The 57671-nt window shown below is 59.0% G+C and carries 48 protein-coding genes and 1 riboswitch (2 of these 49 only partly in view); of the genes, 26 read left to right on the forward strand and 22 right to left on the reverse strand.

From position 1 onward, the window contains the following. Window positions 1-859: the 3' portion of an RNA polymerase sigma factor gene (locus tag ACMYUN_RS21700; RefSeq protein WP_415761736.1), read on the forward strand. It extends 371 nt beyond the left edge of the window; only the last 859 of its 1230 coding nucleotides appear in the window; its start codon lies off the left edge, out of view; its stop codon occupies window positions 857-859. Window positions 860-1004: 145 nt separating this feature from the next. Here the strand turns inward: ACMYUN_RS21700 and ACMYUN_RS21705 are convergent, their stop codons facing one another. Further along, on the reverse strand, window positions 1005-1859 hold the full coding sequence (locus tag ACMYUN_RS21705; protein ID WP_415761737.1) for a LysR family transcriptional regulator: 855 nt from the start codon (window positions 1857-1859) through the stop codon (window positions 1005-1007). Window positions 1860-1948: 89 nt separating this feature from the next. Here ACMYUN_RS21705 and ACMYUN_RS21710 point away from each other — a divergent pair, with 89 nt between their 5' ends. After that, window positions 1949-2386 carry a multidrug/biocide efflux PACE transporter gene (locus ACMYUN_RS21710; RefSeq protein WP_039758046.1) on the forward strand — a complete coding sequence of 146 codons (438 nt, stop codon included), beginning with the start codon at window positions 1949-1951 and terminating at the stop codon, window positions 2384-2386. Window positions 2387-2505: 119 nt separating this feature from the next. On the opposite strand, the gene ACMYUN_RS21715 is transcribed toward ACMYUN_RS21710, so the two are convergent. Further along, window positions 2506-3264 carry an SDR family NAD(P)-dependent oxidoreductase gene (locus tag ACMYUN_RS21715; protein WP_415761738.1) on the reverse strand — a complete coding sequence of 253 codons (759 nt, stop codon included), beginning with the start codon at window positions 3262-3264 and terminating at the stop codon, window positions 2506-2508. A 120-nt stretch (window positions 3265-3384) separates the two neighbouring features. Here ACMYUN_RS21715 and ACMYUN_RS21720 point away from each other — a divergent pair, with 120 nt between their 5' ends. Further along, entirely contained in the window at window positions 3385-4281 is an 897-nt protein-coding gene (locus ACMYUN_RS21720; protein ID WP_129997462.1) for a LysR family transcriptional regulator, read from the forward strand. A 115-nt stretch (window positions 4282-4396) separates the two neighbouring features. Here the strand turns inward: ACMYUN_RS21720 and ACMYUN_RS21725 are convergent, their stop codons facing one another. Both ACMYUN_RS21725 and ACMYUN_RS21730 read right to left on the reverse strand, forming a co-directional pair. Then, entirely contained in the window at window positions 4397-6010 is a 1614-nt protein-coding gene (locus ACMYUN_RS21725) for an inorganic phosphate transporter (RefSeq protein WP_415761739.1), read from the reverse strand. 217 nt (window positions 6011-6227) lie between these two features. Beyond that, window positions 6228-7250, reverse strand: a complete 1023-nt coding sequence (locus ACMYUN_RS21730) for a transporter (protein WP_129997460.1) — start codon at window positions 7248-7250, stop codon at window positions 6228-6230. Window positions 7251-7526: 276 nt separating this feature from the next. On the opposite strand from ACMYUN_RS21730, the gene ACMYUN_RS21735 reads away from it, so the two are divergent. Further along, window positions 7527-9149, forward strand: coding sequence for a methyl-accepting chemotaxis protein (locus ACMYUN_RS21735; protein WP_415761741.1), 1623 nt, complete (start codon window positions 7527-7529; stop codon window positions 9147-9149). Between the two features lie 182 nt (window positions 9150-9331). Here ACMYUN_RS21735 and ACMYUN_RS21740 read toward each other — a convergent pair whose 3' ends face one another. After that, complete coding sequence (locus ACMYUN_RS21740; protein ID WP_039758030.1) at window positions 9332-9637, reverse strand: PepSY domain-containing protein; 306 nt, start codon at window positions 9635-9637, stop codon at window positions 9332-9334. 157 nt (window positions 9638-9794) lie between these two features. Next, complete coding sequence (locus ACMYUN_RS21745) at window positions 9795-10922, reverse strand: glycerophosphodiester phosphodiesterase (RefSeq protein ID WP_415761742.1); 1128 nt, start codon at window positions 10920-10922, stop codon at window positions 9795-9797. Window positions 10923-11142: 220 nt separating this feature from the next. On the opposite strand from ACMYUN_RS21745, the gene ACMYUN_RS21750 reads away from it, so the two are divergent. Continuing rightward, on the forward strand, window positions 11143-11469 hold the full coding sequence (locus tag ACMYUN_RS21750; RefSeq protein ID WP_415761743.1) for a DUF2025 family protein: 327 nt from the start codon (window positions 11143-11145) through the stop codon (window positions 11467-11469). Window positions 11470-11634: 165 nt separating this feature from the next. On the opposite strand, the gene ACMYUN_RS21755 is transcribed toward ACMYUN_RS21750, so the two are convergent. Both ACMYUN_RS21755 and ACMYUN_RS21760 read right to left on the reverse strand, forming a co-directional pair. Continuing rightward, window positions 11635-12954 carry a methyl-accepting chemotaxis protein gene (locus ACMYUN_RS21755; RefSeq protein ID WP_415761744.1) on the reverse strand — a complete coding sequence of 440 codons (1320 nt, stop codon included), beginning with the start codon at window positions 12952-12954 and terminating at the stop codon, window positions 11635-11637. A 232-nt stretch (window positions 12955-13186) separates the two neighbouring features. Then, complete coding sequence (locus ACMYUN_RS21760) at window positions 13187-13795, reverse strand: TetR/AcrR family transcriptional regulator (RefSeq protein ID WP_110602421.1); 609 nt, start codon at window positions 13793-13795, stop codon at window positions 13187-13189. Window positions 13796-14006: 211 nt separating this feature from the next. Here ACMYUN_RS21760 and ACMYUN_RS21765 point away from each other — a divergent pair, with 211 nt between their 5' ends. Then, window positions 14007-15062 carry an MBL fold metallo-hydrolase gene (locus ACMYUN_RS21765; RefSeq protein ID WP_125917208.1) on the forward strand — a complete coding sequence of 352 codons (1056 nt, stop codon included), beginning with the start codon at window positions 14007-14009 and terminating at the stop codon, window positions 15060-15062. A 10-nt stretch (window positions 15063-15072) separates the two neighbouring features. On the opposite strand, the gene ACMYUN_RS21770 is transcribed toward ACMYUN_RS21765, so the two are convergent. The 4 genes from ACMYUN_RS21770 to ACMYUN_RS21785 form a co-directional block, all read right to left on the reverse strand. Beyond that, window positions 15073-15390, reverse strand: coding sequence for a helix-turn-helix domain-containing protein (locus ACMYUN_RS21770; protein ID WP_122602120.1), 318 nt, complete (start codon window positions 15388-15390; stop codon window positions 15073-15075). Further along, on the reverse strand, window positions 15380-15691 hold the full coding sequence (locus ACMYUN_RS21775) for a type II toxin-antitoxin system RelE/ParE family toxin (RefSeq protein ID WP_415763991.1): 312 nt from the start codon (window positions 15689-15691) through the stop codon (window positions 15380-15382). Before ACMYUN_RS21775 ends, ACMYUN_RS21770 begins: the two co-directional genes overlap by 11 nt. 98 nt (window positions 15692-15789) lie before the next feature. After that, the gene (locus ACMYUN_RS21780; RefSeq protein ID WP_415761745.1) at window positions 15790-16107 is read right to left on the reverse strand and encodes an XRE family transcriptional regulator; all 318 of its coding nucleotides are present in this window, start codon (window positions 16105-16107) and stop codon (window positions 15790-15792) included. Window positions 16108-16200: 93 nt separating this feature from the next. Continuing rightward, window positions 16201-16968 (reverse strand): AraC family transcriptional regulator, encoded by a 768-nt coding sequence (locus ACMYUN_RS21785; protein WP_415761746.1) that lies wholly within the window; start codon window positions 16966-16968, stop codon window positions 16201-16203. A 109-nt stretch (window positions 16969-17077) separates the two neighbouring features. Here ACMYUN_RS21785 and ACMYUN_RS21790 point away from each other — a divergent pair, with 109 nt between their 5' ends. From ACMYUN_RS21790 to ACMYUN_RS21800, 3 genes are all read left to right on the forward strand, one after another. Continuing rightward, window positions 17078-17893 carry a sulfite exporter TauE/SafE family protein gene (locus ACMYUN_RS21790; protein WP_415761747.1) on the forward strand — a complete coding sequence of 272 codons (816 nt, stop codon included), beginning with the start codon at window positions 17078-17080 and terminating at the stop codon, window positions 17891-17893. Beyond that, on the forward strand, window positions 17881-19131 hold the full coding sequence (locus tag ACMYUN_RS21795) for a hypothetical protein (RefSeq protein ID WP_415761748.1): 1251 nt from the start codon (window positions 17881-17883) through the stop codon (window positions 19129-19131). The genes ACMYUN_RS21790 and ACMYUN_RS21795 overlap by 13 nt, the downstream gene beginning before the upstream one ends. 125 nt (window positions 19132-19256) lie before the next feature. Beyond that, on the forward strand, window positions 19257-20447 hold the full coding sequence (locus ACMYUN_RS21800; RefSeq protein ID WP_415761749.1) for a hypothetical protein: 1191 nt from the start codon (window positions 19257-19259) through the stop codon (window positions 20445-20447). 3 nt (window positions 20448-20450) lie between these two features. Here ACMYUN_RS21800 and ACMYUN_RS21805 read toward each other — a convergent pair whose 3' ends face one another. The 7 genes from ACMYUN_RS21805 to ACMYUN_RS21835 all read right to left on the reverse strand — a co-directional run bounded on the left by ACMYUN_RS21805 (window position 20451) and on the right by ACMYUN_RS21835 (window position 27202). Next, window positions 20451-21437 (reverse strand): hypothetical protein, encoded by a 987-nt coding sequence (locus ACMYUN_RS21805; RefSeq protein ID WP_415761750.1) that lies wholly within the window; start codon window positions 21435-21437, stop codon window positions 20451-20453. A gap of 251 nt (window positions 21438-21688) precedes the next feature. Then, window positions 21689-22402: an HNH endonuclease gene (locus tag ACMYUN_RS21810; RefSeq protein ID WP_415761751.1), complete on the reverse strand. Its 714-nt coding sequence runs from the start codon at window positions 22400-22402 to the stop codon at window positions 21689-21691. Window positions 22403-22518: 116 nt separating this feature from the next. Then, complete coding sequence (locus ACMYUN_RS21815) at window positions 22519-23100, reverse strand: Bro-N domain-containing protein (RefSeq protein ID WP_415761752.1); 582 nt, start codon at window positions 23098-23100, stop codon at window positions 22519-22521. A 286-nt stretch (window positions 23101-23386) separates the two neighbouring features. After that, window positions 23387-24268 (reverse strand): hypothetical protein, encoded by an 882-nt coding sequence (locus tag ACMYUN_RS21820; RefSeq protein ID WP_415761753.1) that lies wholly within the window; start codon window positions 24266-24268, stop codon window positions 23387-23389. Window positions 24269-24270: 2 nt separating this feature from the next. Beyond that, window positions 24271-25044 (reverse strand): Bro-N domain-containing protein, encoded by a 774-nt coding sequence (locus ACMYUN_RS21825; RefSeq protein WP_415761754.1) that lies wholly within the window; start codon window positions 25042-25044, stop codon window positions 24271-24273. Between the two features lie 100 nt (window positions 25045-25144). Continuing rightward, window positions 25145-26395, reverse strand: a complete 1251-nt coding sequence (locus tag ACMYUN_RS21830) for a ribonucleotide-diphosphate reductase subunit beta (RefSeq protein WP_039757978.1) — start codon at window positions 26393-26395, stop codon at window positions 25145-25147. 546 nt (window positions 26396-26941) lie between these two features. After that, entirely contained in the window at window positions 26942-27202 is a 261-nt protein-coding gene (locus ACMYUN_RS21835; RefSeq protein WP_129997446.1) for a DUF2790 domain-containing protein, read from the reverse strand. 423 nt (window positions 27203-27625) lie between these two features. On the opposite strand from ACMYUN_RS21835, the gene acs reads away from it, so the two are divergent. From acs to argR, 7 genes are all read left to right on the forward strand, one after another. Then, on the forward strand, window positions 27626-29581 hold the full coding sequence (gene acs, locus ACMYUN_RS21840) for an acetate--CoA ligase (RefSeq protein WP_277758922.1): 1956 nt from the start codon (window positions 27626-27628) through the stop codon (window positions 29579-29581). 724 nt (window positions 29582-30305) lie between these two features. Continuing rightward, window positions 30306-31079: an ABC transporter substrate-binding protein gene (locus ACMYUN_RS21845; RefSeq protein ID WP_024014020.1), complete on the forward strand. Its 774-nt coding sequence runs from the start codon at window positions 30306-30308 to the stop codon at window positions 31077-31079. A 91-nt stretch (window positions 31080-31170) separates the two neighbouring features. Next, window positions 31171-31860 carry an ABC transporter permease gene (locus ACMYUN_RS21850; protein ID WP_016773583.1) on the forward strand — a complete coding sequence of 230 codons (690 nt, stop codon included), beginning with the start codon at window positions 31171-31173 and terminating at the stop codon, window positions 31858-31860. Further along, window positions 31857-32555, forward strand: coding sequence for an ABC transporter permease (locus ACMYUN_RS21855; RefSeq protein WP_016773584.1), 699 nt, complete (start codon window positions 31857-31859; stop codon window positions 32553-32555). Before ACMYUN_RS21850 ends, ACMYUN_RS21855 begins: the two co-directional genes overlap by 4 nt. Window position 32556: 1 nt before the next feature. Then, window positions 32557-33669, forward strand: coding sequence for a succinylglutamate desuccinylase/aspartoacylase family protein (locus tag ACMYUN_RS21860; protein ID WP_016773585.1), 1113 nt, complete (start codon window positions 32557-32559; stop codon window positions 33667-33669). A 27-nt stretch (window positions 33670-33696) separates the two neighbouring features. Beyond that, window positions 33697-34461, forward strand: a complete 765-nt coding sequence (locus ACMYUN_RS21865) for an ABC transporter ATP-binding protein (RefSeq protein WP_003227281.1) — start codon at window positions 33697-33699, stop codon at window positions 34459-34461. A gap of 250 nt (window positions 34462-34711) precedes the next feature. Continuing rightward, window positions 34712-35692: a transcriptional regulator ArgR gene (gene argR, locus ACMYUN_RS21870; RefSeq protein ID WP_415761755.1), complete on the forward strand. Its 981-nt coding sequence runs from the start codon at window positions 34712-34714 to the stop codon at window positions 35690-35692. A 7-nt stretch (window positions 35693-35699) separates the two neighbouring features. Here argR and ACMYUN_RS21875 read toward each other — a convergent pair whose 3' ends face one another. Further along, a complete protein-coding gene (locus ACMYUN_RS21875; protein WP_415761756.1) occupies window positions 35700-42635 on the reverse strand; it encodes a dermonecrotic toxin domain-containing protein in 6936 nt (2311 codons plus the stop codon). A 2-nt stretch (window positions 42636-42637) separates the two neighbouring features. After that, the gene (locus tag ACMYUN_RS21880; RefSeq protein ID WP_415761757.1) at window positions 42638-43477 is read right to left on the reverse strand and encodes a dermonecrotic toxin domain-containing protein; all 840 of its coding nucleotides are present in this window, start codon (window positions 43475-43477) and stop codon (window positions 42638-42640) included. Between the two features lie 303 nt (window positions 43478-43780). Between ACMYUN_RS21880 and ACMYUN_RS21885 the strand changes: the two genes are divergently transcribed. The 7 genes from ACMYUN_RS21885 to astE all read left to right on the forward strand — a co-directional run bounded on the left by ACMYUN_RS21885 (window position 43781) and on the right by astE (window position 51682). Further along, window positions 43781-45001: an aspartate aminotransferase family protein gene (locus ACMYUN_RS21885; protein ID WP_016773586.1), complete on the forward strand. Its 1221-nt coding sequence runs from the start codon at window positions 43781-43783 to the stop codon at window positions 44999-45001. Window positions 45002-45237: 236 nt separating this feature from the next. Next, on the forward strand, window positions 45238-46257 hold the full coding sequence (gene aruF, locus ACMYUN_RS21890) for an arginine/ornithine succinyltransferase subunit alpha (RefSeq protein ID WP_024014015.1): 1020 nt from the start codon (window positions 45238-45240) through the stop codon (window positions 46255-46257). 51 nt (window positions 46258-46308) lie between these two features. Further along, complete coding sequence (gene astA / locus ACMYUN_RS21895; RefSeq protein ID WP_024014014.1) at window positions 46309-47334, forward strand: arginine N-succinyltransferase; 1026 nt, start codon at window positions 46309-46311, stop codon at window positions 47332-47334. After that, the gene (gene astD / locus ACMYUN_RS21900) at window positions 47331-48800 is read left to right on the forward strand and encodes a succinylglutamate-semialdehyde dehydrogenase (protein WP_415763992.1); all 1470 of its coding nucleotides are present in this window, start codon (window positions 47331-47333) and stop codon (window positions 48798-48800) included. The genes astA and astD overlap by 4 nt, the downstream gene beginning before the upstream one ends. Window positions 48801-48964: 164 nt before the next feature. After that, complete coding sequence (gene astB / locus ACMYUN_RS21905; protein ID WP_310405395.1) at window positions 48965-50311, forward strand: N-succinylarginine dihydrolase; 1347 nt, start codon at window positions 48965-48967, stop codon at window positions 50309-50311. 57 nt (window positions 50312-50368) lie between these two features. Beyond that, on the forward strand, window positions 50369-50659 hold the full coding sequence (locus tag ACMYUN_RS21910) for a hypothetical protein (protein ID WP_016773591.1): 291 nt from the start codon (window positions 50369-50371) through the stop codon (window positions 50657-50659). A gap of 12 nt (window positions 50660-50671) precedes the next feature. Beyond that, the gene (gene astE / locus ACMYUN_RS21915) at window positions 50672-51682 is read left to right on the forward strand and encodes a succinylglutamate desuccinylase (protein ID WP_415761758.1); all 1011 of its coding nucleotides are present in this window, start codon (window positions 50672-50674) and stop codon (window positions 51680-51682) included. Window positions 51683-51818: 136 nt separating this feature from the next. Here astE and ACMYUN_RS21920 read toward each other — a convergent pair whose 3' ends face one another. Next, window positions 51819-52328 (reverse strand): 6,7-dimethyl-8-ribityllumazine synthase, encoded by a 510-nt coding sequence (locus tag ACMYUN_RS21920; protein WP_415761759.1) that lies wholly within the window; start codon window positions 52326-52328, stop codon window positions 51819-51821. Window positions 52329-52431: 103 nt separating this feature from the next. After that, window positions 52432-52603: riboswitch (FMN riboswitch) on the reverse strand. Window positions 52604-52877: 274 nt separating this feature from the next. On the opposite strand from ACMYUN_RS21920, the gene ltaE reads away from it, so the two are divergent. From ltaE to ACMYUN_RS21935, 3 genes are all read left to right on the forward strand, one after another. Beyond that, window positions 52878-53882, forward strand: a complete 1005-nt coding sequence (gene ltaE, locus ACMYUN_RS21925; protein WP_415761760.1) for a low-specificity L-threonine aldolase — start codon at window positions 52878-52880, stop codon at window positions 53880-53882. Window positions 53883-54028: 146 nt separating this feature from the next. Further along, the gene (alaS, locus tag ACMYUN_RS21930) at window positions 54029-56644 is read left to right on the forward strand and encodes an alanine--tRNA ligase (RefSeq protein WP_415761761.1); all 2616 of its coding nucleotides are present in this window, start codon (window positions 54029-54031) and stop codon (window positions 56642-56644) included. 90 nt (window positions 56645-56734) lie between these two features. Then, window positions 56735-57671: the 5' portion of an aspartate kinase gene (locus ACMYUN_RS21935; RefSeq protein WP_016773595.1), read on the forward strand. It continues 305 nt past the right edge of the window; 937 of the gene's 1242 nt are visible here — the first part of the coding sequence; it begins with the start codon at window positions 56735-56737; its stop codon lies off the right edge, out of view.

Below are 57671 nucleotides of genomic sequence, written 5' to 3' on the forward strand. Positions count from 1 at the left end.
GGTGCCGCTGACCTTGCGCGAAGTCTGCGACCTCACCACCGAGGAAATCGCCCGCGCTTTTCTCTCGGCGCCGGCGGCGATTGCCCAGCGCATCGTCCGCGCCAAAGCCAAGATCCGCGACGCGAAAATCCCTTACCAAGTGCCCACGCTGAATGAATTACCCGAGCGCCTCGACAGCGTGTTGCGGGTGATTTATCTGGTGTTCAACGAAGGCTATTCGGCTTCGGTCGGCGCTGAGCTGACCCGCGAGGATCTGACGCGCGAAGCGATTCGGCTGGGGCGTTTGTTGATGGAGTTGCTGCCGGAGCCGGAAGTCATGGGTCTGCTGGCGCTGATGCTGCTGCATGAATCACGCCGGCCGGCACGCACCTCACCGAGCGGTGAACTGGTGTTGCTCGACGATCAGGATCGCTCGTTGTGGGACGCCGGGTTGATGACGGAAGGCTGCACGCTGGTGGAGCGCGCGCTGACTACCCGGCGGTTCGGGCCGTATTGCCTGCAAGCGGCGATTGCAGCGGTGCATGCCGAAGCGCCATCGGCAGCGGAAACCGACTGGGAGCAGATTGTCGGTCTGTATGACGTGTTGCTGCGCGCGGTGCCGTCGCCGGTGATCGAGCTGAACCGGGCGGTGGCGCTGGCCAAACGGGATGGAGCGTTGGCCGGGTTGTTGTTGGTTGAAGGGATTTTGGCGCGTGGCGAGTTGCAGGATTACCACTTGGCCCATTCGGCGCGAGCGGAGTTTTGCCGGCAGTTGGGCCGGGTGGAGCAGGCGCGGGCGGCGTACCAGCGGGCGCTGGAGTTGACGCGGCAGGCGCCGGAGCGGCGGTTTATCGAGGGGCGACTGAGGGGACTGGGTTGATCTGGAAGCTGCGTCGGTGCGGCTGGCCCTTTCGCGAGCAGGCTCGCTCCCACAGGTGGTTGCATTCCTCTTTTGGAAGGCTCGCTCCCACAGGTGAGCGCGTTTCAATTGTGGGAGCGAGCCTGCTCGCGAATGGCAGCACCGCTTATTCCAGCATCTTGCTGAGCAACCAGCTCCCCGCCGGCCCCGGCGGATACAGGCGTGACCACAAGGCATCGACGAACACCGGTTTCGGCCAGCCCCTCACGTCCAGCTCCATCAGCAAATCAGCGGCATAACGCTGCACCAGCCACCTCGGCAGCGGTGCCCAGCCAAAGCCTTTTTCAGCCATCTCCAGCAACATCAGATAACTCGGCGCCGACCACACCCGGCCTTTGCCGCGACTGTCATACGGATTGACGATGGTCGCCAGACGCAACTCACGATGTAGCTCGAGGATCTGCTGATCGACATGCTCAAGCTTGGCCAACGGATGCTCGCGGCTGACGAACAGGGCAATCTCCGTGCGCTCGGCCACAGTCGAGGTCACCAGATCCGGCGGGTAGTTGTCCTGCATTTCCGCGAAGGCCAGATGCGCCCGGCCGCGCTGGACCAGTTCGATCAGGTCATCGCATTCGGCAATCAGGCATTCCAGCTCAAGCTCCGGGTAACGCTGCTCGAAACCCACCAGTGCCGCCTCGAAACGATAGGACTGATAGGTATCGGAAATAGCGACCGTCAGCTTCGGCTCCACACCTTGCGCCAATTGCCGAGCGCTCATTTCCAGGCGACTGGTCGCGGCCAGAATCGCCTCGGCTTTTTGCAGCATGACGTGGCCGGCGGGGGTGAGCGTGGGCTTGCGGCTGCTGCGGTCGAACAGCTGCAGGTCCAGATCGATCTCCAGGCTTGCCACTGCCGCGCTAATGGTCGACTGACTGCGGCCCAATTTGCGCGCCGCTGCGGAAAATGAGCCTTGCGTCGCTGCCTGGACAAACGCCAACAGCACTTCCTGCGAAGCCATGAACTATCGCCTTGATCGATGGTTATTGGTTATGAAGTATCGGCATTCAGTTGGATCATGGCAACCATCGTCAAACAAGGAGTCAGGCCATGACTGCCCATAAGTCCATCACCGAACGCGTCTTCCAGGCTATCGGTTTCGAATTTCTCGCCATCCTCATCTGTACGCCGCTGCTCGCCTGGATCATGCAAAAGCCGCTGCTCGACATGGGCGCGGTGACCGTGTTGATCGCGCTGTTGGCGCTGGCGTGGAACGTAGTGTTCAACCGTTTTTTCGACCGTGCGCTGGCGCGGATGAATCTGCCGCACAACGCCTGGGTGCGGGTGGTGCATGCGTTGTTGTTCGAAGGTGGGCTGATCGTGATGGGCGTGCCGCTGATTGCCTGGTGGCTGTCGGTCAGCCTGTGGCAGGCGTTGTTGCTCGACATTGGCGTGCTGCTGTTTTTCCTGCCGTACACCTATGTCTACCACTGGGGTTATGACGTGCTGCGCGAGCGCTTCATGGCCCGCCGCGCATATGAAAGCTGAGATAAACCTGTGGCGAGGGGATTTATCCCCGTTGGGCTGCGTAGCAGACCCGATTTTGGGGCCGCTCCGCAGCCCAGCTGGGATAAATCCCCTCGCCACAAACAGTCTGTTGGTTGAGGTCAGAGGAACATGCCGCCAGACGCCTCGACCCGCTGGCCATTGATCCACTGTCCACCCGGCGACAGCAGCAGCGCCAATGCACCGCCAATGTCATCCGGCTGCCCGACGCGACCCAGCGCGGTGTTGCCGGCGACCATCGCGTTGACAGCGTTGTTGTCGCGCACTGTGCCGCCGCCAAAATCGGTTTCAATCGCACCCGGCGCCAGAATGTTCACACCAATCTGCCGCGCGCCCAGCTCCTTCGCCTGATAACGGGTCAGCACTTCCATTGCACCTTTCATTGCCGCATAAGCGCCGTACCCCGGTAGGCTGAAGCGGGTGAGGCCGCTGGAGATATTGACGATGCGCCCACCGTCGTTGATCAGCGGCAGCAGTTGCTGAGTCAGGAAGAACGGTCCTTTGAACTGCACGTTCATCAGCAGATCGAACTGCTCCGGCGTGGTTTCGCTGAATAGCGCGTACACGCCAATCCCGGCATTGTTGATCAGGAAATCAAAGCGCTGACGCTCAAAGGTTTGCCCCAATACCTGTTCAACCTGCTCGGCAAACGCGGCGAAGTTTTCGCTGCGGCCGACGTCCAGTTGCAACATCGCCGCTTTCGCGCCAAGTGCCTGCAACTCAGTGATCAGCACTTGGGCCTCGTCGGCGCGGCTGTTGTAGGTGCCGATAATGTCGATGCCTTGCGCGGCGAGGTGCAGGGCGGCGCTGCGGCCCAGGCCACGACTGGCGCCAGTGATCAGTGCGATTTTGCGATTCATGCTGACTTCCTCGATTGCATTGAGTGGGGATGGAAGAAGTTTATTTATCCGCCCTAAGGTGATAAACACAGCAAAAGCGGAATCACTGGTCGGTTCAGCCGAACAATCACAAGGCTTGCCATGAACAAACTGGAACTGCTGCGGACGTTCGTCCGGGTCAGCGAACTGTCGAGTTTCACCCTCGCCGGTGAAAGCCTCGGCCTGCCGCGCTCCACCGTGTCCGAGCAAGTGCAGGCACTCGAAGCCTTGCTCGGTACGCGGCTGTTGCAGCGCACCACGCGCAAGGTGCAGGCCACGCAGGATGGACTGGTGCTGTATGAGCGCAGCAAGGATTTGCTCTCGCACATGGATGAAATTGAAGGGCTGTTTCGTCAGGACGAGGCGTCGCTGACCGGGCGCATCCGGGTCGACATGCCGAACATTCTCGCGCGACGGCTGATCATGCCGCGCCTGCCGGAATTCATGGATCGCCATCCGAATCTGCAGATGGAAATCAGCAGCACCGATCGCCGCGTCGATCTGCTCGGCGAAGGCTTCGACTGTGTGTTGCGCATCGGCGCGCAGCCGGATCAGTCGGTGGTCGCCCGGCATCTCGGCGACTTCCCGATGGTCAACTGCGCCAGTCCCGCTTATCTGCAACGCTACGGCGTGCCGCAGACCCTGGAAGATCTGGCGCAGCATCGGCTGGTGCATTACGTCGGCGTGCTGGGCTCGCGTTCGGAAGGGTTCGTCTATGAGGACGGCGGCGAGGTGCGGCGTGTGGCGATGGCCGGCAGTGTCACGGTCAACAGCACCGATGCCTATGAAGCGGCGTGTCTGGGCGGCTTCGGCCTGACGCAAGTACCGCGTACCGGCATGCAGCCGCATCTGGAAAATGGCGAACTGTTGACCGTACTGCCGCAATACACCGCACCGCCGATGGCGATTTCATTGTTGTATGCCCGACAACGGCATTTGCCGCTGCGGGTGCGGGTGTTCATGGACTGGCTCGGCGATGTGGTTCGTTCGACGCTCTGACTTCGGAATGCAACCCTGTGCAGGAGCTGCCGAAGGCTGCGATCTTTTGGCTTTGATTTGTAAAAACAAGAGCAAAAGATCGCAGCTTCGGCAGCTCAGGGGGATCTGTGTAGGGTCAGAAGATTTGGGTGAACAGCCAATACAGGCTGCCCGACAGCAAAATGGCCGCTGGCAGGGTCAACACCCAGGCCATCAGCAGATTGCGGATCGTGCGCATCTGCAATCCTGCACCATTGGCCACCATGGTCCCGGCCACGCCCGATGACAACACATGGGTCGTCGACACCGGCAAGCCGAACATGTCCGCCGCGCCGATGGTCAGCATCGCCACGGTTTCTGCCGAGGCACCCTGGGCGTAGGTCAGGTGCGTCTTGCCGATCTTCTCGCCGACGGTCACGACAATACGCTTCCAGCCGACCATGGTGCCGAGCCCCAGTGCGATCGCCACGGCGATCTTCACCCACAGCGGAATGAACCGCGTGGCGTTGTCGATCTGTTGTTTGAACAGCTGCAATTTGCTGCTGGTGTCGGCATCAAAGTTGCCGACCTTGTTCTTGTCCATCAGGCGAATGCTTTCGCTGGCCAGGTACATGTCGTTGCGCACGTTGCCCATGGCTTCGGCCGGGACTTTCGCCAGCGATCCGTAGCCTCTGACTTCCTCGCCGATGTGCCCGGTCAGGGCGGCGAGGGCGGGGATCAGTTGCGGCGTCGGTTCCTTGCTGCGCACGTAATCGGAAAGGACCGGACGCGGATCGGCAGGTGCCGGCATTGGCGCGCTTTTCACCAGCGCTTGCTGGGTAACTTGCGCCACGGCGGCGAATTGCAGCGATTGTTCTTCCGGCATGGTGCGGTTCAACGCGTAGGCCATCGGCAGTGTGCCGACCAGAATCAGCATGATCAGGCCCATGCCTTTCTGACCGTCGTTGGAGCCGTGAGCGAACGACACGCCGGTGCAGGTGGCGATGAGCAAACCGCGAATCCACCACGGCGGCGGGGCATTGCCTTCGGGCGCTTTGTACAGCGCGCGATTCTTGACGAACGCGCGCAACGCCAGGAGCAACAACGCAGCGCAACCGAAACCCACCAGCGGCGACAGCAGCAGCGCATAACCGATTTTGGTTGCCTGTGCCCAGTCGACACCGCTGGTGCCATCGCGGCCGTGCATCAAGGCATTGGCCACGCCGACGCCGATGATCGAGCCGATCAACGTGTGCGAAGAGGAGGCCGGCAAACCCAGCCACCAAGTGCCGAGGTTCCACAGGATCGCCGCGATCAACAGGGCGAAGATCATCGCAAAACCGGCAGACGAGCCGACCTGCAGAATCAACTCCACCGGCAGTAGCGCGATGATGCCGAACGCCACCGCACCGCTCGACAGCAGCACGCCGAGAAAATTGAAGAAGCCCGACCAGACCACCGCGACATTCGGCGGCAGCGAGTGGGTATAGATCACCGTCGCGACGGCATTGGCGGTGTCATGGAAACCGTTGACGAACTCGAAACCCAGCGCAATCAGCAGCGCCACGCCGAGCAGCAGAAACGGCGTCCACGTGGTGACGACCGTGCCGAGTTCGTGCATGTCGTGCATAAGGCTATAGGCGGTAAACAGCATGCCCATGGCCAGCACGGCGAAAAAGATCACATAGGTGAACGGACCGGGTTTCTTGTCGAGCGCCGGCCTGCCGCTGGCGGCGGACGCAGGGCTGGCGGTCAGTGAAGGCGTAGCCATGGCGGACAATCCTGAGCGAGGGAAGGAATGTCGTCCATGATCGTTGCAGAATGTTACGGAGAGACTGCGGCAGGTCAGTGTTTGTCTTATTAGTCTGACCATGATCGTTCCCACGCTCCCGCGTGGGAATGCCGCCAGGGACGCTCCGCGTCCCAGTGACGCAGAGTGTCACCTGATGCATTCCCACGCAGAGCGTGGGAACGATCATGGCAAGAGCTCAATAATCCCCACGCTTGCGAAACGCCCAGCGTCCGGCAATCACGGTGAATGTCGCCACCAACGCAACCAGCACCCAAAACCCATGGGGATCCTGCGACAGCGGCACACCCCCCACATTCATGCCGAAAAAACCGGCGATGATGTTGATCGGCAAGGCCAGCACCGTCACCACCGTCAGGGTGAACAGCGTGCGGTTGCTCTGTTCGTTGAGGTTGGCGGCGATTTCTTCCTGCAACAGTTTGATGCGTTCGCCGAGGGCGGTGAGGTCGTTGATGATCAGCGCAAACTCCTCGGTGGATTTGCGCAACTCCTTGACGTCCTCCTTCTGCAACCACGGCGGCGGACGATTGAGCAGGCGCAGCAGCGAACCCGGCTCCAGCGCCAGGAGCCGTTGCAGCCGCACCAGCACGCGGCGATTGGCGCCGAGTTCGGCGCGGTTGGTCGACAGACGCGAAGAGAGCAATTCGTCTTCGACCTGATCGACACTCAGGCTGGTCTTGCGCACGATCTGCGTCAGCACTTCGCCCTGATCGCGCAGCAGGTGCACGAGCAATTCCGAGGGCGAGCGAAAGCACTCGCCGGCCTTCACCGACGAGCGCAACTTGTCCACGGAGTGCAGCGGTTGCAGGCGCGCGCTGACGATGAGTTTGCTGCGCACGCAGACCCACAGCGTCGACACGTCGGAGGAGACCATGCTGCTGAGGTTGAACACCACATCGTTGACCACCGCCAGCAGCGCCGAATCGACATGCTCGATGCGCGTCGAACGCGAACCTTCGTGCAGCGCTTCGAAAAACTCATCGGGCAATTGCAGATGATTTTTCATCCAGCGCTCGCACGCGGCGTGGGCCAGGTTCAAGTGCAGCCAGAGGAATTCGCCGCTGTCACTGTCGTCCTGCAAACAGCGCAAAGCCGTCGCCGAATCGATTTCCCGACCACGCTCACCGGGCAGAAAGCGAAAGCCGTAGAGCAAACCAAACAGGTCCGGGTCGCGATGACTGATATCGAGGCTGTGGTTCATGGCGGCTCGCTGCGAGGAGGATGTCTGGGGCAGGATTTTCAGGTTCACCTGAGCGGCATCATCGCAAGCTCACGTGACCGTTTTGTGACAGCAAAATGACGTCAAATCAATGTCTTGCCGGCTGTCGGAAGTTTCTCAAGGAAGGCTCTGGCGCGCCGATCTCAGGTGAGTTAGGTTGCGCGCCATTGGCGTTTTGCCACGGTGCGACGACAGGGAAGTCCGGCCATTTCTCACGTCCGCCCGGGCGTGCCTCATCCCTGCTTCGAGTACCTTGCAATGCTGCAAAAATCCCTGAGAGCGCAAATTCTCGCCCTGCTGAGCGGCAGTCTGCTGGCGATGCTGTTGATCGCGCTGGCCTGTTTCCATTTCCTCTCCAACGGCGTGCAAAGCTACAGCCAGTTGATTGCTGGCCCGTTGCACACTTCGCAACTGATCGATGAAGCCAACCTGCAATTCAAAGTGCAGGTGCAGGAGTGGAAAAACGTCTTGCTACGCGGCAAGCAACCGGCAGATCTGGCGAAATACTGGAGCCAGTTCGAGGATCGCCAGCGCGACGTGCAAAACATTCTCGGTGAATTGGCCGGCCAGAAGGGTATCGAGGCCAATCTCAAATCACGTATCGAACGCTTGCGCGAAGAGCATCGCCAGTTAGGTGCTGCCTACCAGAAGGGCCGCGATGCCTACGTGGCTGCCGGTGGTGATCCGAGCGCCGGCGACGCTGCGGTCAAAGGCGTCGACCGCGCCACCAGTGAACAGATGAGCGCGTTGGTCGCCGAGCTGCGCGAGCAGGGCACCGCGCAATCGGCATTGATCAGTGCCAGCGCTGATCGCACCGTGTGGCTAGGCCTGTTGGTGATGCTCGCGTCAGGCTTGCTGATCGGTCTGCTGAGCCTGTGGCTGGTCAGCCGCAACCTGATCGAGCCGATCCGCAACCTCATCGATTACGTCACTCGCTTGAGCCGTGGCCAGTTGGCCGAGCGCGTAGTGAGCGAGCGTCGCGATGAGCTGGGCAACCTCGCTGCTGCTGCGAACACCTTGCGCGATTTTCTCGCGGACACCTTCACTCGGTTGCAGCACAGCGCGAGCAATCTGGACAGCGCCAGCGGTGAGTTGAATGCCATTGCCACGACCATGGCCGGCGGCACCAGCGAGCAATTCAGCCGCACCGATCAGGTAGCCACGGCGATGAACGAAATGTCTGCCACGGCACAGGAAGTGGCCCGTCACGCCGCCGATGCCGCGCGTGCTGCCGACGATGCCGATCAGTCGGCGCAGCAGGGTGAAAAGGTCATGCAGACCACCATTCACTCGATCACCCAGATGCGCGGTGAAATTGCCAACACCGCCACGGTGATTCGTCGCCTGGAAACCGACAGCGGTCGTATCGGCAAGGTGCTGGAAGTGATTCGTGGCATCGCCGAGCAGACCAACCTGCTGGCCCTCAACGCGGCCATCGAAGCGGCACGCGCGGGTGAGGCCGGACGCGGTTTTGCCGTCGTCGCCGACGAGGTGCGCAACCTCGCGCAGCGCACGGCGGAGTCGATCATCGAGATCAACCAGATCATTCAGAACGTGCAGACCGGCGCGGTTGATGCCGCGCAGGCTATCGAGAGCGGCCAGGCACGCAGTGATGAAAGTGTCGAGCAAGTGACCCAGGCTGGCGCGATGCTGGAGCGCATCACCTTGGCGGTGGAGGCGATTCGCGACATGAACCGGCAGATCGCCACGGCAGCAGAAGAACAGACGTCGGTGGCCGAAGATATCTCGCGCAACCTGACTGAAATCACGGCGATCGCCAGTACCAACCTGGACAACGTGCAGCGCACCGAAAGTGCCAGTCAGAACCTGCATGGGTTGTCGGGCCAGTTGAATGAGGTGACGGCGCGGTTGAGTGCTTGATTGCGAGTTCAAGCGTCCGGCAACTTTCGTAGGTCCTCGCCTGCTCGCGATAACGGTGGAACAGTCAACATTGATGTCGCTGACACTCCGCTTTCGCGAGCAGGCTCGCTCCCACATGTTTTACGGCAGGCATGAAAAAGCCGCACGATCTTTCAATCGTGCGGCTCTTTAACAGCGGTCTATCAAGTGTCTTGCTTGTTGCTCAGCACTTTACCGGTGGTGGCATCAAAGTCCACGTCGAACTCTTTCCCATCAGCGGTTTTAAGTTCAACTTCATACTCATAACCGTTGAAGTGGTTATCCAGGTCGGTGTCGGTAATCGTTGCGCCCGGGTGCAATTTCAGTGCTTCGGCGTTCATCGATTCCAGCGACTTGATCTTGCCGTCCTTGACCAGTTGCGGCACTTGGTCGATGCGAACATCAGCCTGAGCCAGGCCAGCGGTGAGGGTCAGGGCAGCGGCGGTAAACAGGGCAGTCAAAGTTTTCATCGGTTCATTCCTTGGCAGTGCGTTGAAGTGGTTGATCTGTGTAAGTGGGTTCAGATTAACCAGCGCAACTTAACTCACCCTTAAATCTCTGCTTCGCGATAAAACTGCTCTTTTGTGGGAGCGAGCCTGCTCGCGAAGCAGGCGACTCGATAACCAGTCAGAAACCGTTCTTCTTCAAAACCTCATCAACACTGCCAACAACCGGACGCTTATAAAACTTCAACAATTCACTGGCGCGGTTGGTAAAGATGCCATCAACCCCCGCCGCCATGACTTTCTCGTAGTCCACCGGCTCGTCGACCGTATAAACGTGCACCAGCATGCCCTGATCGTGGGTGTACTGATTCATCCACGGTTGCACCAGGTCGGAGTAGCTCTGATCTCCACCATGAGTCAGCTTCGCCGAAGGGCCGGTGCCGATTGCGCCCTGAGCTTTGGCGTAGTCGACCCACTGCTTGAATTCAGCTTCTGACTTGGGTTCCTGCTTGCCGTAGAACACGTTTTTGTCTTTCTCACCGGACGCGGCAAACGTCACGGCGGATTTCGGCTCGATGCTGCCTTCGCCGACCCACAACAGCAGGATCTTCGGCACTTGCGGCATTTCCTTTTCCAGCAGTTGCAGGCTGTTTTTATCGAAGGTTTGCAGCATTACCTTGCCTTTGCCCTGACCGACGCCGAGCGCACTTTTCGCCAGTTTCGAACCGGCCGGGCTCAGCCAACCGCGATCCTGAAGTTTTTCCTTGAGGTCATGTTCGATGCCGGGAAACAGCTGCGGCTCTTTGGTTTCGATGTACAGGCCCGGCTTGTGCTGCGGGTTGGCACGGGCGATGTCGATGATTTCATCGAGGGTGAGAATTTTCAGCCCGGCGTAGGAGGGGCGTGCGCGGTCAGGGTATTTGGTGTTGAACCAGCTGCCGGCATCGAGGGTTTTCAGTTCGGCCATGGTGAACGCGGTGGCCGGACTGTCCTTGCGCTCGGGGAATTTGCTGGCGACGTCGGTGGTGCGTTGCAGGTTGTCGTCGTGCAGGGCGAAGAGCACGCCGTCCTTGCTGCGTTGCAAATCCATTTCCAGGTAATCGGCGCCGAGGTCACGGGCCAGTTTGTAGGCCGCAGCGGTGGATTCCGGGGCATCGAACGACGCGCCACGGTGGGCGATCACTGCCGGATGCGGAATGCCATGGGCGGCAGCGATTGCCTTGGGCTCGGGATGGCTGGCGGCGTGCGCCTGACCGAGGCCGAACAACAGACTCAGCACCAGAGCGCTTCGGGTAAAAGTGGCAGGCATGGTCGAGTTCCTTTCGCAGGTTTTTTTCGAGACGTACCTTTTAACAATTGACGCGCCGCAGGGCTATCGCCAGACCGACATAAACCGCGCAAAACGGAAATTTCCTGCACTTTTGTGGCGCTGTTTGCAGTACGCTTGCCCTCGGCTGACGCCCCGGCAGAGGGCGCGCCGCTACATTGCCCTGCGTGTAAACCATCAATCATCTTTCGTGAGGTTTACCATGCGCATCACCTCCCAACTCATCTGCCAGGCCGCCGACGATCTCAAAGGCTTGGTCGGCCTCAACCGCAAGACCGGCCAGTACATCGTGCGCTTCAGCGAAGATTCATTCGGCATGGACGTGGCCGACGACGGCATCATCCCGGCCAGTGAATTCGTCTGGGCGAAGGCGTCGGACACCACCATGACGCTCAGGCGCGAGTTGATTCAGTTGCTGATCGATCAACACATCGACGACCGCATCAACATCACCGAACCGTTGCGGGTTTACATGAGCAAGGTTGAGGTGCCGGAGATTGTGGCGGTGCGGAGTCTGGTGCGCGGTTGAGGTTTTGCGGTGGGGTTGCGCGCCTTTTCGCGAGCAGGCTCGCTCCCACATTGGATCTGTGGCGTTCACAAAATCCCTGTGGAAGCGAGCCTGCTCGCGAAGGCCACTCCTCGGTTCACCGCCAGCCGCAATTGCGATCCAGTCACGCGCTCATGTCAGTCCCGATCACCCCGGCACCCGCTCATTGGCAAACATGCTCACCGCATCCACTGCCTCGCTGGCGCCGTCGCGAATCTGCAGAATCACCGTCCCGGCCTGATTGGCCAATTCCACGCCTTCTGCGGCGCGGTCGCGGGTGCCTTGCATGCTCTTGATCGCCTGCCGTGTTTCGCTCTGGATCAGACTGATCATGGTGGAAATTTCCGCTGTGGAGCCGCTGGTGCGCGCCGCCAGTTGCCGGACCTCATCGGCCACCACGGCAAAACCGCGACCCTGTTCACCGGCGCGCGCCGCTTCGATGGCGGCGTTGAGGGCGAGCAGGTTGGTCTGATCGGCGATCGCGCGGATGGTGTTGACGATGGCCGTGATCTGTTCAGAGCGTTCGCCCAGTTGCGCGATCAGAGTTGAAGACTGGCTGATGTCCTCGGCGATTTCGCGCATTTCGCTGGCAGCCTGTTGAATCACCTGCGTACCTTGCTCGGCGACTTTTCGCGTCGCCACCGAGATGTGATAAGCGGTGCTGGCGCTGCGCGCGTCCTGCTCGTGTTGTTCGACGCGGGCGGTGACGTCGGATGCGAACTTCACGACTTTGTACAAGCGACCCGAAGCGTCGTAGACCGGGTTGTAGTTGGCCTCCAGCCAGATGATCTGGCCGCGTTTATCCACACGCTCGAACTGCCCGTGGAAGAACTCGCCCTGATTCAGGCGCCGCCAGAAATCCTGATAGGCACTGCTGTTGACCAGCGCCGGGGTGCAGAACAACCGGTGATGCTGGCCCTTGAGCTCCGCGAGGTTGTAACCCATCCGGGTAAGAAAATTCTGGTTGGCGGTAAGAATGTTGCCGTCGAGATCGAACTCGATCACCGCCATCGCGCGATCGATCGCCTGCAGCTTGGCGTTGGCCTCGTTCTCCTGCTGCACCTTGGCGGTGACATCCATGGCGTACTTCACCACTTTGATCACCCGTCCCGACGCATCCTTGATCGGGTTGTAACTGGCCTCGAGCCAGATCGGCTGGCCTTTGCTGTCGACCCGTTCAAAGGTGCCGGACTGGAACTGACCGTTTTTCAGGCGCGACCACAACTCTGTGTACTGGGCACTGCGCCCGAACTCTGGTGTGCAGAAATGCCGGTGTGGCTGGCCGATCGCCTGCGCAGCCGTGTAACCCATGGTCTTGAGGAAGTTGTCATTGGCACGTAACACCACGCCATCAAGATCGAATTCGATCACCGCCATCGAACGGTTGATCGCTTCGAGCATTGCAGCTTGGTCAAAAACGGTGTGTTGCAGATCTTCGAGGGCGGCTTTGTGGCGGTTGAAAAACATGCTTGCGATACTCGGGAGTGGGAAAAATCAAAAGGATTCAGTCCCTATTCCTGCGCCGGCAGACCGAAATGCACAGACGGCATTCGGTGGTGGCTGCTCAATGCCAGCGTTCCGTTACTGGCAGATGGCTACTTATACAAAACTTAATAAAGTTGTACAAGAAAGGAATTTTTCGCGAGTTTGTATAACTTTTTGTGAAATTAGTTGTACACGGCTCGACGCTGTCGGTGATTCACCGCTGATACAGTGCCAGGAACATCTCCAGCGCCGACTCGGCAACTGCATTCTGCGCGTCTGGATCAAGGGCCGCGCGACCCAGCGAGATCTGCGGCCAGAACGCGAATGCCTTGAGCAACCCCTGCACTTGATGCGCGGCAAACTCTGGATCCACCGGCTTGAGCCGTCCGTCGGCTTGCGCCGCGCGTATCCAGACGGTCAGGCCTTCCTCGCGCTCGCCCATGCGCTCGATCATGTTCTGCGCACGTTCAGGGGAATGAATGGTCGCGGCAATCGCCACCCGGGCGAGGGTGAGAAAATTCTCGTCAGCCATCATCTGCACTTTTTCTCGCAGCATCAGGCGCAGCTGCTCATGCAGCGGTCGCTCGCGGTCGTAGCTCACCGATGGCTCGGCAATGATCCGCGCCCACAGCTGATTAAGGATCTCGGCGAACAGTTCTTCCTTGCTCGGGAAGTGGTTGTACACCGTCCGCTTCGACACCCCCGCCGTGGCGGCGATCTTGTCCATGCTGGTGATTTCGAACCCGTGGGCACGGAATTCGGCGATCGCCGCCTGGATGATGGCTTCGCGTTTGCGATCGGTGAGGCGTTGTGGAGCGGTCATGAGCGGGCTTCAGCAGAGAAGGGAGGAAATTACACTCGGCAGTTTACTTGGCGCCGGCTTTGATGCAACCTAGAAACTACACCGCTCAGTGTAATGTTGCGTTAATCCTCGCACCTTACAAACCAGAGCGTTTGGCCTTTGCGTGCAGCCTGGCCATTTTCATTTCCCGTGGAATACCGTGCAGTACACGGTTTTTCGGAGTCGTTCAGTCATGGCCAATCCAGTCTCTCTCCCGGACAACACACCCACGCCTGAAGCCTCGCGCCAGGATCAAGGGCTGTTTCGCAATCATGCGCCGGTTCAGCGCGAAGGCCTGCGCAAAATGCTGCGGATCATGTGGAACATGATTTTTCACAAACCGCGCGACACCCGTCCGAGCGCCGCCATTCCTGTACAGCCGCTGACCCGTGAAGATCTGCTCGCAGCGCCCAATCACAGCGTTTACCGCTTGGGACACTCGACGCTTTTGTTGAAGATGCGCGACAAATTCTGGATCACCGACCCGGTCTTCGCCGAGCGCGCCTCGCCTGTGCAATGGGCTGGCCCGAAACGCTTCCACCAACCACCGATCAGCATTGACGAGCTGCCACCGATCGAAGCGGTGATCCTCTCGCACAATCATTACGACCATCTCGACTACGAAGCGGTGCTCAAACTCGCCGCCAAAACCACTTACTTCCTGACTCCGCTGGGCGTGGGCGACACCCTTATCAAATGGGGCATCGACGCCAGCAAGGTGCGCCAGTACGACTGGTGGCAGGGCACCGAAATCGCCGGTATCCGCTTCATCGCCACCCCATCGCAGCACTTCTCCGGCCGTGGCCTGTTCGACGGCAACAGCACCCTGTGGGCGTCATGGGTGATGATCGACGCCGACACACGAATCTTCTTCAGCGGCGACAGCGGTTACTTCGACGGCTTCAAACGCATCGGCGAACAATACGGCCCGTTCGACCTGACCCTGATGGAAACCGGCGCCTACAACGTCGAATGGCCCCACGTGCACATGCAACCGGAAGAAACCCTGCAAGCCCACATCGACCTCAAGGGCCGCTGGCTCTTCCCGATCCACAACGGCACCTTCGACCTGGCCATGCACGCCTGGCACGAACCTTTTGATCGCATCCTTGCGCTTGCATGGGAACGCAGTATTGCGATTACCACACCGCGGATGGGGGAGGCGTTCAACCTTGCGCATCCACAACGGGGGAGTGCGTGGTGGATGGCGGTTGAAGAGGAGGGGGAGGCGCTAGTGCAGAACGCCTGACGCGTTCGCCTCAAGCGAATACCACCTCAATACGGCCCTCTTTCCGTGATCGGGGGGCCGATTTGACTACAATTTGCACATCTCGTCCGAGACGTGAAAGGCATTCCATCATTTTGGCCTCACTGATTCCGCGAAATTTGCCACGCAACATTTCGGAAAGCTTGGGTTGTGATAGTCCCAAGATTTCTGACGCCTGAATCTGAGTGAGATGACGCGCCTTAATGATTGCGCCAATTTTCGCTGCGAGCTGCGACTTCACCTGCATTTCACTTGCATTGGGTAAGTCCAGATCGTGATAGACGTTTCCGCTACCTACTTCAATCTCCATGGTTTTCTGATCCTTTCGCATGTTCCTGGGCGGCTCGAAGTCTGTTTCTGATCAGATCAATGTCCGACTGGGCGGTTCTAATCCCGCTTTTCGACTTTTTCTGAAAGCAGTGCAAAACGTAAATTGCACTGCCAAAACGAACCGTATAAATGGCGCGGTAGGTGTCGGTGTCGAAGTCTTCTATCAACTCCAGGACACCTGCGCCTCCGAACCCTTTCATTGGTTTTGCATCTGAATACTTCAGGCCACATTGAGCCAGATCCAGTGCGTGACCAAAAACGTCTTGTACCTCTGTGGGCATCTGCTTGAGATCTTTTTTACTACTGCAGATCCACATAAGCGGCTTCCTTGCACTCATGCGAAATATACCTATTTTGGAATAATTATCAAATTGCCGTTTCAGTCAGCCATCGCAAAATCCCCACGCCCCACCGATTCCCCCGCCATCCCCTGCGCCCTGACACCGCGCCCCGGTGCAAACCCCGGGAAGAACACCAACCCCTGCGCTTCAAACCGATAAGCCAGTGCCAGTCTTGCGGCGTCCGCCACGTCCTGCTGCGCTTCGAACCGCTGGATATCCGCGACTGCAACTTCGGCCTCGCGCGACAGTTGTTCAACACTCCAGCCCAGCATGGCGCGGGCCTGGACGCAGTGGGTCGGGGTGAACTGGAAAAGGGCAATGCGTTCGAGGACGTGGTTCATCGCAAGAGAGGCCATGGCGTGCTCCGGGCTCAAAAGTGCTGATTGAAAATGTACTGTGTTTTTGTACAGTTGTTTTCGGCCGGGATCAAACGCATTTTTCGAATTTGCCTAGTTCGTCGGCTCCAACCAGACGGACGGTGCCTGTCCCAGCACACGCCGAAACATCGTCGAAAACGCCGCCGGGCTCTCGTAGCCGAAGTCCAGAGCAATCCGCGTCACCGCTTCCCCCGCCGCCAACCGTGCCAACGCCTGCACGACGCACGCCTGCTGGCGCCACTGACGAAAGCTGAGCCCGGTCTGCTGCCGAAACAATCTGTTAAAGGTACGCAAGCTTATGTGTAACTGGTCCGCCCAATGCTGCGGGGATTGATGGGTGTTGGGCATGTTCAGAAAGGTCTGACATAGACTGAGGAGCTTTCCTTCGACGGGCATAGGAATGTGTAGGGGAAGGGGGGCACTGCGTGTCAGTTCATGCAACAGCAAGTTGATCAGCACACCGTCGCGTCCGGCCTGGTCGTACATCAGCGGCACGTCCACCGCCTCCATGAGCAAATGCCGCAGCAGCGCCGACACGTTGAGCACTTGGCACTTCGGGCCCAAATCCACCGTGCACGGTTCGATGTAGAGGCTGCGCGTGCTCACCCCTAGCATCAATACTTCGTGGGCGACTCCCGGCGGAATCCACACTGCACGCTGCGGCGGCACCACCCAGTTGCCGCTCTGAGTACTGACCCGCATTACACCAGTGGCGCCGTAGAGCAATTGCCCACGTCGATGCGTATGAAACGGGAGTAGGTGGCCGTGGGAATAATCGGTACCGATGGCCACGACCGGGCGAGGCGTGTCATCAAGCTGATTGATCGAAATATTGCGCATCAGGCGAGTTCCAGCGATTGGCGTAAACGCGAACATTATTGGCCCAACTGCTGAAGCCGGCCAATGCCTGCCGCACTAATGTCACGGCTCCCAGTTCTGGACGCTCACCATGTTCTACCTCCTGCTTACATTGTTCGGCTGCCTCACCGGCATCAGCGCCGTGCTCTTCGGTTTCGGCGGCGGCTTCGTCATCGTGCCGCTGCTCTATCGCATGCTCACCGCCAGCCACGCAGCCGACGACCCCATCGCGCAATCGGCCATGCACATCGCCGTGGCCACCTCGACCTGCGTGATGATCGTCAACGCCCTCATCGCCACGCGCAAACACCAGCGCGCGGGCAATCTGCTCCGGGACTACCTCTGGCCATTGGGCGGGTTTATCGGCGTGGGCGCGGTCGTCGGTGCCATCGCTGCGATGTGGGTCAGCGGCCAAGTGATCCGCTACGCCTTCATCACCTATCTGGGCGTGACCATCGTCGATTGCCTGCTGCGCCGAGGATTTCTCACACAGTCCCAAACGACAATCCCGCGGCGACTTACCACGACGGAAACATCCGCCGGCGGTGTAGGCATCGGCGCCATCGCGACGTTTCTCGGCGTAGGAGGAAGCGTCATGACCGTGCCGCTGCTGCGCCGTTGCGGGCTGAGCATGTCGCAAGCGACGTCCATGGCCAATCCGCTCAGCGTGCCGGTGGCGTTGGCCGGGACGTTGACGTACATGGCGCTGGCCGGTTTCACCGGGGGTGATTTGGGCGTTTGGTATATCGGGTATGTCGATGTGCTGGCGTTTGCGCTGCTGACGGTTGGCTCGTTGCTGGGGATCAGATTGGCTGCGCGATGGATTGGGCGGATACCGGATCGGGTGCATGCGCGCGTGTACATCGGTTTACTTATGGTGGTGATGATCAGCATGTGCTTGAGCTGAGCGCGACGGCGCTCGATTCCAGCGCGCAAGCTCGCCATAATCCGCAGCTACTTTCGCAGGCAGCTGCTCGTTTATCCAGGGATGAAATGATGTACCGCGGACTGTTACGTATTTTTGCTGTTTTTTTTCTAACGGGTTCTTTTGTAGCGACGGCAACTTGGGCCGAGACCGGCGCGCAGTTGTTCACCGGCACGTTGGGTAAATCGTCTATCGTCCTCGAAATAAATCCTCGTACCGGAGAGGGACGTTACTTTTACAAGAAGTACCGCAAGGATCTACCACTCGACGGTTCTCTGGACGGGGAAACGCTTGTGCTGGAGGAAGGCTCGCGGATGGAAGACTCACGCCCGACCTTGCGTCTGCAGCCGACAACTGATGGTTGGTATGGCGATTGGACGAGCACCGCTGGGAAAAGCCTGAAGATCAAGTTACAGCCAGCCGTCATCCCCGATGTACCGGATGATGCCTTGCCCTTTTTCACCACACTTCACGACAAGTACCCTTATGAGTACCTGCGGCTGCAGGGCGTTACACTCAAAAAAGGCAACATCGACACCTTCATGGGCTACACGCTGCAGTGGTGGAGCGAGCCGAAGACAGGCACTTCTCTGTTCGAAGTGGTCTCGGGTTATTCCCCTGAAGAGCGTCGACGCATCAACCAACAATTGATGGCGCGTTTGTGGAGCGAGGTATTGTCGTCTTATGGATGTTCAGGCAGTTACGCGCAGTCGAGCCAACCGCTGTGGATGTCGTCAACAGTGATGAGTGTTCTGATTTCATCAGATTATTTCTGCGGCGGTGCCTATCCGGATCAAAGCCAGGATGCGCTCAACTTCGACACTAAAACAGGCAGACTCCTGACCCTTGATGATGTTTTGTGGGTGGGGCGGGGCAAGCCATTGCATTTCCAACGAGAGGGCGACTTCGGCGGGGAGGCGTCCGGCTCGTCTGATTCCTGGTCTAACTACCGCAGTGAGGAACTGGCACCCTGGCTGGTCGCGCAGTTGCTGAAACTCTACTCCAGTGAAATGACAGTTACCCCCGAAGGCGAAAACGACTGCAACTACGACGAGAGTTATCCCTGGCAATTTCCTGGTTGGCACTTCACGGAACTGGGCATCAAGCTCGAGCCATCATTTCCCCACGTCGCGGCGGTCTGCGGATTCGTCGACTGGAGCGTTCTGCCGTACACAATCGTCAAACAACATCCGGGCGGGGTTGCACTGCAACTGCCTTGACGTGGCGTTTACTTTCCTGCGCAGCCCCTCGATTCCCGACCACAACCCCGCCATAATCGCCGAGAATTTATCCGCGCCGGCCCTCAATTGCCGGCGCGACCTCTGACTCTTTCAAGGAACGATCAATGCTCAAGGGACTGATACGCCTGGCGCCATGCGCTGCTGTGCTGTTCTCGCTGATTCCAAGTGTCCACGCCGATGATGGCCGACGCGTGTTCACCGGCACGTTGGGCAAAATGCCGATCGTCGTAGAGCTCAACATCACGCAGCAGGACGAAGTAACCGGTCGGTACTTCTACGAAAAATACCATCGTGATTTGCCGCTCAGTGGCGCGTTGCAGAACAGCACGCTGACGTTGACCGAGGGCAATAATCGCTATGGTGACGACAAGCCGCTGTCAACGTTGGAACTGGAAGAAACCGGCAGCGGCTGGCAGGGCGAATGGAAAAGTCCGCAGGGCAAGAAGCTGCCAGTGAAACTCATCGAGGCCAGACTTACCGCCCCCACCTCATCAACTTTGCCGTTCATTGCCGCTTTGCCCTACAGCGAGCCTTACGAGTATTTGCGCCTGCAGGGACTTAAACTGAAACCGGCGAAGAAAGAAAACTTCATGGGCTACCACCTGCAATGGTGGACAGAGCCTGAGACAAAGATTTCACTGTTCAGCGTGGAGTCCGGATTGTCGAAAGATGATCAGCAACGGGTTAACCAGCAGTTGCTTGGACGACTCTGGAATGAGGTCATCAGTTACCACGGCTGCCAGCTGCAGGGCGGCGAAAACGTCGAATTTATGCAACAGGCGCAACCGAAAATGATCTCGCCAGCCGTGGTCAGCCTGAATATCTCGACCAGCTATTACTGCGGCGGCGCGCACCCAGACTTCGGCGATTCACCGCTCAACATTGACGTCAAAACCGGCCACCCGCTGTCCCTCGAAGATGTGCTGTGGGTCGGTGAGGGCAACCCACTTTTACATGCCGAACGCGATAGCTTGGGCGACGAACCTCTGAGCAAGGACGAAAGTAACGCGCGCTATCAGTACGTAAGCAAAGAGTTGGTACCTTGGGTAATCAAGCAATTCACCGCCCTGTACCCCACAGAAATGAAGAAACCGACGGGAGATGACGACTGCAACTTCCAGGATGAGAGCATCTGGGGCACTTCACCTTGGTACTTCACCGAGAAGGGCTTGTACCTCGGCGCCTATTTCGCTCGCGTGCAACGCTCTTGCGATTCACCCGACTGGTCGATCCTGCCGTACTCGCTGATCAAACAACACCCCGGCGCCGCCAAACTGCAACTGCCCCAGGGCTAACCGTCACTCCAGACCCGGCGCTTCACGAATAATGAAGTGATCCAGGTTCTCGATATTGGCATTGAAGACCTCGAAAGGCTTTTCGGGGTTCTTCTTGCCCGGCACCTGCTTCAACTCCGGCGTCACCCCATAGAAAAAACAGAACAACGCCTTGTCGCTATCCACCGCGTGCTTGATCTCCTCCAGAAACGCCTTGCGCTTGCGGTAGTTGTCGATCAGCTTCTTGTTCAGATAAACGCTGACCGGATACGGCTTCTTCTTACTGTCCTCGGGTTTCTTGAACCAGACCTTGTCTTCGAAATCGATACGAAAACTGGCACTGTGAAAGTCCTCGATCTTCTTGATCCGCCCCCAGTAAATCAGCCCCTTGTTGTCCGTCAGATACTCGATCTTCTTGAAGAACGAACTGTACGGCGCCGAATGCTCGCCGACCTTCAACGGCATCCGCTTAAGCAACTCCTTGTCCGCGAAGTTGGAAACAAAACACTCCACCGGATGCGCAAACACACTGGTCTTGTCCGGCGCCGACTCACGACTCGCTGACTCTTTACCACCGTCCGCCGCCGCCCGCACCGGGTCATCCCGCAACACATCCGCCACCCCCGTTGGCGCGATAGGCTTGCGCACATACTCACGGCGGGTCAGCAACAACTCCGAAGGGAAGTGTTCCTCACGCCCGTCATCCACCTCACCATCCGCCGTCTCAACGCCCGACGCCGACGCCTTCAAACTCACGTACGGACAACCCGCCACATGCTGCGTAGTGGGCAGATTCTTGAAGTGCGGCGTGCGCACGTAATTCACGTTCTTGGCGTTGAACGTACCCAACTCGTTGGACGCCTCGAACGCCGAACGACAGGCATCGTTGGGGCACTGGAAGTGCTCCTTCGCCGAGTCAAACGCCACCGTCTCATCGAAATTGAGATCGCGAACGTCATAGATCGACAACTTGTCGTCGAGGCTGAGGCAGTAGGCGAGATCGAATTTCATGGCGGGGCTCGGATCCTTGAGTGGGGGGAGGGGTATTAATAGCGGGAGGTGGCGCGGGTTGCACTGATTGTTTTCAGGATGATGCGGAATATGTGGGAGCCAGCGTGCTGGCGATTTTCGGCATCAACCAGATTTCAATATTCACACCGACATTGCAGGCCACGCATCACCCTGTGGCGAGGGAGCTTGCACCCGCTGGGCTGCGAAGCAGTCCCAAGAACAGCAAATACGGTTAGTCAGATGAACCGCGACTATTCCTTTTCGAGTCTTCCAACGTTGTCATACAGCCAAGCAGTGAAAGCCTCTCTGTCGTCAGAATGGTGGCAGCGTCGATGACAGTTTGGGCATAGCGCTACGGTGTTGGTCTTGAAGTCCGTCCCGTTGTCCGACAAATGCTTAACGTGGTGAACCTCAAGGTAAGGTTCTCCATTCATTTCAAACGGACCTGGTTGTCCACATCCCTCACAGACACCCTTGGCGTTGAACAGAATCCAATCTTTGACTTTGGATGTGCGGGCGTAGGTTTTGGTTGTCCTGACGATTTGCTGAGGTATCTGCACACCCTCTGGCTCACTCACAAAATCACGTTGTTTCGCTCGTTGTACATTTCGAAGTGATGATTCTTCTTGCGTGGAAGGTGTACCGGAATCCAGCGTAATGAGGCCTTTAGATTCTAGGATTTTGATCAGGCGCGCGGTAATCCCCGAACCGAGATTCACCTTTGGTTTGTAGCTAGAGATCGTTTTCAGCCCAAGATCTTCGAACAGAGCGGTAATGTTCTGCAGTCGATAGTCAATCGACTTGGTGTTTCGCCCGGCGAGTACGCCGTTCTGCAGACGCTTATGCTCCAAGGACTTATTGAATTTTTGTTCATTTGGGTAGCGAGTCTGAATATCGAGATAGCCATCAACCGAAGCTTCAAGCTCCTCATCCGACCAGCCACTATTTTCTTTTTCCGTATCCATAAAATCGCCGAGGGTTGAAAACCCTCGGACGATACTGAGTGGCCATCACAGATGTCTACGAAAATTCCTACAAAAAATAGCGACGGATCTTGCGTGCATTCCTACAAGAGCATCGCTCAACCCATCGAATGCTTCGACGCCTGAAACGCCTGAGCGACCCTTCGCCACCAAGGCTTAGTCGCCATCGCTTTTCGTGGTGTCTGATCGCTCAACAGATAAGGCATGTCCCGCAGCCGAATCCAATCTTCGTTCTGCCAATGCAGCAGACTCAAAGACATCTCCGGCCAATCCAACAAACTCAACATCGGCCGATCTGAATGCCCCGAGTGTTCTGCATCGCGTAAGGCCGGCACTACCTGATGAGTTAGCCACTCACGCAGCAACCGATTGCCCGGAACGTAGTGATAAACCAGCAGCGCATAGACGCCGGATTCACTGAGCATCAATTGCTTTTCGGGTTTCCGGAAATACTCAATCGACAGGACGCGACGTTGATCCTTGTCTAGCTTGTTGACCATGCGTTCGCTGAGATGCACACCCATCAAACGACCGATGTCGCGGGCGCAAAACCATGGTTGGTTTTCAACCAAAAGGCCGTGCAGATAGAGGCCGTGGCGTTTAAAAGTCGTGGGAATGATTGGTTCAGCAAGGTCGTCCTCCGAGGTAGTGGGAGGCAGCAGCCATTTTTTTGTAAACATATCCTTACCTCTACGTTTAAGTTAAAAGAGCCGTAACCCAACGTAGAGGAATTAAGAATATCCCAACAAGCATTATTGTTTACGCATTAAACATATATATTCTTGATGGAATATAGATCGTAATGTGTAAATAAGTCAGCTTCTACGTTGGGTGTTTCTTAGGCACCTATGTGTACCTTAGGTGCGATAGGTTTTCGCGTCAATAAGGTTGTGTGCTTTTTTATGTGGGAATTGTCTGTAAATCTAGGCGATGTATTGATATCGCCTAGATTGTTTTCGGTTTGGTTTATTTTTTTAGAGACATAAGAAGTGCGCCAGCGGTGCCCTGGGGAATAAGGCCTTGCGCTATTTTTTTCTGTAAATATGCAGGGAATTTTTGAGGTAAATATATCTTTTCTAGCCAGATTCTGAAATCGCCCAGAGCGCTCAGTGGATATATATTTGCTTCGGTTTTTGCTGCTGATTGAGGGAAGTAGTCTGGGTATTCATGAGGGAATTTTTTTCTCTCACCATGGACTGCTTCGAGATTTTCTGAAGCCCAGTGTCTGGCCCACATCTGCCCAACACTGATGTCTGGAACAGTATGTGTGTCAATGATCAGTCCTGACTCAATTGCAGATACAACGATGTCTGCAATTTCTCTGAAAACACTAAAGAAACCTGCAGGCAGTTTGTTTAGTAAGATTCTGTCGTGGTAGTGGCGCCATGAGTCTAGTTTAAGTGACTCGGGTGAGAATCCAACTCCTTCGTAGATAAAGGCCCGCAGGGTTCTGCGGGCTAGCAGCCTAAAGTTTCTTTGCGCTATCTGGTTGTCGGTATTATCTGAGTCAAATGCGTAATATTCTAGGATTGCCATGCAGACTGTGTCTGGGTAGGCGCTGATTTTTTGGCCGTTTTGCTCTGTTTTAATAACTATTCGTTCAGCTGTGAAATTTTGCTGAATCAATAGCTGTTTAATTCTTTTTCCTCTGGGCTTGAATACTTCATCGTGCCAATTGTTAGCTAAGTCACTGATCGTTTTAGGGTTTACTCCGCAGAGCCTAGCTAAGCCTCTTTCGGTGAGATAAGGGGTAGTGTCGTTCAAAACGCCCATTTGTATCCCGTCGATCTCCGCGAAAGAAGCCGAGGGCAATTCTAGCGGTAGTTCTGACTGCATTAGCTCGCTCATCATCAGCTCCGAATAAGTTTTATGGCTTCATTTATTAGTAATGGAGGGTACAGACAATCCATGTGGGATTCTGGGTTTTTCTTCTTGTTATAAGTTATGCCCTGTTCCAAGCACAGTTTTGCGCACATGGCTCTCAGATGTTGCAGGTCAATAATTATAGACCTGTCCGAGCAGTAGTTTTGCACATCTATAAGGTCGGAGTTATCACTTGGAAGCGTAATTGTCTCGATTTTCTGATTTATTTCTTCGAGTTGTCGCTCGGTTTCTTCAAAGCGTAAACGGGTTTCGTTGGCGAGTTTTTCTCGCTCTTCGATTTCTTTTATAAGTAGATTGGTATGCTGTGCGAGGGTTTGGGCTAGAGACATTATCTCTGAGCTGCCCTGTTTAACTGGTGCGGGGTATGTCCCGTACTTCCTTACTGCCGGTATTACTTCGTGAAATATCCATCTTTGGAATGATTTACTGGCTGGAGTGCTGTCGCGAGAGATTATTCGGTATAAACCGGGTTCTGTAATAAAAACCTCTGTTCTCGGTTGCGCAGATAAATCGTCGATAACTGGGAAGTGTTTGTATTCGTCGCTGTCCAGTACATCGCGTTGAGCTTTTACTAACTGTCCTAGACCAGTTTTACCTTGTTCGTTTATAGCTGTATTTGTTTTTGCTAGAGTCAAAACAACATCTTCTAACGAGATGTATAAGTTTTCATCGATGTAGAAGCTTCTGATTTTCGAGGTGCCATGAATAGCGTGATAATCCAGTAGTATTGGCGTATGCATTTTAATTTCCTATAAAAAAGCCCCGCACTTGCGGGGCTTTAATTTATTCAGCTAAGCATCCTTTAGGCTTTTGCTGTTATAGCATGGCTCAACGCCATCATCAATCCCAGCTCAACGCACCACCAGTTTGGTATTCGATCACGCGAGTCTCAAAGAAATTCTTCTCTTTCTTCAAGTCCATAATCTCGCTCATCCAAGGGAACGGGTTAGTCGTCCCTGGATACTCTTCCTTCAAACCAATCTGCGACAAACGACGGTTAGCGATGAACTTCAGGTAGTCCTCCATCATCGCCGCGTTCATGCCCAGTACGCCGCGAGGCATGGTGTCACGTGCGTATTCGATCTCCAGCTGCGTGCCCTGAAGAATCATCTGGGTCGCTTCTTCTTTCATCTCGGCATCCCACAAATGTGGGTTTTCGATTTTGATCTGGTTGATCACGTCGATGCCGAAGTTCAGGTGCATGGATTCGTCGCGCAGGATGTATTGGAACTGCTCGGCGACGCCGGTCATTTTGTTGCGGCGGCCCATGGAGAGGATTTGGGTGAAGCCGCAGTAGAAGAAGATGCCTTCCAGAACGCAGTAGTAGGCGATCAGGTTGCGCAGCAACTCTTTATCGGTGTCTGGGGTGCCGGTTTCGAACTTTGGATCGGAGATCGAGCGGGTGTACTTCAGGCCCCAGGCTGCTTTTTTCGCGACCGATGGGATCTCGTGGTACATGTTGAAGATTTCGCCTTCATCCATGGCCAGCGATTCGATGCAGTACTGGTAGGCGTGGGTGTGGATCGCCTCTTCGAAAGCCTGGCGCAGGATGTACTGGCGGCATTCCGGGTTGGTGATCAGGCGGTACACGGCCAGGACCAGGTTGTTGGCAACCAGAGAGTCGGCGGTGGAGAAGAAACCGAGGTTGCGCATGACGATGCGGCGCTCGTCGTCGGTCAGGCCTTCCGGGTTTTTCCAGAGGGCGATGTCGGCGGTCATGTTGACTTCTTGCGGCATCCAGTGGTTTGCGCAACCGTCCAGGTACTTCTGCCAAGCCCAGTCGTACTTGAATGGTACGAGTTGGTTGAGGTCGGCGCGGCAGTTGATCATGCGCTTTTCGTCAACGGCGACACGGGCGGAGGCGCCTTCGAGTTCGGCGAGGCCTTCGGCGACGTCGAGGGAGTTCAGTGCAGCCTTGGCGCGGGCCACGGCGGCCGAGTCGTCGGCGGTGACGGCGCGGGCTTCCAGCGCGGCGGCGCCGCCAGCGTTGTCGAGGCGGTCCATGTTGGCTTCGCTTGCGTGGCCGGCGTTGGCGCCTTTCACGGTTGCGACTTCACTGTCTTCTTTATCGAATTCGTCCCAGCTCAGCATGACGTGTCGTCTCCTGCGTGAGGGCTTGTGCCCGTGTGAAACCTGATGGGTTGGTTTTTCACACGGCCAAAGCCGCGTTGGATGTCGTTTTTTGCAGCGCTGCACGCAGGCAAATAAACAGAAATTTTGACGGGTTCCGAGAGCCTCTGATGGGCGCAATCAGCGTCGGGCACTGTTGCGGGGCTTCAGAATGGCTTTTGCTCCCTGTAAGGGAATATTGCTGACCCGTATAGGGCGGCATTATAGGGAAATTTTTACCGGCGTGGTGCGGCGAATCGGCTCATGTGAGGCCGAGGAGGGCGATGATTTCGGTCCGACCGAGGGATTACAGGGCTTTGCGCGGAGTCGACCCTGGCAGATTTTTTTTCGTTAATTTTTTGGCAGGTGTTTTTTTGTTTAAAAAATAGCCAGAAAAGTGCGTTTTTCACTATATCTAGTGTTTTGCAAGCCTTTTTCGCGGCTCCAGACACAACTGAGCCCGACCGGAGCCGGGCTGGAATCGACCCTCAATGCAGCGTTGAGCGATCCGATTCGGTGCAGTCTGATTCAGTTCGTGCAGCCGTTGCCCATGATGCTGTAGCGCAGGATGTGGCGTTGGCCTTTGTGGTCGTCGTATTCCATTGTTGCCGGCACTACTTCGCAGACATTCGGAACCTCGCTCATCGAAACAACTTTGGCGACATCCAGATGGGTGGAGTAAGTGTATTCCTCGATGACCGGTTGTTGCTGTGCGACATCAGTCGGGACCTCGTCTGCCATGGCGGTTGCGCACAGACTGCTGAGGGCCAGAACCAATAAAGCTTTCATTTCTAATTCACCTTTTTGAGGTCGAGTGGGGTCACGCAACCTTTTTAGGGTTGCGTGTGGAGCTTGAGTAGTTGATGCGTTACTTGGAGAGCTGGATTAACGGCCTTCGTGGGGGCTGTAACGTTGTTAATCGCGGTTGCCTTGTTGGCGAGGTGAATTTTAGGGCGGTGGTGTGTCGGTAAACAGGGGCGGTTTTGATAAACACTTTTGATAGATTTGGTAACAATCGATTCAGGTCTTGGTGTCTGGCCGGATGTGGTTTGCCTGACGGACCGCGTTGACTGCATCGCTGGCAAGCCAGCTCCCACATGGAATGCGGACATTTTGTAGGGGCTTGTTACTACCATCGTCGAATGGTTCTATGGGCCCCACCCGGCTACAACGGGGTCATACAAAAACAACTATTACACCGAGGTAGGAAAGATGAGTGCGGCTTCTCTGTATCCCGTTCGTCCCGAGGTTCTGGCAAACACGCTGACTGACGAGGCGACCTACAAAGCCATGTACCAGCAGTCGGTCGTCAACCCTGACGGCTTCTGGCGCGAGCAAGCCAAGCGTCTGGACTGGATCAAGCCTTTCACCACGGTGAAGCAGACGTCGTTCGACGATCACCATGTCGACATCAAGTGGTTTGCCGACGGCACGCTGAACGTTTCCTACAACTGCCTCGACCGCCATCTGGCCGAGCGCGGCGACCAAGTCGCGATCATCTGGGAAGGCGACGATCCTTCCGAAAGCCGCAACATCACCTACCGCGAACTGCACGAGCAAGTGTGCAAACTGGCCAACGCCCTGCGCGGTCAGGACGTGCACCGTGGCGACGTGGTGACCATTTACATGCCGATGATCCCCGAAGCCGTGGTCGCCATGCTGGCCTGCACCCGGATCGGCGCGATTCACTCGGTGGTGTTCGGCGGTTTCTCGCCGGAAGCCCTGGCCGGTCGCATCATCGATTGCCGTTCGAAAGTGGTGATCACCGCTGACGAAGGCATCCGTGCCGGCAAGAAGATTTCCCTCAAGGCCAACGTCGACGACGCCCTGACCAACCCGGAAACCAGCAGCATCCAGAAAGTCATCGTCTGCAAGCGCACCGGTGGCGACATCAAGTGGAACCAGCATCGCGACATCTGGTACGAAGACCTGATGAAAGTCGCGGGCACCGTGTGTGCGCCGAAAGAGATGGGCGCCGAAGAAGCGCTGTTCATCCTTTATACCTCCGGCTCCACCGGCAAGCCGAAAGGCGTGCAGCACACCACTGGCGGCTATCTGCTGTATGCAGCGATGACCCATGAGCGCGTGTTCGACTACCGTCCGGGCGAAATCTACTGGTGCACCGCCGACGTCGGCTGGGTCACCGGCCACAGCTACATCGTCTACGGCCCGCTGGCCAATGGCGCGACCACGCTGCTGTTCGAAGGCGTGCCGAACTATCCGGACATTACTCGGGTGGCGAAGATCGTCGACAAGCACAAGGTCAACATCCTCTACACCGCGCCGACCGCGATCCGCGCGATGATGGCTTCCGGTCAGGCGGCGGTTGAAGGTGCCGATGGCAGCAGCCTGCGTCTGCTCGGTTCGGTCGGTGAGCCGATCAACCCGGAAGCGTGGGACTGGTACTACAAGAATGTCGGCAAGTCGCGTTGCCCGATCGTCGACACCTGGTGGCAGACGGAAACCGGCGGCAACATGATGAGCCCGCTGCCGGGCGCGCATGCGCTGAAGCCGGGTTCAGCGGCGCGGCCGTTCTTCGGAGTGGTGCCGGCGCTGGTGGATAACCTCGGTAACATCATCGAGGGCGAAGCCGAAGGCAATCTGGTGATCCTCGATTCGTGGCCGGGTCAGGCGCGTACGCTGTACGGCGATCACGATCGTTTCGTCGATACCTACTTCAAGACCTTCCGTGGCATGTACTTCACCGGTGACGGCGCGCGTCGCGATGCCGACGGTTACTACTGGATCACCGGGCGCGTGGACGACGTGCTCAACGTCTCCGGGCACCGCATGGGCACCGCCGAGATCGAAAGCGCGATGGTCGCGCATCCGAAGGTGGCCGAAGCTGCGGTGGTGGGTGTGCCGCATGACATCAAGGGGCAGGGCATCTATGTCTATGTGACCTTGAAGAACGGCGAGGAGCCGACCGAGCAATTGCGTCTGGAGTTGAAGAACTGGGTGCGCAAGGAAATCGGCCCGATTGCTTCGCCGGACGTGATCCAGTGGGCGCCGGGGCTGCCGAAGACGCGTTCGGGCAAGATCATGCGCCGCATCCTGCGCAAGATCGCCACGGCGGAATACGATGGGCTGGGCGACATCTCGACCCTGGCGGATCCGGGTGTGGTGCAGCATTTGATTGATACGCACAAGACCATGAATGTTGCTTAAGTAGCGGTTTGATGTGCTGAAAAGCCCTGTTCGGTGTTCGCCGGACAGGGCTTTTTTGTGTCTGCAGATTTTGTGCTGGTAGGGCTGGCCTTATCGCTGACAAGCCAGCTCCCACAGGTTTTGTGGTGTATTGAAGATTTCGGTTGCAGCACGAATCCCTGTGGGAGCTGGCTTGCCAGCGAAGGCGATCTGTCAGACACCGCAGTAGTCACCTGTAGGAAACCGCAACACCCCAACCAATAATTATCGACCTGCACCGTCAGGCCTTTCCCGCTGTTACCCGCCACGACCCAATGTGTAACCGCCCGCGCCAAACCGGGGCGATGGGAAACGCGATGCCCCGTTTTAGAGCCTCATAAGCCCCGCTGAAAAATAAGACACAACGCTGCGCTTGCCGGATTAGAAGGGTTTGCGAATAATGGGCCCGCAACTTGCAATATGTATCGGTTCACTGTCTTTCGCTCTTGCATGAAATTGCAGAGCTGTCAATGAGCTCAAACCGCTTTCTCGGTGCATCTGTAATTAGTTGTCGCATTGAAGAAATATCGGCTTCGGGCCTGTCGTTAGAATGCCGATCACTCGCTCATCGTGGCCGACGTTGAAATCGCCTGCGGTTTCAATGGGAAATTTCCCGCCGATGCGCAACCGATTTCCGATTCACCCATTCGCATATTGGGCTGTCGCTCACTCTGCCGTTTTTGCCCTTTACCGATGGAGTCCCAAGATGAAGAAACTTGTGCTGCTTGGCGCCCTGGCACTGTCCGTGCTGTCGCTGAATGCCGTCGCTGACGAAAAACCTGTGAAGATCGGCATCGAAGCGGCGTACCCTCCATTCGCTTCGAAAGCTCCGGACGGCAGCATCGTCGGTTTCGACTACGACATCGGCAACGCGCTGTGCGAAGAAATGAAGGTCAAGTGCGTGTGGGTCGAGCAAGAGTTCGACGGTCTGATCCCGGCTCTCAAAGTGCGCAAGATCGACGCGATCCTGTCGTCGATGTCGATCACCGAAGATCGCAAGAAGTCGGTCGACTTCACCAACAAGTACTACAACACCCCGGCGCGTCTGGTCATGAAGGCCGGCACTCAGGTCAGCGAGGGTCTGGCTGAGCTGAAAGGCAAGAACATCGGCGTACAGCGTGGCTCGATCCACGAGCGTTTCGCCCGCGAAGTTCTCGCTCCACTGGGCGCCGAGATCAAGCCGTACGGCTCGCAGAACGAAATCTACCTCGACGTGGCTGCCGGTCGCCTGGACGGTACCGTGGCTGACGCTACCCTGCTCGACGACGGTTTCCTGAAAACCGACGCCGGCAAAGGCTTCGCATTCGTTGGCCCGGCCTTCACCGACGTCAAATACTTCGGCGACGGCGTAGGTATCGCGGTGCGCAAGGGCGACGCCCTGAAAGACAAGATCAACACGGCCATCGCGGCCATCCGCGAAAACGGCAAATACAAAGCAATCCAGGACAAGTACTTCGCCTTCGATATCTACGGCAAGTAAGACGTCTCTGCGACAAGTCCGAAATGGCGCAAGCAACAGAATCTCTGCGGTTTGCGCCATTTTTTCATCCCAACTTTCGAGGACCTGAATCATGTTGAAAGGCTACGGGGCTGTCATCCTCGATGGCGCATGGCTGACGCTTCAGCTCGCCTTGTCGTCCATGGCTCTGGCCATCGTTCTCGGGCTGATCGGTGTCGCGTTGCGCCTGTCGCCAGTGCGCTGGCTGGCGTGGCTGGGCGACCTGTATTCGACGGTGATCCGCGGCATTCCCGATCTGGTGCTGATCCTGCTGATCTTCTACGGCGGTCAGGACCTGCTCAACCGCGTTGCGCCAATGCTTGGCTATGACGACTACATCGATCTGAATCCTTTGGCCGCCGGTATCGGTACCCTCGGTTTCATCTTCGGTGCGTACCTTTCGGAGACGTTCCGGGGTGCGTTCATGGCGATCCCCAAGGGCCAGGCCGAAGCAGGCATGGCGTACGGCATGAGCAGTTTTCAGGTGTTCTTCCGGGTGATGGTGCCGCAGATGATTCGCCTGGCAATTCCCGGCTTCACCAACAACTGGCTGGTACTGACCAAGGCCACCGCGCTGATTTCCGTGGTCGGTCTGCAAGACATGATGTTCAAGGCCAAGCAGGCGGCGGATGCCACGCGCGAGCCTTTCACCTTCTTCCTCGCGGTGGCGGCGATGTACCTGGTAATCACCAGTGTCTCGTTGCTGGCATTGCGTCACCTTGAGAAGCGCTACTCGGTAGGCGTAAGGGCGGCTGATCTATGATCTTCGACTACAACGTCATCTGGGAGGCACTGCCGCTGTACTTCGGCGGCCTGCTGACCACCCTCAAACTGCTCGCGCTGTCGCTGTTCTTCGGCTTGCTCGCGGCGTTGCCGCTGGGGCTGATGCGCGTCTCGAAAAACCCGCTCGTCAACGGCGCCGCGTGGCTGTACACCTACGTGATCCGTGGCACGCCGATGCTGGTTCAGCTGTTCCTGATCTACTACGGTCTGGCCCAGTTCGAAGCGGTGCGCGAAAGCTTCCTGTGGCCGTGGCTGTCGAGCGCGACGTTCTGTGCGTGTCTGGCTTTTGCGATCAACACCAGCGCCTACACCGCAGAAATCATCGCCGGCAGCCTCAAGGCCACGCCGAACGGTGAGATCGAAGCGGCCAAGGCCATGGGCATGTCGCGCTTCAAACTGTACAAGCGCATTCTGCTGCCGTCGGCCCTGCGCCGCGCGCTGCCGCAGTACAGCAACGAAGTGATCATGATGCTGCAGACCACCAGTCTGGCGTCGATCGTGACCCTGATCGACATTACTGGCGCGGCACGAACCGTCAACGCGCAGTTCTACCTGCCGTTCGAGGCGTACATCACTGCTGGCGTGTTCTACCTGTGCCTGACCTTCATTCTGGTCAAGCTGTTCAAACTGGCCGAGCGTCGCTGGTTGAGCTACCTCGCGCCACGGAAGCACTGATATGCAACGCATCGACCACGTATTGCCGTGGAGCCACCTGGGCAGCGAGCGCAAAGTCTCGGTTTTCCGTTTCGGTAGCGGCGAGCGCAAGGCCTACATCCAGGCCAGCCTGCACGCCGACGAACTGCCGGGCATGCGCACCGCCTGGGAGCTGAAAAAGCGCCTCGGCGAACTCGAAGCCCAGGGCTTGCTCAACGGTGTGATCGAGCTGGTGCCGGTGGCCAATCCTCTGGGTCTCGGGCAATTGCTGCAAGGCAATTTCCAGGGCCGTTTCGAGGCGGGCAGCGGCAAGAATTTCAACCGTGACTTCGTCGAGCTCAGCGCGCCGGTAGCGGCGGCACTGGGCGACAGGCTCGGCGATGATCCGCATGCCAACGTGCGCCTCATCCGTCAGGCAATGGCCGACCACCTGGCCGGATTGCCCGAAGCGAGCAGCCAGTTGCAAGGCATGCAGCGTGTGCTGCTCAGCCACGCCTGCACCGCCGACGTGGTTCTGGATCTGCACTGCGATGCCGAAGCCGCGCTGCACATGTATGCGCTGCCGCAGCACTGGCCGCAGTGGCGTTCATTGTCGGCGCACCTGAACGTCAAGGTCGGTTTGCTCGCGGAAGATTCCGGCGGCAGCTCCTTCGACGAAGCCTGCTCGTTGCCGTGGCTGCGCCTGTCGCGGCAGTTCCCCGACGCGCAGATTCCGTTGGCATGCCTGGCGACGACCATCGAGCTGGGCGGGCAGGCCGACACCGGCCGCGTCGAAGCCGAGGCTTACGCCGAAGGCATTCTCGCGTTTCTCGCCGAGCAGGGCCTGATCACTGGCGAGTGGCCGAACCCGGCCTTCGAACCGTGCGAAGGCATGCCGTTCGAAGGCACTGAATTGCTGTTTGCGCCGCACCCCGGTGTGGTGAGTTTTTCCCGCAAGCCCGGCGAATGGGTCGAGGCGGGCGACGAGATTTTTCAAGTGATCGACCCTGTGTCCGATCGGGTCAGCACGGTATGTGCTGGTACGTCCGGGGTGCTGTTTGCCATTGAACGGCTGCGCTATGCCCAACCCGGTTTCTGGCTGGCCAAGGTGGCGGGGCGCGAAGCGCTGCGTCACGGGCGCTTGCTCAACGACTGACTGACTGTTTTTGTGAGAACCGACCGCATGTACAAACTTGAAGTCCAAGACCTGCATAAACGCTATGGCAGTCACGAAGTGCTCAAGGGCGTGTCCCTGAAAGCCGCCGCCGGCGATGTGATCAGCATCATCGGCTCCAGTGGCTCCGGCAAAAGTACTTTCCTGCGCTGCATCAACCTGCTCGAGCAGCCGCACGCCGGCAAGATTCTGCTCAACAACGAAGAGCTGAAACTGGTGGCGAACAAGGACGGCGCGCTGAAAGCGGCTGACCCCAAGCAGCTGCAGCGCATGCGTTCGCGCCTGTCGATGGTGTTCCAGCATTTCAACCTGTGGTCGCACATGACCGCACTGGAAAACATCATGGAAGCGCCGGTGCACGTGCTCGGCGTATCCAAGGCCGAAGCCCGCGAGAAAGCCGAGCACTACCTGAACAAGGTTGGCGTGGCCCATCGTAAGGATGCATTCCCTGGGCATATGTCCGGCGGCGAGCAGCAGCGTGTGGCGATTGCCCGTGCGCTGGCGATGGAGCCGGAAGTGATGCTGTTCGACGAACCGACCTCGGCCCTCGACCCGGAGCTGGTCGGCGACGTGCTGAAAGTCATGCAGGCGCTGGCGCAGGAAGGTCGCACCATGGTTGTGGTGACTCACGAAATGGGCTTCGCCCGTGAAGTGTCGAACCAGTTGGTGTTCCTGCACAAAGGCGTCGTCGAAGAAAGCGGCAACCCGCGCGAAGTGCTGGTCAACCCGCAGTCGGAGCGCTTGCAGCAGTTCCTGTCGGGCAGCCTGAAATAAAACAGGACTGCCGTTGTGCACCAGATTAGGTCATGCTTCGCGATCTTCTGGCTGGCTCAGATCCCCTGTGGGAGCGAGCCTGCTCGCGAAAGCGGTAGAACAGCCAGCAATTATGTTGACTGGTACACCGCCTTCGCGAGCAGGCTCGCTCCCACATTCTGATCTTCACCGGTTTCAGGATTTGTGTTCATTTCCGGGCTAGCATTGGCCCATGCCTTCATCACCGTTGTTCGTTTCGGATTGCCCGCCCATGACTGCCCATCGAATTGGTTTCCTGATTTGGCCCAGCACTAAAGCGTTGACGCTGGCGCTGGCGGAGGAGGCCTTGCGTGTTGCGCAGCGGGTGCACCCGGACGTGGTTTACGAACTCACGTTCTTGCAGGCCGAACCGCAGACCGAAGGTGCCTGGCAACTGCCCGGCGAGCCCTGGGCCGGCAAGCTCGAGAATTTCCAGAAACTGTTCCTGCTCGCTGATGAGCCGCCCACCACTTTGGCACCGGCGCTGAGCAGTGCGCTAAAGCAAGTGGTGCGCGCCGGTTGCGTGATCGGTGGTCTCTCGGCTGGTGTCTATCCACTGGCCCAGCTCGGTCTGCTCGACGGTTATCGCGCCGCCGTGCACTGGCGCTGGCAGGACGATTTTGCCGAGCGCTTCCCCAAAGTCATTGCCACCAGTCATCTGTTCGACTGGGATCGCGATCGTCTGACCGCTTGCGGTGGCATGTCGGTGCTCGATCTGCTGCTGGCAGTATTGGCCCGTGATCACGGTGCGGAACTGGCCGGTGCGGTGTCGGAAGAGCTGGTGGTCGAGCGCATTCGCGAGGGCGGTGAGCGTCAGCGCATTCCGTTGCAGAATCGCCTCGGCTCCAGCCATCCGAAACTGACCCAAGCGGTGTTGCTGATGGAAGCCAACATCGAAGAGCCGCTGACCACCGACGAAATCGCCCAGCATGTGTGCGTATCCCGTCGGCAGCTGGAGCGGATCTTCAAGCAGTACCTCAACCGCGTGCCGAGCCAGTACTACCTGGAATTGCGCCTGAACAAGGCCCGGCAGATGTTGATGCAGACCAGCAAGTCGATCATCCAGATCGGCCTGTCCTGTGGCTTCTCCTCGGGGCCGCATTTCTCCAGCGCCTACCGCAATTTCTTCGGTGCCACGCCGCGGGAAGATCGCAACCAGCGGCGCAGCAGCAGCCCGTTCGAATTGTCGTCAGTGCCGCCAGAGCGCGGCTGATCGCGGCTTAACTGTCGCGGTTGAACTCCACGCCGACGGAGATCTCCGACCCGTCACTGTCATCGGGCGATGGATTCAGGTTGACCTGACCGGCCTGCTCTTCAAGCAGACGCATTTGCCGTGCGCGGTTGTAAGCCTCAAGGCGTTGCAGACTTCGCGGGTTCAGTGGGTTGCCGCTGAAGTTGTAGTGCGTCGCCACGTCGCCGGGAGTCGATGGAAACTGACTCCCCAACTCGCTGATGACGTTATCCGCCAGGTTCACTGACTTCAGTCCTGGCAGATCGAACAGTCCTTTGGGCGTTGCGCGCAGGCCGATATTGTTCAGACGCAGTATCTGCAGATTGGCCAGTTTGCTCAGCGCAGGAACGTTGCCCAGCGGATTGTCGCCCAGGTCCAGAGAGACGAGGTTTTGCATTCCGGCGATGGCATCTGCAGTTTGCTGGGGCAGCGTCAGGCGGCAGTCGGGCAAACTCAGGGTCGTCAGTGCATCCAGTCCGGTAATTGCCGGCGGGACTTCCCTCAGCGGGTAATTGCGGATGTCGACCACGCTCAGCTTCGGAAAAAGCTCCACCAGGCGATTGACGCCGGGAGGCGAAGCGGAGGTGCTGGTCAGTTCCAGCTGTTCGATGTAGTCGAAGCGTCCGGCCAATGGCGGCAACTCTCCCGAGAAGGCCAGATCGCAGACGAACGCGTTGTCCTTTGGCGATTTCGGATAGCGGCGCAGGCGCGCCTCCAGATTTTCCTTAAAGCGTTTTCGGCTGACTGATTCCCGCCGCGCCGCTTCGCCGGTCAGCGGTGTACGCAAAACCGGATGGTGCGCAGTCTCGTTGCACCAGGTATCGAGTCGCGTGAGCAGGCGCGTCATCTCCGTCTGTCGGCGCGCCAGTTCGACACGTCCGTCCGCCAGTGTGCCCGGCAGACGGTACAACAAGTCGTTGGCTTCCAGGCCGGTCAACGAGGGGTACAGCGATTGCATCAGGTTGAGGTCGGCCGGTTCGGCCCAGACGCCAAAGTTGTCTGCGGTCATTTGAAACGTTGCCTTGATGCGTTCTCTGGACGCCGCTGACAGCGGATTGGCGCCTACGTCAATGCCATGCCCGGCGTAAGGAACGAGGTCGCCGGGCAGCTCGGCAATGTTGTTGTCGTTCAATAACGCAGCGTTCAACTGTGGCAGTCGCTCAAGCCCTGCGGGCACAGAGTCGATTCCGGTCCGGATCAGGTCGAGAAATCTCAGATCCGTCAGCGCTGATACGTCCGGGGTGGCCTCCAGAGTGTTGCCGAACAGGTCCAGCGCCTTCAAACGGCCCAGCGTGGACAAGATCGCTTGCCCCGCCGCATCGAGCGTGATCCGGCATTTGCTCAGCATCAGGGTTTCCAGCGACGGTGTGCTCTGCAGAGCCTGCGGGATCCGGCCAAGGTTGAAGTCTTTGAGTTCCAGCCCGCTTAATCCGTTGAAGCTGCGCAGAAAGCCGTCAGGCACGCTCAGCCCCGGATTACCATCAATTTGCAAATGCGTAATGTGGCCGAAATCAGCGTTCAACGGCGGTAATTCGCCGGCAAACTTAGCGCTCGTTTCAAACCTGTCCAGGCGTAACGCCAAGTTTCCGGTTCGTCGGCCGCGCCACAGTCGTTCCAGTCGCTTGGCGAATTCTTGTCTGGCGTCCAATTGCGCCACTCTTTGCTCGGCCGTCCAGAATTGTCCTGTGGACGGATCATTGGCCGGGATTTGGTCACGCCATGTATTGAGGTCGGCGATCATTCGGGCGAGTTCCGCTTCCCAGCGAAGCAACTGCGCCGTGCCGGCCTGCAAGGTGCCGGGCAGACGGTAGATCATGTCGCTGGCCGCCAAGTCGTTCAGTCCCGGGAAAAGCTTTCGCGCCAAGGCGATGTCCGCCGGCGCGGGGCTCACCCCAAAGTCGTGTGCGTGGCTGGCATGGTAGCGCTTGATTCGCTCACGGGTAGCGAGGGACAGCGGGTTGTCGTTCAGATACAAGCCATCGAGGCGTTGTGGATTCGCGGCGAATAGAGTCTCCGGCAACTCTGTGATGAGGTTGTCATTGAGGTACGCGTACTGCAGAACCGGGTGATCGACAATGCCTTCGGGCAGGACGGTCAGGCCGGCATTCATCAGAAAGACATCCACCAGCGCCGGCATGGTGCGCAGATCGGGCGCCATGGCCAGCGGGTTATTACTCAGATCCAAAAGCTTGAGCGTGGGCAAGGAATTGAGTACTTCCTGTCCGGCAGGTGTGAGCTTCACGGCGCAATGACTCAGGCGCAGTTCCTTGAGCGTGTGCAGGTCCGCCACAAATGCTGGTATATCGTTCAGGGCAACGGCTTTGAGCTCCAGAGCCTGCAGGTTGGGGAAGCGTTCGATGAACGTGCCGATGTTACTGATTGCAGCGTTTGCGTTGAGCTTCAGACTTGCAACGTGGCTGAAATCCGCCGACAGCCGTGGCATGTCGCCAAAAAACTTCAGGTCGGCGGCAAAAAACTCGCTTCGCGCTGCAGTCTCGTTCGACCGCTGTCGCCAAAACGCTTCCAATGCTTCTTTGAACGCCGTTCGCGCCGCCGTTTGCGTCTGTAATTCATCGGCCGACAGCACCTGCCCGGTAACCGGGTGAGTGGCGGTGATTTGCTCTGTCCATTGCGCGAGATCGAGCTGCATCTGCTCCAGCTCTGCGCGCCATTGATCAAGCTGCATGCGACTGTCCGCCAGGTCGCCTGGCAGGTCGTAAATCATATCGCTGGCCTGTTGCTGATCCAGCCCGGTAAACAGTTGTCGGGCAAGGGCAATGTCCTGATCATCGGCGCGCACATCAAAATCGTTCTGATGGAGGCGGTAATAGGCTTTGATCTTGTCGCGTGTCGTGGCCGAGAACGGGTTGTCGGAAAGATAAATGCCGTCGCTGCGAGCCCCCGGGATCTCGAACAGGGCGTCGGGGAGGTCGGTGATGCGGTTGCCGGTCAGCACCGCAATGGGCAGCTTCGGATGAGTGGCCAGCCCATCGGGGAGTACAGTGAGACCGCTGTTGGACAGGTCGATGTATCTCAGTTCAGGCAGCAGATTCAGATCGGGAAATGTCCCCAGCGGGTTGTCGCCCAGGTCCAGCCTGCGCAGGCCGTTCATGGACATCAGGGCTGCCTCGTTTTCGGGGGTCAGAACCACGCCGCAGTTTTTCAGCTCCAGTTCGGTCAGACCGGGCAGGCTGATTCCGGCCAGCGTCGGTGTATCCAGTGCGAAGCTGTCCAGACGCAGGGTAGTCAGGTTGGGGAAGTGTTCCACGAAAGGAGCGATGGCGGAGAGGTTGCTGTTGCCGCTCAGGTTCAATCGCGACACATGGGCGAAATTGGCGCTGAGGACGGGCATGGCGCCGCTGAACTCGGCATGCGCCCTCAGCTCGTCAGCGCGGCCGAACCCGGTCCGGGTGCGCCAGAACAACTGAATTTGCCGGGCGAAGGAGCGCCTTGCATTGGTCTCGCGGGTCTGTGCTTCAGGGCTCAACGGCTCGTCCGATCCAGATGGAGTCACGGAAGCCTGTTCGACCCACCGCTCCAGTTCGAGATTGAGTTGTCTCAGCTCTGCCTCCCAGCGTGACAACTGTGCCCGTCCCTCGGCCCAGTTCCCGGGCAACCGGTACAACACCTCAGTAGCCTGCTCGGCGTCAATATTGGGAAACAGGTTCATGGTGCGTTGCAGGTCTTGCGTCTCGGGGCGGACACCGAAGTATTTGCCGGTGTGGTTGTAATAGTTTTTCACCCGTTCCCTTGATGCCGTCGACAATGGATTGTCGGCAAAGGTGTAGCCATCGCTGAGGGAGCTGGCGAGGTTGAAGAACCGCTCGGGAATGCTCGTGATCCGGTTGCCGTCGAACTGCGCGGAGATCAATCGCGGGTGATCGAGCAGGTCATCCGGCACGGCGTAGAGCCCGGTATTGGACAAGTTGACGTAGCGCAGCGAAGGCATCGTGTGCAGGTCGGGAGGCAGGCCCAGCGAGTTGCCTTGCAGGTCCAGCAGGGTGAGTTGTGGTAGCGACGCGAGCACCGATTGCGTGGTGGTGGTCAGGCTGATCCGGCAATCACGCATGCGCAATTCGCGAAGCGCCGGCATCGAGGTGAGCGACTGAGGCAGGCTCGGCAGGTTGAGATTGTACGCATCCAGTCTCTGCAACCGCTGGAACGACTGCAAAAAGCTGTCGAAAGAACCGGTCATGGTGTTGCCATCGATCGCCAGCCAGGTGATATGGCTGAAATCGGCCGACATCACCGGCAAGTCACCCATGATGCGGAGAGTCAGCAACATGGCGTGGCCCGAGGCGGCACCCTGCGCATCGATCCCGACGACATTCTCCCGTCGCCAGCCCTGCAGCAGTTGTTCCCTGAATAAACGTCGGTTGCGAATTTCGGCTTGCCGCTCGATTGACGTGAGCGCGCTGCCTGTCAGAGGGTGCCGGGCGGGCGGGTTGTTGGCCCAGACCTGAAGCTCGTTCTGCAATTGCAGGTAGTCGGTTTGCAGACGGACCATTTCCGCGCGCCAGCCCAGAGGATTGGCGCGCAGGCGTTGTGCGAGTCGGCTTGATTCCGCGGCCGACATCCTTGGATAGAGTGTTCTTATGTCGTGCTCAAGGGCGTCAATGGTCTCGCCTGTCACGACGATTGGAGGGGGAAGACGCGGGTAACCCTCCGTCCCCAGGATCCGTAATGTGTCGGTCATCGGTGGCTTGATCGGATTCTCCGACAGCACCTGCCGCAGCTCGCTGCGTTCCAGCGTGTGTTCGCGAACCGCGGTTTTCAGTGTCTGGCCCTCACCGATTTGCAGGGCGAGGCTCTGGCGTTCACTGTCCGGCAGCGCATAGAGCAGGCTGGAGTAGAAGTCACTGAGCGAATGCAGTGCCTGGCCGCGATCGTCGTAAGGTTGATATTGACCATCATCGTTGCGCACGAGGACTTTCTGCTCGGGAGCCTCTTCGCTTCCGATGCTATCGAGGACCGGGCCGTCGTAGCGGCCGTGGCGGATTTCGATGCGCACGTCGCCGCTCCAGCCTGGCAGCAGTTTCAGGCTGTGCAGGGCGAGGGAATCGGAATCGGCATTGCTCACCGAGCCGAGCTGCAGTCCTTCGTAGGCGCGGGTGACGCGCACTTCCTGGCGCGCCAGTTGCAGCAGCTCCTGCTGACGCGGCGGAACCTGGCCCTGATCCAGCTGCAACATTTCGTCGCCGGTAGCGGTGTCGAGCAGTTCGCGGGTGACGCTGGCCGGCAGCTCGGGTGCCTGGGCCTTGAGCGGTTGGGCCAGTGGATCGTCGATACCCTGCAGCGCCTGATAGCGCGACTCGAACAGCGCGCTTTTGTGGGTTTTCGCAAGGCCGGCCAATTGCTTGCGCAGGGTCTGGCTGCGGACATCCAGTGGTGGGGTCAGCGCAAAGGGTTCGTCAAGCAGCGCCTTGATTTGTTCTTCGTCGAGGGCGGAGAGCAAGGATTTGAGCAGGTCGCCACCGATCAGCCGATCCTGCCTCAACTCGGTCAGGGGCAAGCTTTCGTCTGCGGAGGATTGCCAGAGCAGTTCGCCGTTGCGATCAACCAGACGCAGCCGCCTGTTGCTCGGCCAACGGCCATGGTCGGTCAGCAGTTGCAACTGGGTGACCGGATCGGCACGCAAGAAATCTTCAGACGTTTCGCTGTCCATCTGATCGACGAAGCGCTGCAGCTGCTGGTCGATCTTGAAGCGCTGAATGCTGTCGGCCAGCAGCGGCGGGAGCTTTTCCCGATTGACGTGCATCTTGCGCAAGGCGTCTTCGCTGGTGCCGCTGACCTGCAGAATGGTTTCCCGCTCGGCCGGCGAAAAGCTCTCCACCGAAGGGCCGATGCGGCGCAGTGCGGTTTCGCCGTCCCATTCGAGCGGTTGTTCGAGCTCTGTGTGCCAGGCGCCCTCACCGTTGTGGCGGACTGCAGGCTGGTAGGCGTCGGGCCGGGTGGGGTGTTCGATGCGGTACTGCCCGGGCTCCTCGGCGGGCTTCAGGGAAAAATGCGCATCGTCGAGCGGCAGAAGTTGCTTGCCCTGATGGGCGTGCAGGCCCAGTGCGTCGGGTCGCGAGTCGACGGGCGGACGCAGCGGGTGCTTGTAGCGCTCAAGATCGGGCTGCCAGTAGCGGGTTTCGCCTTTGGCCAGTTTCACCGGTTTGAAACGGTCGATGAACGCCAACACGTCTGCAGGCAGCACCTTGCGAAACTCGGCTGCGCCAATCGCACCGCCCACCGCGAACAGGCCCAGCTGAATCATCGATTCGACGGTGTCCATCAGGTGCCCGATGGCTTCGGTGTTGCGACCCTGTGCCCATTCGACGATGCCTTCGAAGGTTTCGTCGAGCATCTGGTAAGCCATATACGCCATCATTGCTTCGCCCAGTACCGGCACGAATGGCGCGACAATCAGGGCTGCGGTCTGGGCGATGCTGGAAAGGATATTGACCACCGAATCCCAGAAGGCCCAGCGTGCGCGTTGATCGACCCAGGCCGTCGGGACGGCGATGACCCGGGCATCGTTGAAGACCTTGTTCAGTTTGGCCTGGTGCAGGTGTTGCCACAGGCCATCGTAAAACGGCACCAGCGTGGTTTGCAGGTCAGGCCGTTCCACGGGCGCCTCGCGCCACGCGGGCAGGGCGCTGCCGGGCTCGTGGGGATGCCATTTGATTGCGCTCAGGCGGCTGTTGATTGTGCTGAAGAAGTAGCCGCGCTGTTCGTGATTGACGAAGCGGCTGAAGAACTGCTGGTACTCTTTTGAGCGCAACTGGCGCGTCAGCTCGACGAGCATTTCAGCCGGGGACGCATATTCCTTGAACGGATGCTCGGGATCATTCGGTACATAGGCCACGACGCGTGCGACATTGCGCGTCTGGTACAGATCCGCAGCGAACACGACGATGCCGGTGAGTGGTGCGCAGAGCATCGTCACGTCATGACACAGCACCGGTGCACCGTTGATGTAAAGCCCGTCATGCCGTCGAGCATGGCGTCGACCAGGCGGAAATGATTTTCCGACACGTCACGGTGCATCCGCGCCCACTGCAGCGCGGCTTTCATCGCGGCCTTCTCGCTGGCGTCCAGTTTGGCGCGCAGGCTCGAGGCGAGCGCAGGGTCGGAGTAACCGAGATTTTTTTCCAGGCTGGCCTTGTACTGCGCACCGATATCCAGTCGGCGGCACAGTTGGGTAAACGCCGGGATGCTCAGTCTGGCCTTGATGTCCGGCAGTGGCTCGAACTGCCCGCTGGCCGATGGTGCGGTGGTGTAGGTCGATGCGGCTTCGAAAGCGTTTTCGTAGGTTTCACGGTCTTCGAAGTTATGCAGTGCGGCGTCCAGCAACGACACCGTCCAGACGCGGGCGCCGGTGCTGATGGCAAACCATGGTGTCGTCACCGGAATATACAAGCGCACATAGGTGTTTCTGACATCCACGTCGAGGTTGAAGCAGTTTTTCAGTTCCGCTTTGAGCAGAGGCTCGGCGAAAGCGGCGGCGTCCTGCAGATGTTCCAGGCTTTTGTCTACCTCGCTCTGCGCGGTGAGAGTGGTCGCAGTGAGTTTCTTCATCACGGCGTGTTGCTCGGCGGGAGCGGACTTGAGCGCCTCAGGCACTAGAGGCGGGCTGTTTTTCAGTGCCTCGCGGCGGGAGGCCGAGGTGTTGCCGAGCCATTGGGGAATCGCGTTTTTCAGCGGTTGATAGTGCTCGTCCGGATGTTGTGGTTCGGGCGTCTTGCTAAAGGTTGTCGGTGAGTGGCCATCAGACAGGTGCATGAGCATTCCTTGGCGTTGAGAAGAACCCTCAGCAAATCAGCAACAAGCGCCCACCGTGCGGTACATATTTATCTCTCTGCGGCGAGGCTGACTTGGTATTCTGCGCGGCCTGCCGCAAATCGGCCGCGCCCGGTAAACTGCGCCTTTGCGACGCTATATGTCGCATTGCCGTAAACCCGGGAAAATCCGGGGTTTGCGCTATAAGAAGTTGTCGCTTGGCGACAAGGCCGGGCACCCAACTGTCCTTACAATCCCCTCATCGCTCGCCAGTTCCAGGCGGGTGTTCCTCTTCAGGAGACTCCGATGTCCGTTGAGCACGCTGCGGTACAACGCGCCGATTTCGACCAGGTAATGGTTCCCAACTACGCGCCTGCCGCTTTCATTCCGGTGCGTGGCGCCGGTTCCCGGGTCTGGGATCAGGCCGGCCGCGAGCTGATCGACTTCGCCGGCGGGATTGCCGTCAACGTCCTGGGCCACGCGCATCCGGCGCTGGTCGGTGCGTTGACCGAACAGGCGAACAAGCTGTGGCACGTGTCCAACGTGTTCACCAACGAACCGGCGCTGCGCCTGGCGCACAAGCTGATCGACGCCACGTTTGCCGAGCGCGTGTTCTTCTGCAACTCCGGCGCCGAAGCCAATGAGGCCGCATTCAAGCTGGCCCGTCGCGTCGCATTCGACCGTTTCGGCACTGAGAAATACGAAATCATCGCCGCACTGAACAGCTTCCACGGCCGTACCCTGTTCACCGTCAACGTCGGTGGCCAGTCGAAGTATTCCGACGGTTTCGGCCCGAAGATCACCGGCATTACCCACGTTCCGTACAACGATCTGGCCGCGCTGAAAGCCGCGGTGTCCGAGAAGACCTGCGCGGTCGTGCTCGAGCCGATCCAGGGTGAGGGCGGCGTGCTGCCGGCCGAGTTGGCCTACCTGCAAGGTGCCCGCGAGCTGTGCGACGCCAACAACGCATTGCTGGTGTTCGACGAAGTGCAGACCGGCATGGGCCGCAGCGGCAAGCTGTTCGCCTACCAGCATTACGGCGTGACCCCGGACATCCTCACCAGCGCCAAGAGCCTGGGCGGCGGTTTCCCGATCGCGGCGATGATGACCACCGAAGCGCTGGCCAAACATCTGGTCGTCGGCACCCACGGCACCACTTACGGCGGCAACCCGCTGGCCTGCGCCGTCGCCGAAGCGGTGATCGACGTGGTCAACACCCCTGAAGTGTTGAACGGCGTGAACGCCAAGCACGACAAGTTCAAGACCCGCCTGCAACAGATCGGCGAGAAATACGGCCTGTTCACTCAGGTGCGTGGTCTCGGTCTGCTGATCGGTTGCGTGCTGAGCGAAGCCTGGAAAGGCAAGGCCAAGGACATCTTCAACGCCGCCGAACAGGAAGGCCTGATGATTCTCCAGGCCGGCCCCGACGTGATCCGTTTCGCCCCGAGCCTGGTGGTGGAAGACGCCGATATCGATGCCGGTCTCGACCGCTTCGAACGCGCCGCGGCGAAGTTGACGCAAGCCTGATGGACCTTTCAGCGCCTGGAGGTTTTCGGGCGCCGAAGCCAATTTTTTACATCGGACAGATTCGACTGTCGGAGTGAGCCCTGTGGTGAGGGGATTTATCCCCGTTGGGGCGCGAAGCACCCCCAGAAAAGGGGCCACTACGCAGCCCAACGGGGATAAATCCCCTCGCCACACAGGCTCACTCCTACAAGGTCCGGTGTTTTTTTCTGTGAATATTGAGAGAAAGGAGTGACACCATGCTGGTGATGCGCCCCGCGCAAATGGCTGATCTGGGCGAGGTACAGCGTCTGGCTGCGGATAGCCCGATTGGTGTCACTTCCTTGCCGGATGACGTGGAACGTCTGAGCGACAAGATCGCCGCGAGCGAAGCTTCGTTTGCCGCCGAAGTGAGCTTCAACGGTGAAGAGAGTTACTTCTTTGTCCTTGAAGACTCGAGCACCGGAAAACTGGTCGGCTGCTCGGCCATCGTCGCGTCCGCCGGCTACTCGGAGCCGTTCTACAGCTTCCGCAACGAGACCTTCGTCCACGCCTCCCGCGAGCTGAAGATCCACAACAAGATCCACGTGCTCTCGCAGTGCCACGACCTGACCGGCAACAGCTTGCTGACCAGTTTCTACGTGCAGCGCGAGCTGGTCGGTTCGCCGTGGGCCGAGCTCAATTCCCGTGGCCGTCTGCTGTTCGTCGCCAGCCACCCGGAGCGTTTTGCCGATTCGGTGGTGACCGAGATCGTCGGTTACAGCGACGAGAATGGCGACTCGCCGTTCTGGGATGCGATCGGGCGTAATTTCTTCGACCTCAACTACGCCGAGGCCGAGCGTCTGTGCGGGCTGAAAAGCCGCACCTTCCTCGCCGAGCTGATGCCGCATTACCCGATCTACGTGCCGTTGCTGCCGGACTCCGCCCAAGAGGCGATGGGCCAGGTGCATCCACGGGCGCAGATCACCTTCGACATCCTGATGCGCGAAGGCTTCGAGACCGATCACTACATCGACATCTTCGACGGTGGCCCGACCCTGCATGCGCGGGTTTCCGGGATCCGTTCGATCGCCCAGAGCCGCGTGGTGCCGGTGAAGATCGGCGAGCCGGTCAAAGGCGCCGGGCGCCAGTATCTGGTGGCCAACGCGCAGTTGCAGGATTACCGCGCGGTGTTGCTCGAGCTGGACTACGCGCCGGGCAAACCGGTGACGCTGGATATGGAAGCGGCCGAAGCCCTGGGCGTCGGTGAAGGTGCCAGCGTGCGCCTGGTGGCGGTTTAACGCCTTAGCGAGTTTCACGGGTGGCGCGAGCGGCCCGTTTGAGGAGATAGCATGATTGTTCGTCCCGTACGCAGCAGCGATTTATCCGCGCTGATCGACCTGGCCCGCAGCACCGGCACCGGCCTGACTACCTTGCCGGCCAACGAAGAGCGCCTGACCCACCGGGTCGGCTGGGCCGAGAAGACCTTTCGCGGCGAAGCCGGGCGCGGTGATGCCGACTATCTGTTCGTGCTCGAAGACGATGACGGCCGTGTGGTGGGGATTTCCGCCATCGCCGGTGCGGTCGGCCTGCGTGAGCCCTGGTACAACTTCCGTGTCGGTCTGACGGTCAGCGCTTCGCAAGAGCTGAACATCTACCGAGAGATTCCGACGCTGTTTCTGGCCAACGACCTGACCGGCAATTCCGAGCTGTGCTCGCTGTTCCTGCACGCCGATTACCGCAACGGTCTCAACGGCCGCATGCTGTCCAAGGCGCGCATGCTGTTCATCGCCGAGTTCCCGGAGCTGTTCGGCAACAAGATCATCGCCGAGATGCGCGGCGTGTCCGATGACGCCGGGCGCTCGCCCTTCTGGGAAAGCCTCGGCCGCCATTTCTTCAAGATGGAATTCAGCCAGGCCGATTACCTGACCGGCGTCGGCAACAAGGCGTTCATCGCCGAACTGATGCCGAAATTCCCGCTGTACACCTGCTTCCTTTCGCCGGACGCGCGCAACGTCATCGGCCAGGTGCACCCGGACACCGAGCCGGCACTGGCGATGCTCAAGAGCGAAGGCTTCAGCTATCAGGGTTACGTCGATATCTTCGACGCCGGCCCGGCCATCGAATGCGAAACCAGCAAGATCCGCGCGGTGCGTGACAGCGAAGCGCTGGTGCTGGCCGTCGGCACGCCGGGCGATGACGCCACGCCGTTCATCATCCACAACCGCAAACGCGAGGATTGCCGCATTACGGCTGCACCAGCGCGCCTGGCTGCGGGCACCCTGGTGGTCGATCCGCAGACCGCGAAACGTCTTCAACTCAGCGCCGGCGATCAGGTTCGCGCCGTGGCGTTGTCCGCTGCACGGGAGTCGAAATAATGAATTCGCTATACATCGCAGGTGAGTGGCTGGCCGGTCAGGGCGAAGCCTTTCAATCTTTGAACCCGGTGACCCAGCAAGTGCTGTGGGCGGGCGAGGGCGCCACTGCCGCGCAGGTCGAATCGGCGGTGCAGGCTGCTCGTCAGGCGTTTCCTCAGTGGGCACGTCGCACCCTCGAGGAGCGCATCAGCGTTCTCGAAGCTTTTGCTGCTGCGTTGAAAAACCACGCTGACGAACTGGCTCGCACCATCGGCGAAGAAACCGGCAAACCACTGTGGGAAGCCGCGACTGAAGTGACCAGCATGGTCAACAAGATCGCGATTTCGGTGCAGAGCTACCGTGAGCGGACCGGCGAGAAGAGCGGCCCATTGGGCGACGCCACGGCCGTATTGCGCCACAAGCCGCACGGCGTGGTCGCGGTGTTCGGCCCTTACAACTTCCCCGGTCACCTGCCTAACGGTCATATCGTCCCGGCGCTGCTGGCCGGTAACAGCGTGCTGTTCAAGCCCAGCGAACTGACGCCGAAAGTCGCCGAGCTGACGGTCAAGTGCTGGATCGAAGCCGGTCTGCCGGCGGGCGTTTTGAACCTGCTGCAGGGCGCCCGCGAAACCGGTATTGCTCTGGCGGCGAACCCGGGTATCGACGGTCTGTTCTTCACCGGCTCCAGCCGCACCGGCAATCACCTGCATCAGCAATTCGCCGGGCGCCCGGACAAGATTCTTGCGCTGGAGATGGGCGGCAACAACCCGCTGGTGGTCGATCAGGTCGCCGATCTGGACGCGGCGGTGTACACGATCATTCAGTCGGCATTCATTTCCGCCGGCCAGCGCTGCACCTGCGCCCGCCGTTTGCTGGTGCCGCAAGGCGCGTGGGGCGACAGCCTGCTCAAGCGTCTGGTGGAAGTCAGTTCGACCATTGAAGTCGGTGCGTTCGATCAGCAACCGGCGCCGTTCATGGGCTCGGTGATTTCCCTTGGCGCGGCGAAGGCGCTGATGGATGCGCAGGAGCAACTGCTGGCCAACGGCGCGGTGGCGCTGCTGGAAATGACTCAGCCACAGGCGCAATCGGCCTTGCTGACTCCGGGGATTGCCGATGTGACGGCCGTGGCCGAGCGTCCGGACGAAGAACTGTTCGGGCCGTTGCTGCAAGTGATCCGCTACGCCGATTTCGCTGCGGCGATCACTGAAGCCAACAACACCGCTTACGGGCTGGCCGCCGGTTTGCTCTCCGATTCCGAAGCGCGTTACCAGCAGTTCTGGCTGGAAAGCCGCGCCGGCATCGTCAACTGGAACAAACAGCTGACCGGCGCCGCGAGCAGCGCGCCGTTCGGCGGCGTCGGCGCCTCGGGCAACCACCGCGCCAGTGCCTACTACGCAGCGGATTACTGCGCTTACCCGGTGGCATCGCTGGAAACCCCGAGCCTGGTGTTGCCTGCCTCGCTGACACCCGGCGTGAAAATGGCGTAGCGCCCAATTGCTGGCAAGCCAGCTCCCACAGGGTCAGAGACGTCCACACATTTTGTGTACGACGCGGTCAATGTGGGAGCTGGCTTGCCAGCGATGGCCGCACCGCGGTCTTACCTAATTGTTACTCGATGCCTATAACAACAGATTCTCGTGGAGCCTCGCTGATGAAATCCTATGAAGTCAATTTTGACGGTCTAGTGGGGCCGACCCATAACTACGGTGGTCTGTCCTACGGCAACGTCGCCTCGCAGAGCAACAGTCAGCAATCCTCGAATCCGAAGGAAGCGGCGCTGCAAGGTCTGGCCAAGATGAAAGCGCTGATGGACATGGGCTTTCAGCAAGGCGTGCTCGCTCCGCAAGAACGTCCCGACGTGGCCGCGCTGCGTCGTCTGGGCTTCAGCGGCACTGACGCACAAGTGATCGAGCGCGCCGCCAAAGAGGCGATGCCGCTGCTGGTTGCCAGTTGCTCGGCCTCAAGCATGTGGGTAGCCAATGCCGCGACGGTCAGCCCGAGCGCCGATACCGCTGACGGCCGCGTGCACTTCACCGCCGCCAACCTCAATTGCAAATATCACCGCAGCATCGAGCACCCGACCACCAGCCGCGTGCTCGGTGCGATGTTCGCCAATCAACAGCACTTCGCCCATCACGCCGCTTTGCCGGCAGTGGCGCAGTTCGGTGATGAAGGCGCGGCCAACCACACGCGTTTCTGCCGTGAGTACGGTGAAGCCGGTGTCGAGTTTTTCGTATTCGGCCGCAGCGCCTTCGACAATCGTTTCCCGGCACCGCAGAAATACCCGGCGCGCCAGACCCTCGAAGCCTCGCAAGCCGTCGCGCGTCTGCACGGTCTGCGTGACGAAGGCGTGGTCTACGCCCAGCAAAACCCCAATGTCATCGATCAGGGTGTGTTCCACAACGACGTGATCGCCGTGGGCAATGGGGAGGTGCTGTTCTATCACGAGGACGCGTTCCTCGAGACCGACAAGATGCTCGCCGAACTGCAAGGCAAACTGGCCAAGGTCGGCGGCAACTTCCAGTCGGTGTGTGTGCCGCGTTCGGCGGTCAGCGTCGATGATGCGGTGCGTTCCTACCTGTTCAACAGCCAGTTGCTGTCGCGTGCCGATGGTTCGATGCTGCTGATCGTGCCGCAGGAATGCCAGGCCAACGAACGTGTCTGGGCTTATCTGCAAAGCCTGACCAGCTCGGGTGGCATGATCCGCGAAGTGAAGGTCTTCGATCTCAAGCAGAGCATGCAGAACGGCGGTGGCCCGGCGTGCCTGCGTCTGCGTGTGGCGCTGAATGAAACCGAACTGGCGGCGGTCAACCCAGGGGTTATCATGACGGCCCCGTTGTACGGTTCGTTGACCGCATGGGTTGAAAAGCACTACCGCGACCGCCTGAGCGAAACCGACCTGGCGGACCCGCAGTTGCTGCTTGAATGCCGGACGGCACTGGATGAACTGACGCAAATCCTTAAACTGGGCGCGGTTTATCCCTTCCAGATCAATTGATCGCCGGCGCGCTGCCTGAACGTGGCGCGCGGCGTGTCACCCCAAGAGAGTAAAAACATGAGCGATTCCCTGCAGCTGATCCTTGAAGACACCGACGGCACGCAATTGCAAACCTCGTGCACCCGCGTTGCGGTCATGTGGCAAGGCAAAGAGCTGTGGATTCAGCAGGACGGCCGTGGCCAGCTGCTGATCGGCGTCGACGTCGAGGAAGGTGACGAAGAGTACGCCAACCTGCTGCTGCGCCCATTGGCGACTAATCTGGTAAGTCTGCAACTGGAAATGGAACCGGCTGACCTCGGCGCTGACGAGGATCACGTACACGGCCCGGATTGCAACCACGACCATTAAGGAAACCGCTCTATGCTCGCCCTCGGCAAACTGCTTGAACTGACCCTCGCCGGCCGTGAACCGGCGGAGAAGACTCAACTGACTGTCGAAGGCGTGCGCATGCGCTGGTTGAGCGAAGGGGCGCTGGAAGTACGGCCCCCGGAAGCGCGCGACAATGGCCTGGACCTGCTGCTGTCGGCAGGCATCCACGGTAATGAAACCGCACCGATCGAGTTGCTCGATCGGCTGCTGCACGACATCGCACGCGGCGATCTCAAGCCGCGCGCACGCATTCTGTTCCTGTTCGGCAACCCGGAAGCCATCCGCAAGGGTGAGCGTTTCGTCGAGCAGGACGTCAACCGGCTGTTCAACGGCCGCCACGAACAAAGCAGCGGCTCGGAAGCGTTGCGCGCCTGTGAGCTGGAACGGCTGGCGGCGAGTTTTTTCAGCAAGCCCGATCGCCAGCGTCTGCACTACGACCTGCACACCGCGATTCGTGGGTCGAAGATCGAACAGTTCGCCTTGTACCCGTGGAAGGAAGGGCGCCAGCATTCCCGTCGTGAGTTGGCCCGGCTACGTGCGGCCGGCATGGAAGCGGTGCTGTTGCAGAACAAGCCGTCGATCGTGTTCAGCTCGTACACCTACGACAAGCTCGACGCCGAGGCTTTTACCCTGGAATTGGGCAAGGCGCGACCGTTCGGGCAGAACGACGGTGTCAACGTGTCGCTGCTGGAAACCCGCCTGAAGCAGATCATCGAAGGCACCGAGCCGGAAATCGCCGAGCAAGGGCTGGACGGTTTGCAACTGTTCAGCGTCGCGCGGGAAATCATCAAGCACAGCGATGCGTTCCGCCTGAATCTGCCTCAGGACATCGAGAACTTTTCCGAGCTGGAGCCGGGCTATGTGCTGGCCGAAGACCTGGCCAATACCCGCTGGGTGATCGAAGAGCAGGGCGCACGGATCATCTTCCCCAACCCCAAGGTCAAGAACGGCCTGCGCGCCGGCATCCTGATCGTGCCGGCCACAGACGAAAACCTTGCCTGACTTCACCGCATTCCGTGTGTGATCGTTCCCACGCTCCGCGTGGGAATGCAGCCCGGGACGCTCCGCGTCCCAACAGCGGACGCAGAGCGTCCATTGAGGCATTCCCACGCAGAGCGTGGGAACGATCATGTGAGAATCAGACCGCTACAGCACGCGGCTCGGTTCGACGCAATGCACGAATCTTCAGCAACGTATCCGCGCAAGTCCGCGCTGCTTCCTGGCCCTTGTGCACAAAATGCTCGAAGAAGAACTTCTGATGCTCTTCGCCCGAATGGAAGTGATGCGGGGTCAGCGACACCGAGAACACCGGCACTTCGGTTTCCAGTTGCACCTGCATCAGGCCGCTGACCACCGATTGCGCGACGAACTCGTGGCGATAAATGCCGCCGTCCACCACCAGGGCGGCGGCGACGATGCCGGCGTAACGGCCAGATTTGGCCAGCAGCTTGGCGTGCAGCGGCATCTCAAAAGCGCCGCCGACTTCGAAGAAATCGATGTCCGATTCCTGATAACCCTGCACCAGCATTTCGGCGATGAAGCCTTTACGGCTCTGGTCGACGATTTCCTTGTGCCAGCAGGCCTGGATAAGCGCGACGCGCTCGCCCTGTGGGTGTTTGCTTTTGCTGTCGATAGCGGTGGGTTGCATGTTCTGACTCCTGTTTGTGTGAAAAACAGGGCGTTATGAATCGAAAGGGATGCAAGGGTGCGAACGCAGGCACGAATGCACGCGGACGGCCCTTTGGCGTCGATCCCGTTCTCTCTTCATCCGGACTATGACCGTCGGCCCCGGAATCACACCGGGTCTGCTGACCTTGCCGACGCACCCGACTCAAGTCGTGTGCAACGCCAAGCGCTCGCGGGCTATGCGCGTTGCGCGCAATTACCGCCGGTGGGGAATTGCACCCCGCCCTGAGAACGTTTTCGCCGCCCATAGGCGGCGGCAAGTTTGTAACACATATTTCCCGGCCATGCACATGACACTGTGGGAGCGAGCCCGCTCGCGAAAGCGGCTTCACATTCAACGAATATGCTGACTGTAACTCCGCTTTCGCGAGCAGGCTCGCTCCTACAGGGGCTTTGTCTTCTCGAGCGAAGAATGGGATTTTTCCGCTTTCAAGGGTTGATTAATCTGCGCGATGACCGCAGTAATCCTACTTCACAACGGGATTTCCCCTGCTGACCAGAGGCCAGGTTCATGAGTGTTATCGATCTTCGCAGCGACACCGTCACCCAACCGACTCCCGCCATGCTCGAGGCGATGACTGCAGCGGACACCGGAGACGATGTGTACGGTGAAGATCCGACGGTCAATCGCCTCGAAGCCGAACTGGCCAAACGCCTGGGCTTTGCCGCCGCGTTGTTCGTGCCGACCGGGACCATGAGCAACCTGCTCGGCCTGATGGCGCACTGCGAGCGTGGTGACGAGTACATCGTTGGTCAGCAGGCGCACACCTATAAGTACGAAGGTGGCGGGGCGGCGGTGCTTGGTTCGATCCAGCCGCAGCCGCTGGAAGTGCAGGCCGACGGTTCGCTGGATCTGGATCAGGTCGCCGCCGCGATCAAACCTGACGATTTCCATTTCGCCCGTAGCCGTTTGCTGACGCTGGAAAACACCATGCAGGGCAAAGTGCTGCCGCTTGAGTATCTGGCGCGCGCCCGACGCTTTACTCAGGAGCATGGCCTGCAATTGCACCTGGATGGCGCGCGGCTGTACAACGCGGCGGTCAAGCTCGGCGTCGATGCCCGGGAGATCACCCAGCATTTCGATTCGGTGTCGGTGTGCCTGTCCAAAGGCCTCGGCGCGCCGGTCGGCTCGGTGCTGTGCGGATCCGAACAGTTGATCGACAAGGCGCGGCGTTTGCGCAAAATGGTCGGCGGCGGCATGCGTCAGGCCGGGTTGCTCGCGGCGGCTGGCTTGTACGCACTGGATCATCACGTCGAACGGCTGGCGGATGACCATGACAACGCGCAGTTGCTCGCCGACGGTCTGCGTGAGGCCGGTTTCGTCGTCGAACCCGTGCAAACCAACATGGTTTATGTGCAAATGGGCGACAGAGCCCAAGCACTCAAGGCCTTTGCCGGCGAACGCGGGATCAGGCTCAGCGCCGCTGCGCGCTTGCGCATGGTTACGCACATGGACGTTAGCCGGGCGCAAATCGAGCAAGTGATCGCGACATTCGTCGAGTTTTCACGCAAGTGACAGCGTTAGCCGTCCAATTGACCGTTTCTATCGTATAAACACGCTGTACCCCGCGCGCAGGGCCGATATAATGCGGCCCTTTGCCGTCGCTTCGTCTCACGACGTTTCGAACAGGCCTTTGGCCGCAGCCTCCGTGGAAGAACCTAATGAAAAGCGCAGAAATCCGTGAAGCCTTCCTTCGCTTCTTCGAAGAGCAAGGCCACACCCGTGTAGCCTCCAGCTCTTTGATTCCGGGCAACGACCCAACCCTGCTGTTCACCAACGCGGGGATGAACCAGTTCAAGGACTGCTTCCTGGGCCAGGAAAAACGTGCGTACACCCGTGCCACCAGCAGCCAGAAATGCGTGCGCGCCGGCGGCAAGAACAGTGACCTGGAAAACGTCGGTTATACCGCGCGTCACCACACGTTCTTCGAAATGCTCGGCAACTTCAGCTTCGGCGACTACTTCAAGCACGACGCGATCACCTTCGCCTGGACCTTCCTCACTGGCGTGCTGAAGCTGCCGAAGGAAAAGCTCTGGGTCACCGTCTACGCCACCGACGACGAAGCGTATGACATCTGGACACAGAAAATCGGTGTGCCAGCCGAGCGCATGATCCGCATCGGCGACAACAAGGGCGCACCGTACGCGTCCGACAACTTCTGGACCATGGGCGATACCGGCCCGTGCGGCCCGTGCACCGAGATTTTCTACGATCACGGCGAGCACATCTGGGGCGGCCCGCCGGGCTCGCCGGAAGAAGATGGCGACCGCTACATCGAAATCTGGAACAACGTGTTCATGCAGTTCAACCGCACCGCCGATGGCGTGTTGCATCCGTTGCCAGCGCCGTCGGTGGACACCGGCATGGGCCTGGAGCGGATCAGTGCGGTGATGCAGCACGTCAATTCCAACTACGACATCGACCTGTTCAAGAACCTGCTGAAGGCTTCGGCTGAAGCGATCGGCTGCGAAAACGGCGATCAGTCGTCGCTCAAAGTCGTCTCCGACCACATCCGTTCCTGCGGCTTCCTGATCGCCGATGGCGTGCTGCCGTCCAACGAAGGTCGCGGTTACGTGCTGCGCCGGATCATCCGTCGCGCCTGCCGTCACGGCAACAAGCTCGGCGCCACCGGCAGCTTCTTCTACAAGATCGTCGCGGCGCTGGTCGCCGAGATGGGCGAAGCCTTCCCGGAACTGCAGAAGCAGCAAAGCAATATCGAGCGCGTGCTCAAGGCCGAAGAAGAGCAGTTCTCCAAGACCCTGGAGCACGGCCTGAAAATCCTCGAGCAGGATCTGGCCGAGCTCAAAGGCACCGTGGTGCCGGGCGACGTGGTGTTCAAACTCTACGACACCTACGGTTTCCCGATGGACCTGACCGCCGACATCGCTCGCGAACGCGGCCTGACCGTCGACGAAGTCGGCTTCGAGCGCGAGATGGAAGCCCAGCGTGTGCGTGCACGATCGGCCAGCTCGTTCGGTCTGGACTACAACACTCTGGTCAAGGTTGACGTGGCCACCGAATTCACCGGTTACGCCGCCACCAGCGGCTCGGCGAAAATCGTTGCCATCTATAAGGATGGTCAGTCGGTCGACGTGCTGAGCGAAGGTCAGGAAGGCGTGATCGTGCTCAATCAGACGCCTTTCTACGCCGAATCCGGTGGCCAGATCGGCGACTGCGGTTTCATTCAGGCCGGCAACAGCCGCTTTGATGTGCGTGACACCACCAAGACCGGCGGCGCATTCCTGCACCACGGTGTGCTGGCCTCGGGCAGCCTGACCATTGGCGCGCCGGTGGAAACCCACGTCGACGCCGAAGTGCGTCACGCCACTGCGCTGAACCACTCGGCTACGCACTTGCTGCACGCCGCGCTGCGTCAGGTGCTCGGTGAGCATGTGCAGCAGAAAGGTTCGTTGGTCGACAGTCAGCGCTTGCGTTTCGACTTCAGCCACTTCGAAGCGATCAAGCCAGAACAGATCAAGCAGCTGGAAGACATCGTCAACGCCGAGATTCGCAAGAACTCCGCCGTTGAAACCGAAGAAACCGATATCGAAACCGCAAAGAACAAAGGCGCCATGGCGCTGTTCGGCGAGAAGTACGGCGACAGCGTGCGCGTGCTGAGCATGGGCGACTTCTCGGTCGAACTGTGCGGCGGTATCCACGCCAACCGTACCGGCGACATCGGCCTGCTGAAAATCATTAGCGAAGGCGGTGTGGCATCGGGCGTGCGTCGTATCGAGGCAGTCACCGGTGCTGCGGCGCTGGCCTACTTGAACGCGGCGGAAGAACAACTCAAGGAAGCGGCCAGCCTGGTCAAGGGCAGCCGCGACAACCTGATCGACAAGCTCTCGGCGGTACTGGAGCGCAACCGTCTGCTGGAGAAACAACTCGAGCAGTTGCAGGCCAGGGCAGCCAGCGCTGCGGGCGACGATCTGTCGGCCTCGGCGGTGGACGTCAAGGATGTGAAGGTGCTGGCCGCCCGTCTGGACGGTCAGGATGGCAAGGCGCTGCTGGCGCTGGTCGATCAGCTGAAAAACAAACTCGGCCGCGCAGTGATCCTGCTCGGCGGTGTCCATGAGGAAAAGGTCGTACTGGTTGCAGGCGTAACCAAGGACCTGACTGGCCAACTCAAAGCCGGTGATTTGATGAAACAGGCTGCTGCGGCAGTGGGCGGGAAGGGCGGTGGTCGTCCGGACATGGCGCAGGGCGGCGGTGTCGATGCCGCTGCGTTGGATGGCGCACTGGCGCTGACCGTTCCATTCGTCGAGCAGGCTTTATAAGACGGCTCGCCGGGCCCGCAGTCTAGTGGCGGGCCCGGCGACTGTTCGAAAGATTATTGGGCGCCCTTCATGGGCAGAGGCGGCTTTGAAATGGCTTTGATCGTACAGAAATTTGGAGGCACCTCGGTCGGCACTGTCGAGAGAATCGAGCAGGTCGCCGACAAGGTTAAGAAATTCCGCGATGCCGGCGATGACCTGGTGGTTGTGCTGTCTGCAATGAGCGGCGAAACCAACCGTCTGATCGATCTGGCCAAGCAAATCAGTGGTGAGGCACAACCGGTTCCGCGCGAGCTGGACGTGATCGTGTCCACCGGTGAACAGGTGACGATTGCCCTGTTGGCCATGGCGCTGATCAAACGCGGTGTGCCGGCGGTGTCGTACACCGGTAATCAGGTGCGGATCCTGACTGACAGCGCACACAATAAAGCGCGTATCTTGCAGATTGATGACCAGAAGATTCGCGGTGATCTGAAGGCCGGTCGCGTGGTGGTTGTCGCCGGTTTCCAGGGCGTCGATGAGCACGGCAACATCACCACCCTCGGTCGCGGCGGTTCCGATACCACTGGCGTGGCACTGGCAGCTGCCTTGAAGGCCGATGAATGCCAGATCTACACCGACGTCGACGGTGTCTACACCACCGACCCGCGTGTGGTGCCGGTCGCTCAGCGTCTGGACAAGATCACCTTCGAAGAAATGCTGGAAATGGCCAGCCTTGGTTCCAAGGTACTGCAGATCCGTGCGGTGGAATTCGCCGGCAAGTACAACGTTCCGCTGCGCGTACTGCACAGCTTCAAGGAGGGTCCGGGCACCCTCATTACTATTGATGAAGAGGAAACCATGGAACAGCCGATCATTTCCGGCATCGCTTTCAATCGCGATGAAGCCAAGCTGACCATCCGTGGCGTGCCAGACACCCCGGGTGTGGCGTTCAAGATTCTCGGCCCGATCAGTGCCGCGAACATCGAAGTCGACATGATCGTGCAGAACGTCGCGCACGATAACACCACCGACTTTACCTTCACCGTGC

The sequence above is a fragment of the Pseudomonas sp. CP4 genome (genome assembly GCF_047758505.1).
GTDB lineage: Bacteria > Pseudomonadota > Gammaproteobacteria > Pseudomonadales > Pseudomonadaceae > Aquipseudomonas > Aquipseudomonas fluorescens_AO.

Excerpts from the sequence above, each read along its gene's own strand:
- ACMYUN_RS21830 (WP_039757978.1), bottom strand. The coding sequence starts at position 26,395 with ATGCTGAGCTGGGACGAATTCGATAAAGAAGACAGTGAAGTCGCAACC.
- ACMYUN_RS21835 (WP_129997446.1), bottom strand. The coding sequence starts at position 27,202 with ATGAAAGCTTTATTGGTTCTGGCCCTCAGCAGTCTGTGCGCAACCGCC.
- ACMYUN_RS21910 (WP_016773591.1), top strand. The coding sequence starts at position 50,369 with ATGAGCGATTCCCTGCAGCTGATCCTTGAAGACACCGACGGCACGCAA.
- ACMYUN_RS21770 (WP_122602120.1), bottom strand. The coding sequence starts at position 15,390 with ATGGAGATTGAAGTAGGTAGCGGAAACGTCTATCACGATCTGGACTTA.
- ACMYUN_RS21865 (WP_003227281.1), top strand. The coding sequence starts at position 33,697 with ATGTACAAACTTGAAGTCCAAGACCTGCATAAACGCTATGGCAGTCAC.
- astB (WP_310405395.1), top strand. The coding sequence starts at position 48,965 with ATGAAATCCTATGAAGTCAATTTTGACGGTCTAGTGGGGCCGACCCAT.
- ACMYUN_RS21805 (WP_415761750.1), bottom strand. The coding sequence starts at position 21,437 with ATGAAATTCGATCTCGCCTACTGCCTCAGCCTCGACGACAAGTTGTCG.
- ACMYUN_RS21705 (WP_415761737.1), bottom strand. The coding sequence starts at position 1,859 with ATGGCTTCGCAGGAAGTGCTGTTGGCGTTTGTCCAGGCAGCGACGCAA.
- astE (WP_415761758.1), top strand. The coding sequence starts at position 50,672 with ATGCTCGCCCTCGGCAAACTGCTTGAACTGACCCTCGCCGGCCGTGAA.
- ACMYUN_RS21730 (WP_129997460.1), bottom strand. The coding sequence starts at position 7,250 with ATGAACCACAGCCTCGATATCAGTCATCGCGACCCGGACCTGTTTGGT.
- ACMYUN_RS21855 (WP_016773584.1), top strand. The coding sequence starts at position 31,857 with ATGATCTTCGACTACAACGTCATCTGGGAGGCACTGCCGCTGTACTTC.
- ACMYUN_RS21750 (WP_415761743.1), top strand. The coding sequence starts at position 11,143 with ATGCGCATCACCTCCCAACTCATCTGCCAGGCCGCCGACGATCTCAAA.
- ACMYUN_RS21715 (WP_415761738.1), bottom strand. The coding sequence starts at position 3,264 with ATGAATCGCAAAATCGCACTGATCACTGGCGCCAGTCGTGGCCTGGGC.
- acs (WP_277758922.1), top strand. The coding sequence starts at position 27,626 with ATGAGTGCGGCTTCTCTGTATCCCGTTCGTCCCGAGGTTCTGGCAAAC.
- ACMYUN_RS21785 (WP_415761746.1), bottom strand. The coding sequence starts at position 16,968 with ATGCGCAATATTTCGATCAATCAGCTTGATGACACGCCTCGCCCGGTC.
- ACMYUN_RS21760 (WP_110602421.1), bottom strand. The coding sequence starts at position 13,795 with ATGACCGCTCCACAACGCCTCACCGATCGCAAACGCGAAGCCATCATC.
- ACMYUN_RS21780 (WP_415761745.1), bottom strand. The coding sequence starts at position 16,107 with ATGGCCTCTCTTGCGATGAACCACGTCCTCGAACGCATTGCCCTTTTC.
- ACMYUN_RS21775 (WP_415763991.1), bottom strand. The coding sequence starts at position 15,691 with ATGCCCACAGAGGTACAAGACGTTTTTGGTCACGCACTGGATCTGGCT.
- ACMYUN_RS21720 (WP_129997462.1), top strand. The coding sequence starts at position 3,385 with ATGAACAAACTGGAACTGCTGCGGACGTTCGTCCGGGTCAGCGAACTG.
- ACMYUN_RS21885 (WP_016773586.1), top strand. The coding sequence starts at position 43,781 with ATGTCCGTTGAGCACGCTGCGGTACAACGCGCCGATTTCGACCAGGTA.
- ACMYUN_RS21875 (WP_415761756.1), bottom strand. The coding sequence starts at position 42,635 with ATGCTCTGCGCACCACTCACCGGCATCGTCGTGTTCGCTGCGGATCTG.
- ACMYUN_RS21860 (WP_016773585.1), top strand. The coding sequence starts at position 32,557 with ATGCAACGCATCGACCACGTATTGCCGTGGAGCCACCTGGGCAGCGAG.
- astA (WP_024014014.1), top strand. The coding sequence starts at position 46,309 with ATGATTGTTCGTCCCGTACGCAGCAGCGATTTATCCGCGCTGATCGAC.
- ACMYUN_RS21735 (WP_415761741.1), top strand. The coding sequence starts at position 7,527 with ATGCTGCAAAAATCCCTGAGAGCGCAAATTCTCGCCCTGCTGAGCGGC.
- ACMYUN_RS21765 (WP_125917208.1), top strand. The coding sequence starts at position 14,007 with ATGGCCAATCCAGTCTCTCTCCCGGACAACACACCCACGCCTGAAGCC.
- ACMYUN_RS21745 (WP_415761742.1), bottom strand. The coding sequence starts at position 10,922 with ATGCCTGCCACTTTTACCCGAAGCGCTCTGGTGCTGAGTCTGTTGTTC.
- ACMYUN_RS21845 (WP_024014020.1), top strand. The coding sequence starts at position 30,306 with ATGAAGAAACTTGTGCTGCTTGGCGCCCTGGCACTGTCCGTGCTGTCG.
- ACMYUN_RS21850 (WP_016773583.1), top strand. The coding sequence starts at position 31,171 with ATGTTGAAAGGCTACGGGGCTGTCATCCTCGATGGCGCATGGCTGACG.
- alaS (WP_415761761.1), top strand. The coding sequence starts at position 54,029 with ATGAAAAGCGCAGAAATCCGTGAAGCCTTCCTTCGCTTCTTCGAAGAG.
- ACMYUN_RS21710 (WP_039758046.1), top strand. The coding sequence starts at position 1,949 with ATGACTGCCCATAAGTCCATCACCGAACGCGTCTTCCAGGCTATCGGT.
- ACMYUN_RS21740 (WP_039758030.1), bottom strand. The coding sequence starts at position 9,637 with ATGAAAACTTTGACTGCCCTGTTTACCGCCGCTGCCCTGACCCTCACC.
- ACMYUN_RS21815 (WP_415761752.1), bottom strand. The coding sequence starts at position 23,100 with ATGTTTACAAAAAAATGGCTGCTGCCTCCCACTACCTCGGAGGACGAC.
- ltaE (WP_415761760.1), top strand. The coding sequence starts at position 52,878 with ATGAGTGTTATCGATCTTCGCAGCGACACCGTCACCCAACCGACTCCC.
- ACMYUN_RS21820 (WP_415761753.1), bottom strand. The coding sequence starts at position 24,268 with ATGAGCGAGCTAATGCAGTCAGAACTACCGCTAGAATTGCCCTCGGCT.
- argR (WP_415761755.1), top strand. The coding sequence starts at position 34,712 with ATGACTGCCCATCGAATTGGTTTCCTGATTTGGCCCAGCACTAAAGCG.
- ACMYUN_RS21725 (WP_415761739.1), bottom strand. The coding sequence starts at position 6,010 with ATGGCTACGCCTTCACTGACCGCCAGCCCTGCGTCCGCCGCCAGCGGC.
- ACMYUN_RS21825 (WP_415761754.1), bottom strand. The coding sequence starts at position 25,044 with ATGCATACGCCAATACTACTGGATTATCACGCTATTCATGGCACCTCG.
- ACMYUN_RS21880 (WP_415761757.1), bottom strand. The coding sequence starts at position 43,477 with ATGCACCTGTCTGATGGCCACTCACCGACAACCTTTAGCAAGACGCCC.
- ACMYUN_RS21800 (WP_415761749.1), top strand. The coding sequence starts at position 19,257 with ATGCTCAAGGGACTGATACGCCTGGCGCCATGCGCTGCTGTGCTGTTC.
- ACMYUN_RS21920 (WP_415761759.1), bottom strand. The coding sequence starts at position 52,328 with ATGCAACCCACCGCTATCGACAGCAAAAGCAAACACCCACAGGGCGAG.
- ACMYUN_RS21790 (WP_415761747.1), top strand. The coding sequence starts at position 17,078 with ATGTTCTACCTCCTGCTTACATTGTTCGGCTGCCTCACCGGCATCAGC.
- ACMYUN_RS21755 (WP_415761744.1), bottom strand. The coding sequence starts at position 12,954 with ATGTTTTTCAACCGCCACAAAGCCGCCCTCGAAGATCTGCAACACACC.
- aruF (WP_024014015.1), top strand. The coding sequence starts at position 45,238 with ATGCTGGTGATGCGCCCCGCGCAAATGGCTGATCTGGGCGAGGTACAG.
- ACMYUN_RS21810 (WP_415761751.1), bottom strand. The coding sequence starts at position 22,402 with ATGGATACGGAAAAAGAAAATAGTGGCTGGTCGGATGAGGAGCTTGAA.